This window comes from Nocardioides luteus, assembly GCF_015752315.1.
Classification (GTDB): Bacteria; Actinomycetota; Actinomycetes; order Propionibacteriales; family Nocardioidaceae; genus Nocardioides.
Window position 1 is genome coordinate 845051 of sequence record NZ_JADOVJ010000001.1, and the last position, 57671, is coordinate 902721.

A 57671-nucleotide genomic window follows, 5' to 3' on the forward strand; every position below is an offset into this window, starting at 1 on the left:
CGCCCAGGAAGGCGACGAGCCGTACTACCCGATCAACACCGCCGACAACCGCGAGAAGATCCTGGTCTACCGCGACCTGGCCAAGAAGGAGCCGATGGTGCTCTTCGGTGGCCGCCTCGGCACCTACAAGTACCTGGACATGCACATGGCGATCGCGTCCGCGCTCACCATGTTCGAGAACAAGCTCCGTCCCCACTTCGAGGACGGCACCCCGCTCACCTCCGGAGGCGTTGACGAATGAGCGTGACCCGACTGCTCCAGCGGCAGATCCTGCCGCTGGACCGTGACTCCGACGTACTCCCGCTCTACGTCGACAACCAGGCCGCCATCCTCGACGCCGACAAGTACGAGGTCGGCTCCGACAAGACGGCCCAGGCGCTCAACAACGCCCAGATCCGCCAGTCGATCAACGACGGGACCCAGATCCACCCCGACCAGATCGAGTCGCGTACGGCGCTGCGGATCCTGAAGAGCGAGCGGCTCTCGCTCGGCACCTACTTCAACGCGTTCCCCGCCAGCTACTGGCGCCGGCACACCGTGGTCGACGACGTGAAGCTGACCGTCGCGCTGCAGGGCCGCGGCGCGAGCGTCATCGTCTACAAGTCGATGGCCAACGGCCGCTCCCAGCGCGTCGACGCCGCCGACACCGGCACCAACCCCGAGGGCACCTTCACCTTCGACCTGCCGCTGAAGCCGTTCGTCGACGGCGGCTGGTACTGGTACGACGTCGTCGCCTCCGACGAGGACGCCGTCATCACCTCGGCCGAGTGGACCGCGGAGGTCCCCGACGACCGTGCCGAGCACGGCACCGTCGACATCTGCGTCACCACGATGAACAAGCCCGACTTCTGCGCCAAGCTGCTCGCGCAGATGGGTGAGGACGAGGCGCTGCGCCCCTACCTCGACACCGTCTTCGTGATGGAGCAGGGCACCAAGAAGGTCGTCGACGACGTCGAGTTCCCGGCGGCCGAGAAGGCTCTGGGCGACCTGCTGCACATCATCGAGCAGGGCAACCTGGGCGGCTCCGGCGGCTACGCGCGCGGGCAGCTCGAGTCGGTGCGCAAGGGCACCGCGACGTACGCCCTGATGATGGACGACGACGTCGTCTGCGAGCCCGAGGGCATCATCCGCGCGATCACCTTCGGTGACCTCGCCAAGCGGCCGACCATCGTCGGCGGCCACATGTTCTCGCTCTACGCCAAGTCCCGCCTGCACTCCTACGGCGAGATCGTCCAGCCGTGGCGGTTCTGGTGGCAGTCGGCTCCCGGCGTCTACGGCGACTGGGACTTCGGCGCCCGCAACCTGCGCTCGACCCGCTGGCTGCACAAGCGTGTCGACGTGGACTTCAACGGCTGGTTCATGTGCCTGATCCCGCGCAAGGTGATCGAGGAGATCGGTCTCTCGCTGCCGGTCTTCATCAAGTGGGACGACTCCGAGTACGGCCTGCGCGCCAAGGCGGCCGGCTTCCCGACCGTCTCGTTCCCGGGTGCGGCCGTGTGGCACGTCCCGTGGACCGACAAGAACGACGCGCTCGACTGGCAGTCCTACTTCCACCAGCGCAACCGCTTCGTCGCCGCGCTGCTGCACTCGATCTACGACGACGGCGGCCGGATGGTCACCGAGTCGTTCTCCCACCAGGTCAAGCACCTGGTCTCGATGCAGTACTCGACGGTCCTGCTGCGCCACCAGGCGCTGCTCGACGTGCTCGCCGGCCCCGAGAAGCTCCACGAGACCCTCGCGACCCAGCTTCCGGCCGTACGCGAGATGGTCAAGGACTTCCCGGACGCGCAGCTCAAGGCCGACCGTGAGGAGTTCCCGCCGGTGCGCCGCCACAAGCCGCCGCGCAAGGGCAAGGACGACACCGACGTGCCGACCAACCGCGAGGTCAAGCTGGCCGCGCTCAAGGCACCGATCCGGCAGCTGATGAAGCCGCGCAAGCTCTCCACGGAGTTCCCCGAGGCCGAGCTCGCCGCGATGGACAACCAGTGGTACCGGATCACCAAGTACGACAGCGCCATCGTGTCGATGAACGACCAGCAGGGTGCTGCCTTCTACCGCCGCGACAAGAAGCTCTTCAACCAGATGCTGCGCGACACCATCAAGGTGCACCGCCAGCTCAAGCGTCGCTGGCCCAAGCTGGCCGAGGAGTACCGCTCCAAGCTGAGCGAGTTCACCTCGCCGGAGGCGTGGGAGAAGACCTTCGAGCCGTGGATGGTCGCTGAGGAGAAGGGGACCGATGGCAACCGGAGTTGATGAACGTCCCGTACGCATCGTCGACGCGCCGCTGGCACCGCCGGCGGAGAACCTCGGGCTGCTCTCGGTCTTCAAGCGCCGCTACCTGCTCAAGCTGCTCGTGCAGCGGGAGATCAGCGGTCGCTACTCCAACTCGATCCTGGGCGTGTTCTGGTCCTACATCAACCCGCTGACGCAGTTCTGCGTCTACTGGCTGTTCATGGGCAAGATCATGGGCGCGGACAAGGGGATGGACAACTACCCGGTCCACCTGTTCGCCGGGCTCGTCATCGTCCACTTCTTCACCGAGACCTTCGGTGCGGGGACCCGGTCCCTGCTCGGCAACAAGGGTCTGCTGAAGAAGATGGCGATGCCGAAGGAGATGTTCCCGGTCGCCTCGATGCTGGTCTCGCTCTACCACCTCGTGCCGGCGTCGATCATCCTGGTGATCGTCTGCCTGCTCGGTGGGTGGACGCCGACCTGGACGATGATCCCGGCGTTCCTGCTGGCGCTCGGGATCGTGATGGCGCTGGGCACGGCGCTGGCGCTGGTCTTCAGCCTGGCCAACGTCTTCTTCCGTGACTTCGGCAGCGCGGTCAACATCCTGACCAACTACATCCGCTTCGGCGTACCGATGATGTATCCGTTCTCGATGATCGAGGCCTTCCTCGGGGACAGGTCCTGGATCTACCTGCTCAACCCGATCGCGGATGCGGTGCTGCTCTTCCAGCAGGCCTTCTGGGTCGGGGCGACCCCGAATCCCGAGGCGACCGCTGTCAAGCACCTGCCCGAGAACCTATGGCTGTTCGGGCTTGGGGCGTTCGGCGCCTCGCTGGTCCTGCTGGTGATCGCCCAGGTGATCTTCAGCAAGTACGAGAACAAGATTCCGGAGCGTCTGACATGAGCGCCGACTCGATCGTGGTGGACGGGGTGACGAAGAACTTCACGCTCCGCTACCACCGCAGCATCAAGGACATCACCGTCGCGAAGATGAAGGGACGGGCCGTCTCCAACACCTTCAAGGCGCTGGACGACGTCACCTTCACGATCAAGCAGGGCGAGTCGGTCGGTCTCATGGGGCTCAACGGCTCCGGCAAGTCGACGCTGCTCAAGCTGATCAGCGGTGTCATGCGCCCCGACGAGGGTGTCGTGAAGACGCGTGGCCAGATCGCCGGCCTGATCGCGACCGGTGCGGGCTTCCACCCGCAGCTGTCCGGTCGGGAGAACATCTTCCTCAACGCGGCGATCTACGGGCTCTCCGCCGAGGAGACCGCCGAGATCTACGACGACGTGGTGAGGTTCGCCGAGCTCGGCGACCACCTCAACTCGCCGGTCGGCAACTACTCCTCGGGGCAGTACTCCCGGCTGGGGTTCTCCGTCGCCGTCCACATCGACTCCGACATCTTCCTCGCCGACGAGGTTCTCGCCGTCGGTGACAAGCCCTTCAAGAAGAAGTGCATGGAGAAGATGGAGGAGATCCGCGACAGCGGCCGCACCGTGGTCTACGTCAGCCACGCCGCCGGCTCGGTCAAGCGGATGTGCGACCGGGTCATCTGCCTGGAGAAGGGCCGCCTGGTCTTCGACGGCGACGTCGACGAGGGCATCGAATACCTCCACTACGGTGAGGACGACGCCAAAGGGTCGGCCAAGCTGAAGCAGCTCGAGGCCGCCGACAGCGCTCTCGGCGCGGAGGTCTGAGCGCAACTCGGTCCGTGAGCCCGCGAGGAATTACAGATATGTAGTTCCCCGCGGGCTCTTCCGTCCCCTGTTGCTGATGTGAAAGATGTTCCCTGGTGTTACGGAACCAGGGGGATCCACGCATGTTTTCGCAGGCCGGACAAGACGAGTCGAACGACACTCAGCGTGCTCGGTCCCGCTACGTGGCCTCGACCCAGCAGCTGCTCGTGCTCGGGGTCGTCCTGGCCGCGCTGGTCCCGGCGAGCACCGTCGTCGACCTGAAGGTGGTCCGCCCCGGCGAGGTGCCGGTCTCGGACAGCCAGGTCGCCGTGCCGTCCGCGGCCGAGGTGCCCGCGGAGCCGGTCGACGCCCACCTCGAGGAGATCTCGCTGACCGCGCCCTTGGCCCAGGGCCGCGCGTCCGGGCGTGGTGTGACGGGCCGGCTCACCGCGGAAGCCAGGAGGGCCGCTTCCGCGGGCGATGCGGTGACCGTCACCAGCCTCCCGCAGCTCGTCAACGGCTTCGGCACGGTCGGGCTCACCTGGGCGCCCGGCGCGGTCGTCCCGGAGGAGGCGGTCGCGGCGGACGTACGCACGCTGGTGGACGGGACGTGGAGCGACTGGCAGGCGTTGGACGTCCACATCGACGACCATGCTCCTGATCCGACGTCAGCCGAGGCCTCCGGGGCGCGACCGGGCACGATGGAGGCGATCGTCGGCGAGGTCGAGCAGGTGCAGGCGCGGCTGCGGCTGACCGGCGCCGAGGTGCCCGCCGACCTCCGGCTGGCGGTGATCACCCCCGGCGAGGTGAGCTCGACGCGCAGCGAGTCGCCCGAGATCGAGACCGGGGCCGAGGACGCGCCGGAGCAGGCGGAGGAAGCCGAGGGCGCGGAGAGCGTCGAGAGCGCCGAGGAGGGCGAGGCGACGCTGTCGGCGGCCGCGTACACGCCCAAGCCCAGCATCTACAGCCGTCGCCAGTGGGGCGCCGACGAGAGCGTGCGCGAGGCCGGCCCGCCCGACTACCACGAGGTACGCGGTGGGTTCGTGCATCACACCGTCAACACCAACTCCTACACCCGGGACCAGGTGCCGGGGATCATCCGGAGCATCTACGCCTTCCACGTGCAGAGCCGCGGCTGGCGCGACATCGGCTACAACTTCCTGGTCGACAAGTTCGGCCGGATCTGGGAGGGCCGCTACGGCGGTGTCGACCGCCCCGTCGTGGGCGCCCACACGTCGGGCTACAACAGCTACAGCTTCGGCGCCTCCGCGATCGGCAACTTCGACGACGTCGCGCCCCCGAGCGCGCTGGTGAACGCGTTCGGCACGCTCTTCGCGTGGAAGCTCTCGCTGCACGGCGTACGCGGCAACAAGGGCTCCACCAGGATCGGCGACCGCACCTTCGCGCACGCGATCATGGGCCATCGCGACGCCGGCTCCACCGCGTGCCCCGGCCGCTACCTCTACGCCCAGCTGAGCACGATCCGCTCGCAGGCGGGCTCGAAGCAGGCCGGCTGGGCGGCGCGGGAGCTGCAGTCGCAGATCAGCGGTCGCGGCTACCCCGACCTGGTCGCCCGGCGAGCCTCCGACAAGCGGATCGTCGTGATCCGCACCGACGGCAACGCCCGGTTCGGTACGCCGCGGGCGACCAACCTGGCCGGCGGCAGCTCGGCCACACTCATGAATGCCGGTGACTGGGACCGCGACGGCGACGGCGACATCCTGATCCGCCACACCGACGGCACCATCCGGCTCTACCGGGGCAACGGCACCGAGACCTTCGCCACCGGCGTCATCATCGGGCGCAACTTCGAGTCGCTCGCGGTCATCGACGTGGTCAGCGACATCACCGGCGACGGCTGGCCCGACCTCCTGGGCAAGCACCCCACCGGTGAGATCCGGGTCTGGCCCGGGCACGGCACCGGTGCGTTGCGTCCCTCCTACCGGATGCGCAGCGCGGTCAACGGTTCGACCCAGGTCATCGGAGCCGGCCGCTTCTACGCCGACGACGGCTCGCCCGAGGCGATCTTCAAGGTCTCGGACAAGCTGCTGGTCTTCCGCACCAACGGTCCCGGTGGCCTGACCACCTACTCCGACCCGGGCATCGACACGAGCGCCTTCGACTTCATCCTCGCGACCAAGGACCTGCGCGGCGCCTCGACCGGTGGGGACCTGCTGCTGCGCCGCAGGTCCGACGGGATGTGGTTCGCCTATGAGCACGACCAGAGCGGTGGCTGGGACCGGAAGTCGCGGATGGGCGTCATGCGGGGCTACGACCAGTTCGGATAGCCGTCCGAACCCGCGCGTCACGAATTTTCGTTATCGCGGTAATTCCGAGGATTCATGGACAGGGTCCGTGAAGTATGCCTAACGTGTTTTTCGGCGAGTTTGCGACAGGGGGACGCAACGCGCTTCTCTGCCGGTCACCGGCTCGCATTTCTAGGGTTTCTCGGGAACTTGGAAAGGAGTCTGTTCATGTCTGATCCCGGCATCATCCAGGAGATCATCCAGGCGGTCATCGACTTCCTGAACAGCCTGTGACCCGCCCATGACGCCTCGCGGCGCGGCGGGCGGCGCCTTCGATCGACTACGGACTCCCAGGACAGCCCACCCCTTCCTCGGGTCCGTAGGGCGCCGCACCACCGTGTTTTGTCGGGCGCCCTGTCGGCGCCGGCCCGGATTACGAATCCAAGGCTGGCGCCGATTCATCGTCTATCGGTAGAACCTGAATTCAGCGGACGATATCTCGGTGAGGAACGGGTTTTATCCGGCGGCGATATCCGTGCGGAATGGAGACATCGTCACGAGCGGTCCGGGAATTGCGTTGCGCGCTCGCTCGAGGCGAGAGCCGCCAGGCGCTCCTCGGTCGCGTTGGTGACCAGCACCAGCGAGCCGCCTCCGACCAGCAGGGCGGCCAGGAGCTCGGTGCCGGCCGGTGAGGCCGACGGGACGGTGGAGAGCAGCCGTCCGGTGTTCCCCTCGGCCCCGAACAGCTCGGCGTGGCTCGTCTCGACGCCGGCCCACGAGGTGGCCGCGTCGTCCGCGGTCGGCGGGTCCCACGGAGTGAAGGCGTCCGGCTGCCCCCAGACCTCGATGCCGACGTCGTGCACGCCCGGGGGGAGCGGGTCGGCGAAACGTACGCCGAACGGCAGCAGGGAGCACGCCAGCGTCGGCCGCTTCCCGGCGCCGTCCGCCCAGGCCGACAGGGTCTCGGGACCGCAGACGACGGCATCGGGACTGTCCGAGTCGGTCACCACGAGGCCGGTGTTCCAGGCGGCGCCGAGGAACACCGCGGCCAGCCAGTGGGTGGGCAGGTCGATGCGGATGCTGTCGCCGCGCTCGAGGCCGTGCTCGTCGAGGAGCAGGCCGGAGGCCTTGGCCACCCAGTTGGCGTACGTCGCCGTCGACAGCTCCTGGCGCTCGCCGCTGGCCTCGTCGTAGAAGGTCACCAACGGACCGCCGGGGTTGGTCCGCAGGGCTCGGGCGAGGGTCTCGGGAAAGCTGGTCACGTCGAAACTCTAAGGTGTGCGGCATGAGCGAGCGCCAGCGAGCGACCAGTGGGTCCATCATGCCGCCACTTCCGTATTCTTCGACGTGCCCTACGGAGGTGGCGGCATGACGTTCTGGGCAGTGATCCCCGCAGGCGGCGCAGGCACCCGGCTGTGGCCGCTCTCGCGCTCCTCGGAGCCGAAGTTCCTGCGCGACCTGACCGGCCACGGACGTACGCTCCTGCAGGAGACCTACGACCGTCTCGAGCCGGTCTGCGACGGCATCATGGTGGTGACCGGCGCGGTCCACGAGCGGGCGGTGTGCGAGCAGCTGCCGGAGGTGCCGCACGACGCGATCCTGGCCGAGCCGAGCGGGCGCGACTCGATGGCCGCGATCGGCCTGGCCGCGGCCTTCCTGGAGCGACGCGACCCGGACGCGGTGATGGGCTCCTTCGCCGCCGACCACGTGATCCGCAACGTCGACAACTTCCACGAGACCGTACGCAGCGCCGCGGCGGTCGCCGCGGACGGCTGGCTGGTGACGATCGGCATCTCGCCGACCTTCGCCTCGACCGCGTTCGGCTACATCGCCGAGGGCAAGCCGCTGGACGGCCACCACGGCGCCTATCTGGTCGACGAGTTCGTCGAGAAGCCGTCGGCCGAGGTCGCGGCCGGCTATCTCGCGACCGGCCGCTACCGGTGGAACGCCGGGATGTTCGTGGTCCGCCCCACGGTCCTCCTCGAGCTGCTCGCGGAGTCGGACCCGGGCTTCACCGAACGGCTGCGGGCGATCGCCGCCGAACCGTCCCGGCTCGAGGAGCTGTGGGAGACGCTGCCGAAGATCGCCGTCGACCACGCCGTCGCCGAGCCGGCCGCCGCGGCCGGCAAGGTGGCCACCGTGCCCGCCGACCTCGGCTGGGACGACATCGGCGACTTCGACTCGCTCGCGACGCTGCTCCAGGCCGCCACCACCGCCTCGCCCGAGGGTCCCACGATCCTCGGCGACGACACCCTCGTCCACGCCCTCGACTCCACCGGTCTGGTCGTTCCCCACTCCGGCCGCACGATCGCCCTCATCGGCCTCGAGGACATCGTCGTCGTCGACACCGACGACGCCGTCCTGGTCACCACCCGTGCCCACGCCCAGCAGGTCAAGAAGATCGTCGCGGCCCTCAAGGACTCCGACCGCACCGACCTCACCTGAGTCTGCCCCGGGAACGAGAGACGGCCGCCTCCCCGAAGGGAGACGGCCGTTTCGTACGTCCTGAGGGACCAGGTCACATGGCCTGGGCCTCGGGGCTGGAGGTGTAGGGGTATTTCCGCATGAAGTCCTTGATCGCCTCGCCCGAGACGCTCTCGCAGTACTGGAAGACACCCTTCTGGGTGGAGGCCTCGGTCGGGTTGGCCGGGTCGGCTGACCAGTGGGTGAGGGCGATGTGGGTGCCCGAGGGGAACTCGGTCTTCTTGTCGCCGGCGACCGCGGTCTCCTTGGCATCGGCGGCGGTCCACGGGGCCGCGATGAACTTGTAGCGGAAGTTGGAGGTGCCGGCGAACTTGTCACCGATCGCCCGGAGCGTGTTCAGCTCGTCCTCGGAGACGGTGTCGTCGTACCACACGATCGTGTAGCCGTGCTCGAGGTTGTGCACCAGCGCCTCGAGCTCGGGACGGTCGGCCGCGGTGTAGAACTTGCGCGACATGTCCGCCGGGGCGACGTTGGCCTCGTTCCAGTGCGGGCCGAACGCCGGGGGAGCGGTCGTGTAGGTCTGCTGGGTGCCGGTGGCGATGTGGTTCTGGTTGCCGTCGGCGGCCATCTCGGTCACCTTCTGGCACCCGGCGGCCTTCGCGCTCTTCCCGATGTCCTGCAGTGCGACGTCGTCGTACTTGCTGGTCTTGAAGAAGTCCGTGATCGGGCCCCACGCGGCGGCACCCACGATCACCAGGGCGATGACGACGCAGACACCGACGATCGCCGCACCACGGACGCGCTCGGCGCGGCCCTGCTTCTTGCGGATGTCGTTGATGACCGCACGGCGGTCTTTGTTGAGCGACTTGTTGGCCACTGTTCGGCGTACCTCGGGTCTTTTGTCGGGACGCGCAGATTCTAGGTGGTCAGTGGTAGCAGAAGGGAAGTTGCCCCGTGATTAATGTCTGCGCGCTCGCATCGCCAGCCGTGCGCGAAGGCCAGTGCGGCGATCACCGCGGGGTCGGCTCCGTCCACGCGGAGCCCGTCCCCGTGCGCCACAGGGGCGGTCCCGGTGACCTCGGCGACGGCCGTGGAGAGCTCCTCGACGCTCGCCGGAGCACCGAACGGGGCCTGGTCCTCGGCGGCACCCTTCAGTGCGCGTACGACGGCCTCCCGGGCCCCGAAGCCGAAGAAGTCCGAGCCCTCCGGGCGGATGAGCGCGGCGGCTCCCGGCCCGTCGTCACCGGGCTCGCGGACCAGGTCGGCCCGGCCGCGCAGCACGGCGAACGGCCGTGCGCCCAGCTTGCCCTGGGAGATCTCGGCCGCCGAGGCGATCTCGTCGACCACGGCGGGGGCGGTGACGACGAGGTCGTTGCCGTAGGCGTCGACCTGGCCGGCGAAGCTCTCCAGCACCTCGAGCCCGGCGGCGCCGATCGCGATGTCGGTCTGGCCGTCGCGCCAGGCCCGCCCGGCGGTGTCGGTGATGATCACGCCGACGTTCGCGCCGGTGCGGTCGCGGAGCGTCGCCCGCAGGGCGCGCGCGGAGGCGTCGGGGTCCAGCGGCAGCAGCACGATGTGGCCGGCCTCGACGTTGGAGGCGTCGATCCCGGCCGCGGCCATCGTCAGCCCGAGCCGGCTCCGCACGATCTGGGTCGGCCCGCGCCGGGCGACCACCCGGGTCGTCTCGCCGGGGAGCGCGTCGTCGCGGATCCCCTCCCGCACCTGCCCCTCGGCCTTGGAGACCACCTTCGAGGTGACCACCACGATGTCGCCGTCGGCCAGGGTGAGCTCGAGGCCAGAGTCGAGTGCAGTGAGGAGCAGCGCGGCGAGGTCGTCGCCCTTCCGCACCTCGGGTACGCCGTCGGGGGCGGTGACGGTGATGCCCCGCCCGGACATGGGGCCCGTCACCGGGCCACCAGCTCGACCGCGGCGGCGGCGATGTTGGCGGTCGCGTCCTCGGAGGACATCCACAGCGGCACGGCGGCCGCCCTCAGCCCGGACTCGGTGAGCGAGGGGACGGCGGCGGCGTCGGCGGTGTCGACCAGCCAGCCGTCGAGGACTCCGCCGGAGCCCCGCGTCCCATAATGCAGACCGACTCCGGCGGCAGTTGCGTCGACTCCGATCGCGGCCAGCATCTGCTCCGCCATGCCGCGTACGTGGTGACCGCTGATGATCGGCGAGATCCCGACGACGGGGGCCGAGGTGGCCACCAGGCCCTCCCGGATCCCGGGCACTCCGAGAATCGTCCCGATCGAGACGACCGGGTTGGACGGGGGCAGGATCACCAGGTCGGACTGCAGCAGCGCGTCCATCACCCCGGGGGCCGGCTTCGACTCGTCCTGCCCCACGAAGATCAGCTTCTCGACCGGCACGCCGGCCCGGAGGCGTACCCAGTATTCCTGGAAGTGAACGACCGAGAGACCGCTGGGTGAATTCTCGTCCTTGACCGCCACATGCGTCTCGACGCGGTCGTCGGTCATCGGCAGCAGCTGCACCCGGTCGCCCCATACAGGCTTGAGCCAGCGATCGCACAACGCGGCGGTGACCTGCGACAACGGGAACCCGGCCTCGAGCATCTGAGTGCGCACGAGGTGGGTGGCGATGTCGCGGTCGCCGAGCCCGAACCAGGTGCCGGGGACCGCGTAGGCCTCGAGCTCCTCCTTGATCGACCAGGTCTCGGCCTTGCGGCCCCAGCCGCGCTCATGGTCGAATCCGTTGCCAAGGGTGTACATCACCGTGTCGAGGTCGGGGCAGACCTTGACACCGTGCATCCACAGATCGTCGGCGGTATTGGCGATCACGGTGACCCGGGCATCTTCCCTAATGCCTGGGAAACGGCCGGCAGAGATGCCGTGGAGGAGCCCGGAGATGAACTTCGAGCCACCATGGCCGCCGGAGAGAACGGTGATGTCACGCATGGTCCTAGCCTCTCAGACGAGGGCCAGCGCCCCTGCTCCAGCCGGTGCCGACAGGCCGTGTTAAAGCGCCCCTAGCAGATTTGAGGGTTGACTTGTGGCACCGACAGGCATGTAATTTCATCAGTGTGATTCGAAACTGAACCGTGGACCGTCAGCGCTGGAGACAGCGCCAGGAATCTCGGGAAAATTTCGGACTGGAACTGCATCAAAACATCGACCTCGGTCGTAACAGAGGCAGTTCCCGCAAAAAACGGGGGGATCGGTTACCTGCCGATGGCATGAGGTGACTGGCCCGAATTGGGGTCACGGTCCCGAAAACAAGCTGAATAGGGTCGAAAGGTCGGAAAGACGATGAGAGAGCTGTTTCTCCTCGAGCCGGACACCGACGAAGGGGGCTGGCAGGAGCGCGCCCTGTGCGCGCAGACGGATCCGGAGGCGTTCTTCCCTGAGAAGGGTGGATCGACTCGGGAGGCCAAGAAGGTCTGCCAGACCTGCGAGGTGCGCCAGGACTGCCTTGAGTCTGCTCTGGGCAACGACGAGCGCTTCGGAATCTGGGGTGGACTCTCCGAGCGGGAGCGCCGCAAGCTGAAGAAGCGCGCAGTCTGAGGCAATAACCAAGCACGAGCCAGCAAGGCCCGGACCGTCACGGTCCGGGCCTGCTGATCTTTTCGGAGGTAAATACCTGCCGGGGCGTACGCCGATCGCTCGACAGGTCCATTCGGACTATCACCAGTTGGGCACTAGGGTTGCCGATCGTGCAAGCGTCGGTCGCTCTCGTCCTCGTCTCTCATAACGGCGCCGGCTGGCTTCCGACCGTCATCGACGGGATCCGGAACCAGCAGGCTCCGGTGAGCTTTGCCGTCACGATCGACACCGGCTCGACCGACAGGTCGGTCGAGATCCTGGAGGAGACCTTCGCCCAGGTGGTCAAGCTCCCGGCGTCGACGACGTTCGCGGATGCGGCCAACGAGGCGCTCAGGATCCTCCACCAGGCGGCGCAGCCGCCCGAGTGGATCTGGTTCCTCCACGACGACTCCACCCCCGACCCGCACGCGCTCGCGACGCTGCTCAACGCGGCCGAGGAATACCCGGAGGCCGACATCCTCGGCCCCAAGATCCGGGAATGGCCCTCGCTGCGCCGGATGCTCGAGCTGGGTGTCTCGATCTCCGTCACCGGAAACCGCGAGACCGGCCTGGAGCGGGGCGAGTACGACCAGGGCCAGCACGACGAGGTACGCCGCGTCCTGGCCGTCAACACCGCCGGCATGCTGATCCGGCGCGAGGTCCTCGAATACCTCGGTGGCTTCGACAAGCACCTCCCGGTCCTCGGCACCGACATGGACCTCGGCTGGCGGGCCGCCAACGCCGGCTTCACGACCATCGCCGTGCCGGACGCGGTCGTCTTCCACGTGGAGGCGGCCCACCGCGGCGTACGCAAGACGCAGCTGACCGGGCGCCGGATCCACTACCAGGAGCGGCGGGCGGCGCTCTACACCCTGCTCGTCAACGGCCGTCCGGGCACCTTGGCGCTGTGGATGGTCAGGTTCTTCTTCCAGACCCTGTGGCGGATGCTCGGCTTCGTCCTCGTCCGTGACCCCGGGGCGGCGCTCGACGACCTGGCCGCGCTCGGCTGGATCTACGGCCACACCGGCCAGATCATGCTCGCCAAGCGACGCCGCCGGAAGCAGGCCCACGCCGACAAGGACACCGTCAAGGCGCTGCTGCCTCCGCCCTGGCTGCCCTACCGGCACGGTCTCGACTTCGTCTCCGACGTCGCCACCGCGGTCACCCTGCAGGCCTCCGACATCGCCGAACGGCGTCAGATGGCCCAGGCCGAGGCCGACCCGGCCTCCTTCGCCGCGAAGCGGCAGGCCGAGCGGGCCCAGCTCGAGGAGGACGAGATCCCGGCCGAGACCGGATGGCTGGTGCGTCTGTTCACCAACCCGGTCGCGGTGCTCCTGGTCGTCGTCGGCATCCTCGGAGTCATCGGCGCCCGCGCGGCGCTCGGTGGTGTGGCCGGCAGCGGTCTCGGTCCCACGCCCCAGAACGTCGGCGACTGGTGGCAGCTGCAGTTCGAGTCCTGGCACGCGCTGTCGCAGGGCACGGGCGTGCCCGCTCCGCCGCACGTCTTCCCGCTGGCGGTGCTCGCCACGATCCTCGGTGGCAACCCGAGCCTGGCCGTCACCGCGGTGATGCTGCTCAGCTTCCCGATCGCGCTCGGCGGTGCCTGGCGATTGCTGCGGGTCGCCGGCCGGCTGATCAGCCACCTCGGCGCCCCGCGCTGGCTGCTGCTGTGGGGTGCGACGGCCTACGCCCTGGTTCCCTACGTCAGCGGCGCCTTCGGCGACGGTCGGATCGGCGCGGTCGTGGTGGGCGCGGTCCTGCCCTGGCTGGCGCACGCCGCTCTCGGGTTCAGCGACCCCGTCGCCGACCGCCGCTGGCGGGCCGGCTGGCGCACCGGTCTGCTGCTGACCGTCATCACCGCGTTCGCGCCGATGGCCTTCCTCGTCGCAGCCGTCTTCGCGGCCGTCATCTTCATCGCCGTACGCCGGCTGATGCCCGCCGTGCTCACCGACCGCGACCAGTGGGGCCCGCCGGCCGCGGCCATCGCGACGCCGGTCGCCCTGCTGATCCCGTGGTGGCTGCCGCTGATCTTCTCCGGCGGCTGGGCCGGCCTGCTGCTCGACCCGGGCCGGCTGCCGGCCCCGGCCGCCGGCGGCTTCGACCTGCTCGTGGGCCGCCTGACCGGGCTCGACGGTGCCGACCTCGGCGCCCCGTGGTGGCTGGGCCTGGCACTGCCGCTGCTGGCGGTGCTCGCGCTGATCCCGAGCCGCACCCGCATCCCGGTGCTGGTCTGCTGGATCGGCGCGGTCGCGACGGCCGTCGTCACCATGCTGCTGTCCTGGATCCCGGTCCAGCTCGACGCCGGCATCGCCCGGGTCGGCTGGGGATTCCCGCTGGTCGCCATCCAGGGCTTCGCCGTGGTGGCTGCGGTGCTGGGGGCCCAGGGCGCCATCCTCGACGGCCTGAGCGGGCTGCGGAAGGTCATGGTCGGCGCGGCTGCCGCGGTCGCCGCCGTCGGTGTGGTCGGCAGCCTCGGCTGGTTCGTCTACGCCGGTTCCGGCGACCTCACCGACAACACCCGCGCCCTCGGTCACACCGGGGTGCCGTCCTACATGCTCGACCCGACCTCGACCACGCTCGGACCCGAGGACGGCGTCCTCGTGCTGCGCGGCTCGGTCGACGAGGGCATCCGCTACGCCGTCCTGCGCAACGACGGGATCACCCTCGGTGAGGACGAGATCGCGCAGGTCGCCGGTGGCTCCGACGAGCTCACCGGAGTCGTACGCCGCCTGGCCGCCGATCCCGACGATGCGGTGATCGGTGACCTGGCCGCCCAGGGCGTCGCCTACATCGTGATGCCCGGGCCGGCCGACTCCTCCGTCGCCGAGGGCATCGACGCCTCCGGCTCGGTGACCCAGGCGAGCACCGTCGAGCGCTCGACGCGTGCCTGGCTGCTCGACTCCGAGCCGAGCGACCCGGGCGTGACCGAGTCGCAGTCCATCATCCGTACGATCCTGTTGGTCCTGGCCGGTATCGGGCTGTTCGTGGTCCTGGTCCTGTGCCTGCCGACGCTGATCCAGAGGAGGGAGTCGGCATGAGTCACTCACGTGACCCCTACGACCGCTCGCACGATCCGCAGACCGACGACGTCTACGGCCAGGAGCCGTGGATGCTGGACCCCTACGCCGACCCGTATGCCGCGGGCCAGACGGCGCCGGAGGGTTACACGCCCGAGCAGCTCTATGCCCAGGAGCCCTACGTGCCCGGCCCCGAGACGGGACAGATGCTCGCCCAGACGGGCTACCCGCCGGCGTACGAAGGCGAGTATCAGACCGGTGACTACCAGACCGGCAGCTATCAGACCGGCGGCTATCAGACCGGTGAGTTCCAGGGTGCCTTCGAGCCGCAGTTCGAGGCATGGCCGACCGCCGACGAGATGCGGACGGCGGAGCCGGAGCCCGAGCCGGAGCGCGCCAAGGGCGGCCGGATGGCGGCTGCCGCCGCGGCAGCAGCCGCAGCGCGGCCCCGGCTGCGCCGCGTACGCAGGCAGCGTGGGCGCCGCCTCGACAACACCGCTCTGGTGGCGCTCGGCCTGATCGGGGCGATGGCCGTGGCGCTGCTGCTCAACCGGCCCCACCAGTGGGAGCAGCCGACGCTCGCCGCCGAGAGCAGCGCGCCGAAGGCGGCCACCGTGGTGTGTCCCGGCAAGCCGAAGTCCGGTCAGGACCAACTCGCCGTCACCAACGCGACCGACGGTTCCGGCGAGGTCTCGCTCAGCGGCCCGGGTGCCGGCAAGGGCGCTCAGGCCGCCGCGGCGTCCGGCAAGGTGACCGCCGCATCCGTCAAGCCCGGCTCGGTCGTGGTGAAGGCGGGCAAGGAGGTCGCCCCCGGTCTGGTCGCCGGACGCTCGACGGCCAAGCCGCTCGCGGCCACGGGCTGCGTGGCTCCGCAGGCCGAGGCGTGGTTCCCCGGCGTCGGTGCCGGCGCCACTCACAACTCGGTCCTCGAGCTCACCAACCCCAACAGCGGCGCGGCCACCGTCGACATCTCGCTCTACGACGAGAAGGGTGTGGTGGCGGTCCCCGAGGACCTGCGCGGCGTCGCGATCCCCGGCAACACCACCCGCACCTTCGACCTGCTGCACGTGATTCCCCGCAAGGGTGAGCTGTCCCTGAAGACCACGGTCGTACGTGGCCAGGCCGGCGTGATGGTGCGCGACCGCGCCGTCGCGCTCGAGACCGGGGCCACGAAGGAGGACTACTTCCCGGGCCAGTCGACGCCGGCCGAGACCAACCTGCTGGTCGGCTACCCCAACAACTCCGCGAGCCGCACGCTCACCGTCGTCAACCCGGGCGACGCCCAGGTCAGCGCCGAGCTGCGCCTGCTCACGCCGAAGAACGTGCTCACCCCGGAGGGCGCCCCGGAGATCAGCGTGCCGCCCAACGGCCAGGCGCAGGTCGACCTGACCAAGCTGCTCGGCAAGGACAACGCCGACGACGCCTACGGTGTCGAGATCGTCGCCACCGGCCCGGTCACTACCGCGATGCGCTCGGTCGACCGCGGCGACGTCGCGATCACCACAGCCACCGAGACCGTCTCGAAGGCGACCGCCGTGGTCGTCCCGGTCGGTCCCAGCGTCGACAAGAAGCGGGTCGTGATCGCCGGCCCGGTCGCCAAGACCGGGAGCAGCGGCACCGTCAAGATCGTCCCGATGACCGCGAAGGGCAAGGCGCTCAAGGCCAAGTCCGTCGAGGTCGGCCCCGGGCTGGGCGCCGAGATCGACGTGCCCGCGGAGGCCGCGCTGATCCAGCTGGTGCCTGAGGGTGTCGAGGTCAATGCCGCCGTGGTGATGAGCGGGGAGGGCGATGCGGTCGTACCGTTCCGTCCGCTGCGCTCGGAGGTACGCACCGCCGGGGTTGCTCCGGGGTTGCCGTTGCCGTTGAAGCCCTGAGTACTTCTTTTCGGCGCGCATTGGCTGCTGTGTTTTTGTGGTTGGTGTTTGCCGCCGACCCGTTACGGGAGGGTGTTCTCAGCGGCGTCCGGAGTAAAGGACGGCCTTCGGCCGCCGGCTTCGCCGGCCGCTTCGCGGTCCTTGACACCGGCCGTCGCTGAGAATTTTGGCTGATTATCGGGTCGGCGGCAGGGGTGTGGCGCGGTGATGTGGGTTGGGCAGGGGCTTGGGATCCGGGGTGAACGAATGTTCGTTCACTGCTGCCACGCCGCCTAGGGTGGCTGAGTCCGTGAAAGAAAATTCTCTTTCACCCGGAGGAGGCTGGGCGGATTGGTGGGGGTGAACGAATTTTCGTTCACCGTGGAGCGTCTACCTCCCGAGGGGCGACTGTCTCCCGGCCACACTGGGGCCGCCGCCCCTGATAGCCAGCCAAATCTTTCTCGACATGGTCCGGTGTCAAGGACCGCGAAGCGGCCGGCGAAGCCGGCGGCCGTAGGCCGTCCTTGACTCCGGGGCAGGTCGAGAAATACTCGAGGACAGGGTCGGCGGCCCAGACCAGCCCCAAAATCTCAGTACCCAAGGGCCGGTAAGACGGGACGACCCACCAGAGCCTCAGGGCTGATAGCGAGGATCAACATCCTCGGCGTCGATCCCGAGCAGGTCGGCGACCTGCTCCACCACGACCATGAGCACCATCGCCTCGACCTCGGCGCGGGTGTGGCAGCGGTGCTCGATCGGTCGCCGGTAGATCACCAGGCGCGCCGGGTCGGCGCCGGAGCCGCGCTCCAGCGAACCCAGCGGGATGTGGTCGTCGACGGTCCATTCCTTCGGGATGTCGGGCGACTCCTCGACGGCGTACTCGATCAGGCCGAGCCGCGACTGCCAGCGACCGTCGATCTCGGTGACGATCCCGAGCGCGATGTCGTCGAAGCGCTCGCGCCGGGTGCGCAGGACCGGGACCTTCGGGTCGGTCGGGACGGCGATCGGTCCGCGTCTTCCACGGCCATGTCGATCCCTGTGCCTGGTCATGTACGCGAGCCTAACTGCGCGGCTGGCGTCAGGGGAGTACGGTTCACTCGTGACTGCTCGTCGTTGTTCGCGAACCGCCTGCCAGCGCCAAGCCGTCTGCACGCTCACCTATGTGTACGCCGACCAGACGGCCGTCCTCGGCCCGCTGGCGACCTATGCCGAGCCGCATGCCTACGACCTGTGCGAGGAGCACGCCGAGCGCCTCTCCGCGCCCCGGGGCTGGGAGGTCGTCCGGCTGGCCCGTGAGCCCGTCGACCCGCAGCCGAAGGGTGATGACCTGCTCGCGCTGGCCGACGCCGTGCGTGAGGCCGCCCGCCCGCCGGCTCCCGCTCCCCGAGGACCCGCCGGCACCACCGGGCCGGACGAGGCCGACGCCCCCGGATCGAGCGACGGCCAGGCTCGCCCCGGGGGCACCCGCCGCGGCCACCTCCGCGTGCTGACGTCCGAGTAGGACGACTAGAGTTCCGGACATGCCGGAGAGAGTCGACCCCGACGTCGCCAACGCCGTGTTCAAGGCGTACGACGTCCGTGGCACCGTCCCTGACCAGATCGACGAGAACCTCGCCCGACTCGCCGGGCGGGCCTTCGTCCACGTCGTCGGCGCCAGCGGCGGCGAGATCGTGGTCGGCCACGACATGCGTCCCAGCTCGCCCGCGCTCTCCGGGGCCTTCGCCGAGGGCGCGACCGAGGCCGGCGCCGACGTGACGATGATCGGGCTGGCCTCGACCGACGAGCTCTACTTCGCCTCCGGCCACCTCGGCCTGCCGGGCGCGATGTTCACCGCCAGCCACAACCCGGCGCAGTACAACGGCATCAAGCTGTGCCGGGCCAACGCGGTCCCGGTCGGCGCCGAGAGCGGGCTCGACGAGATCCGCGACCTGGTCATCTCCGGGGCGGCCCCGCTCGCCCAGGTCGCCGGCAGCATCAGCGAGACCGACGTGCTCGAGGCGTACGCCGCGCACCTGCTCTCCCTGGCTCCGGTCAAGGGCCGCAGGCTCACCGTCGTCGCCGACGCCGGCAACGGCATGGCCGGCCACACCGCACCGGCGGTCTTCGGCCGTCTGGGCGAGGAGGCCGTCGAGCTGATCCCGATGTACTTCGAGCTCGACGGCACCTTCCCCAACCACGAGGCCAACCCGCTCGACTCGACCACGCTGGTCGACCTGCAGGCCAAGGTGCGCGAGACCGGCGCCGACGCCGGCCTGGCCTTCGACGGTGACGCCGACCGCTGCTTCCTGGTCGACGAGCGGGGCGAGGTGGTCAGCCCGAGCGCGATCACCGCCCTGATCGCCGAACGTGCCCTGGTCCAGGAGCCGGGCGCGACGATCATCCACAACCTGATCACCTCCCGCGCCGTCCCCGAGATCGTCGCCGAGCTCGGCGGCACCCCGGTGCGCACCCGTGTCGGCCACTCCTACATCAAGGCCGTGATGGCCGAGTCCGGGGCCGCCTTCGGTGGTGAGCACAGCGGTCACTTCTACTTCCGCGACTTCTGGCGCGCAGACTCCGGCATGCTCGCGGCGCTGCACGTCCTCGGCGCCCTCGCCGAGTCCGACAAGCCGCTGAGCGAGCTGCTGGCCGCGTACGCCCGCTACCCGATGAGCGGCGAGATCAACTCGACCGTGCCCGACCAGGCCGCGACCGTGGCCGAGATCGAGAGGGCGTACGCAGGGCGCGACGGTGTCACCGTCGACAAGCTCGACGGACTGACCCTCTCCCACGCCGACTGGTCCTTCAACGTCCGCGCCTCCAACACCGAGCCGTTGCTGCGGCTCAACGCGGAGGGCAAGGACACACTCACCATGGAGCGCGTGCGCGACGAGGCGCTCGCCATCATCCGAAAGGACAATCCCGCATGAGCGCCTTGGGCCTGAGCGAGAAGCTGCTCGAGATCATCGTCTGCCCGCAGTGCCACGGCGACCTGCTGCCCGTCGAGGCTGACAGCGAGCTGGTCTGCCAGGGGGAGTGCGGCCTGGCCTATCCCGTACGTGACGGCATCCCCGTCCTGCTCATCGACGAGGCCCGTCCGACCAAGGGCGAGTGACTCCGATGACCTGGTTCGACGAGTCGAGGCTGGACGACGAGCGGGCGCTGGCCGGGATCGACCTGCTGCTGCGTTCGTTGGCCGAGTCCGGGGCCCGGGTCCGTCGCGAGGCGGCGGGCGCCGCAGAGCCCCTGCAGGAGGCCGTACGCCGCGCGGCAGAGTCCGGCCGACCCCGGGCCGTCGTCGCTGCGGGTCCCGACTCGCGCCTGCTGCGCGCCGTCCTCGAGCCGTACTGCCCGGTGCCGTTCGTCGCCTGGCCGGCCCCGGGCCTGCCGGGCTGGGCCGGAAGCCTGGATCTCGTGGTCGTGCTGGCCCCGACCGGCGCCGACCCGGGTGAGGCATCGGCCGCCGCCGAGGCCGTCCGCCGTGGCGCCCAGCTGGTCGTGGCGGCTCCGGAGAACTCGCTGGTCGCCCAGCACGCCGAGGGTCGCGACAGCACCCTGCTCCCGGTCGAGGGCGGCGACACGCTCGCGATGGCGATCCTGATGCTCACCTACCTCAACTCGGTCGGTCTCGGTCCGGAGGCCGACGCGGGCAAGGTGGCCGATGCGCTCGACGACGTCGCCACGGCCTGCTCTCCGCATCGCGACATCTCGGTCAACCCCGGCAAGATCCTGGCGATCTCGCTCGCCGACTCGCTCCCGGTCGTGTGGGGTGGCTCCGTCCTGGCCGCCCGCGCCGCCCGCCGGGTCGCGGAGAGCCTGCGCCGGGCCAGCGGCCGCGGTGCGATCGCCGGCGACGCCGACGACCTGCTCCCGGTCCTCGAGGCGGCGCGGCCGCGCAACGTCTTCGACGACCCCTTCGCCGAGGAGCAGTCGTCCGTACGTCCCGTCCTGGTCATCCTCGACGACGGCGCGACCGATCCGATCATGGTCGAGCAGCGACGCTCCCTCACCGAGGCCGCGGACGCCCGCGGCGTACGGGTGGAGGTCGTCGAGGCGAACGCGAGCACGGAGGTCGCCCGCTACGCGTCTCTGCTGCTCCAGGGAACATACTCCGCGGAGTATCTTCGTTTGGGTCTGGTCAACGACGGTTGATTCCGCGTGACGGACAGATCCATGTGATCTGCGTCATGTCGTGCGGTCAGGTTCGTTGGCGGAGCGTCGCCATGATGTGAGACCCCTGGACGCCGGAGAGTGGGCTCCTGTTTGATTTGGCAACAAATCGGTCACATCAGGCCGCATCCCCCTCCCTGGAACAGGATCCCCCTCCCATGAACCAGACCAAGTTCGTCGTCGCCGGTGCCCTGGCGATCCTCGGCGCCATCGTCTTCAGCGGCCGGCTCTCCGATCCGGCCCCCTCTGCGAGCGACAAGGCGAGCGCCACGGTCGGCGGCACCCTTCGGATCGGTGTCGACAGCGCCGAGCCGGCCTACTACAAGGTCGACGGGGTCGCCAAGGGCTTCGACTACCAGATGGCGCGCAGCGTCGCCGAGGGCATGGGCGCGGAGGCGGAGTTCGTGGAGATGGACTTCAACGAGCTCCACCCGGCCCTTCGGGCGGGCAAGATCGACATGATCGGTGCCCAGGTCACCAAGACCGAGGAGGGGGAGCGGGAGTTCGACTTCAGCGCTCCCTACTTCGTGACGTACGTGTCCTTCCTCGCTCCCAAGGGGTCGACGATCCGGAGCCGCGACGACGTCGACGGCAAGAGCATCGCAGTCGTCGAGGGCACCGTCCACGAGCGTTACCTCCGGGAGCAGTACGAGGACGTGAACATCGTCAAGGCCCCGGATGCGGCGGCCGCGGTCACGTCGATGCGAAGGGGGGAGGCCGATGCGTTCTTCTACGGTGCTCCGTACTCCGCGTCGATCATCGAGGACTCGCCCATCCCGTTGACCGAGCCGATCGTCTACCAGGCCCAGGACGCCCCGATCGGGTTCGTTGTCCGCGAGGGCGACGAGCGCAAGCAGCAGATCGACGGCGTCATCGAGGACATGGTCCTCAGCGGGGAGTGGCTGAAGATCAAGACGGACTACTTCGAGGCGGATCCGCTCTCCGAGGTCTTCAAGGAAAAGGGCGTCTGAAGCGCGGAATCCTGTGTTTGAATACGAAGGATGACGAATCAATCGATTTGGTGAACGATGCGCGTGATCTGTGTCACGGGCCACGGTGAAGGTTCAGACACGGAACGTAACGATGATCGTCGAAAACCTGGACGTGGGGGACTGGACAGGTGTTTGATGCAACCTCGTCCGGCCACTCGTGGCCAGCACGTCGTGGATTCTCGGCGCCGACGTGACGGGCATGCCCCACCATCCCGGAAAAAACAGGACTTTCGCATGAACCACATCAAGCTTGTCGTCGCCGGCGCCCTGGCCCTCCTGGGGGTCCTCGTCATCGGTGGCTATTTTGCCGACCCGGCACCGAAGGCGACCGAACAGGAGAGTGCCGCGGCTGGCGGCACTCTGCGGATCGGCGTGGACGGCACCGAGCCGGCCTACTACAAGGTCGACGGCGTCACCAAGGGTTTCGACTACGAGATGGCGCTCGGTGTCGCCGAAGGCATGGGTGCCAAGCCGGAGTTCGTCGTGATGGAGTTCAGTGACCTCTTCACCGCGCTCGAGGCCGGCGAGATCGACATGATCGGCGCTCAGGTCACCGAGACCGCGGAGCGGAAGCAGGACTTCGACTTCACGGCTCCCTACTTCGTGACGTACCTGTCCTTCCTCACCCCGGAGGACTCCACGATCAAGACGCGCGCCGACATCAACGGCAAGAACATCGCGGTCGTCGAGGGCACCATCCACGAGCGCTACCTCGACGAGCAGTACGAGAACGTCAACGTCATCAAGGCCAAGGACGAGGACACCGCGATCAAGGCGATCCAGGACGGCAAGGCGGACGCGTTCTTCTACGACGCCCCCTACACAACGCCGATCATCGCTCGCTGGCAGGACAGGTTCCCGCTGAAGGAGGCGATCGTCTACCCGGCCGACGACGCCCCGATCGGCTTCGTCATGCAGAAGGGCGACGGGCGCAAGGACCAGGTCGACGAGGTTCTCGAGCAGATGATCCTCGACGGGGAGTGGCTGAAGATCAAGAAGGAGTACTTCAAGGAGTACCCGCTCTCGGAGGTCTTCAAGGACAAGGGCGCCTGAGCCTGAACCCGCTCGCCCCACTTTGGGGCGCCTGAAGTCCAGTAGCCTACGATGCCCGCTGGCCCGGCTCGCCCCGGGTCGCGTGTCTCGGCGCACCCCTCCCCCACACCAGGACGTCGTATGAAATCCCTGAAGTTCATCCTTGCGGGCGCGGTCACCCTTCTGGTGATCCTGATCGTGGTCTCCAACACGGTGGAGACGACCGGCCCGTCCTCCGCCAGGCGCAGCAGCGCTGCCGACGACGGAGCTCTCAAGATCGGCGTGCTGGACAGCAGGCCGGTGTACTACCACGAAGGATCCTCGGCCAAAGGCTTCGACTACGAGATGGCCCTCGGCGTCACGCAGTCCCTCGGCATCAAGCCGGAGTTCGTCCCGATGGACTTCGCCGATCTGTTCACCGCGCTCGACGCGGGCGACATCGACATGATCGCGTCCCAGGTGAGCGTGACCGAGGAACGCGAGAAGGTCTACGACTTCTCGCACCCCTACTTCGTCACCTACCTGTCCTTCACCACCCCGAAGGACTCACCGATCAAGAAGCTCAAGGACGTCAACGGCACCAGGGTCGCCATCGTGGACGGCACCGCGCAGGAAAGCATCCTCAAGGCGCGGTTCCCCAAGGCCGAGATCGTGAAGCGGAAGAACGAGGCGGCCGCGCTCGAGGCAGTCGCCTCGGGCAAGGCGGACTCGTTCTTCTACGACGCGCCGTTCACCGAGGGGCTGATCAAGAGTGCCCCGATCCCGATGGAGGAGCGGATCGTCTACCCCTCCGACAAGGCTCCGATCGCCTTCGTCTTCCGCAAGGGCGACGGGCTCAAGGACCAGGCCGACGACGCGATCGACGAGATGATCGTCGACGGCACCTGGCTGCGGATCAAGACGGACTACTTCCGTGAGTACCCGCTCTCGGAGCGGTTCCGGGAGCAGGGCGTCGAGTAGCACGCACCACCCGCTAAGGTTCCGGTCATGAGCGAGCGTCAGCGAGCGACAGTAAGCCTCAGGCCGTCGCCTCCGTATTATTCGCCCTTCGCGACGGAGGCGACGGCATGAGCGCCGGACTCTTCGCACTCCTCGACGACGTAGCCGCCATCGCCAAGCTGGCGGCTGCGTCCGTCGACGACGTCGGCGCTGCCGCCGGCAAAGCCTCGGCCAAGGCCGCGGGTGTCGTCATCGACGACACCGCCGTGACGCCGCAGTACGTCCACGGCATCGCCGCCGAGCGCGAGGTGCCGATCATCAAGAAGATCGCCCTCGGCTCGCTGCGCAACAAGCTGCTGATCATCCTTCCGGTGGCGCTGATCCTGGCGCAGTGGGCGCCGTGGGCGATCACCCCGATCCTGATGATCGGTGGTGCCTTCCTCGCCTTCGAGGGCGTCGAGAAGGTGCTGGAGTGGGTCCGGCCGCACGCGGAGACCCACGAGACGCCGGTCGTCCTCGAGGGGCCCGAGGCCGAGAAGACGATGATCGCCGGAGCCGTACGCACCGACCTGATCCTCTCCACCGAGATCATGGTGATCGCGCTCAACGAGGTCATCGACCAGGGCTTCTGGATGCGCCTCGGCGCGCTCGTCGCGGTCGCCTTCCTGATCACGATCGTGGTCTACGGCGTCGTCGCCCTGATCGTGAAGATGGACGATGTCGGCCTCTCGCTCTCCCAGCGCTCCGGCGCCTTCGCCCAGCGGTTCGGCCTGGGCATGGTCTCGGCCATGCCGAAGGTGCTCACCGTGATCTCGATCGTCGGCACCGTCGCGATGCTCTGGGTCGGTGGCCACCTGATCCTGGTCGGTCTCCACGACGTCAACGGTCTCGCCGCCGGCCACCCCGGCTGGTCGTGGCCCTACGACACCGTCCACCACCTCGAGGAAGAGGTCCACCACGCGCTCGGTGCCGTCGGCGCGGCAGCCGGCTGGCTGGTCAACACCTTCTTCTCCGCGGTCGTCGGCCTCATCGTCGGCGCGATCGTGGTCGGCGTGCTCCACCTGCTGCCGTTCAAGAAAAAGCACTGACCGTCGGCGGATTCCGGGGCTAGCCTCGGAGCATGCACCCGATCTAACTCTCCGGGCACGACCTCTCCGAGCGCAGCCGTACGCTGCGTGTGCTCGCCTACCACGCCTCGCGTGACGCGGTCCCGCTCTATGCGGTCTACGCCCTGCTCTTCGCCGAGCACGGGCTCTCCGCCGGGCAGATCTCGTCGCTGTTCGTGATCTGGTCGGTGACGGCGTTCGTCGCCGAGGTGCCCTCCGGTGCCTGGGCCGACACCGTCGACCGACGCCACCTGCTGGTGGCCTCGGCGCTCATCCATGCCGCCGCGTTCGCGGCCTGGACGTGGTGGCCGTCGTACGCCGGGTTCGCCCTGGGCTTCGTGCTGTGGGGTGTGTCCGGTGCGCTGATGTCGGGAACCTTCGAGGCGCTGCTCTACGACGACCTGGTGGTGCGTGGTGAACGCGCGCGCTACCCGCGCCTGATCGGCAATGCGCGTTCCTCCGCGCTGGTGTTCACCCTGCTCGCGGAGCTGGCGGCGGTGCCGCTGCTGCACGCCGGCGGCTATCAGCTGGTCGGGGTGGCGTCGATCGGGGTGGCGCTCGTCCAGGGCCTCCTGGCCGCGACGCTGCCGGTGTCGCGGTCGGCGCGCCACGGTGGACGTGAGACGGACGGTGACTCGGACGAGGGCGCCGCCGGATATCTGGTGATGCTCCGCGCCGGACTCTCCGAGGCATCCCGCACCCCCTCGGTACGCCGCGCGCTGCTGGTGGCGTCCGTGCTGGTCGGGATGACGGCGTACGACGAGTTCTTCCCGTTGGTCGCCGATGCCCATGGCGTCGCGGCGACCACCGTCCCGGTCCTGGTCGCGCTCGCCACGCTCGCCCAGGCGGTCGGCACGGCGCTGGCCGGCCGCACCGCGCGGATGTCACCACGTACGCTCGCGGCGGTCGTCGGGGCAGGGGCAGCGCTGATCTCCGCGGGTGCGCTCGTGCACCCCTATGTGGGCTTCCTCGGCATCGCGCTCGGCTACGGCCTGCTCAACAACGCCATGATCGTGGCCGAGACCCGGCTCCAGGACAGCATCCAGGGCCCCGCCCGGGCCACCGTGACCAGCGTGCTCGGGGTGGGGGAGGAGACGGTGGCTCTGGTCACGTACGCCTTCGTCGGTCTCGGGTCCGGTGTCATCGGGGTGCCGGTGGCGGTCGCGCTGGTCGGGCTGCCGCTGGTCGCAGGTGCGGTGATGAGTCACCTGATGATCATGTGGCGTTCGCCGTCCAGGATTACCGCGGACGCCGAGGGCCGCTTGTAGTCTGGGAAGACCCTGCGTGGGAGATCCCGCTGGTGCGCAGATGCGCGACGCAGGCCCGCATGACATTCGGTAAGGAATAACCATGGACTACAAGGTTGCCGACCTGAGCCTGGCCGAGTTCGGCCGCAAGGAGCTCACCCTCGCCGAGCACGAGATGCCGGGCCTGATGGCCATGCGCGAGCGCTACGGCAAGGACCAGCCGCTCAAGGGCGCCCGCATCGCCGGCTCGCTGCACATGACCATCCAGACCGGCGTGCTCATCGAGACGCTGACCGCCCTCGGCGCCGACGTGCGCTGGGCCACCTGCAACATCTTCTCGACCCAGGACCACGCCGCCGCGGCCGTCGTCGTGGGCAAGGGCACCCCGGAGGACCCCCAGGGCACCCCGGTCTTCGCCTGGAAGGGCGAGACCCTGGCGGAGTACTGGGACGAGGCCGAGAAGGTCTTCGACTTCACCGACGAGGCCGGCAACAAGATCGGCCCCAACATGCTCCTCGACGACGGCGGCGACATCACGCTGCTCGTCCACAAGGGTGTCGAGTTCGAGAAGGCCGGCGCCGTGCCGGGCCAGGACTCCACCGACAACGAGGAGTTCAAGGAGGTCCTTCGGGTCCTCGACCGGTCGCTGAAGAACGACCCGCAGCGCTGGACCAACATCGCCAACGGCATCAAGGGCGTCACCGAGGAGACCACCACCGGTGTCCTGCGCCTCTACGACCGGTTCAAGGAGGGCTCGCTCCTCTTCCCGGCGATCAACGTCAACGACTCGGTCACCAAGTCGAAGTTCGACAACAAGTACGGCTGCCGCCACTCGCTCATCGACGGCATCAACCGCGCCACCGACGTGATGATCGGCGGCAAGGTCGCCGTCGTGTGTGGCTACGGCGACGTCGGCAAGGGCTCGGCGGAGTCGCTGCGCGGCCAGGGTGCTCGCGTCATCGTCACCGAGATCGACCCGATCTGCGCGCTGCAGGCTGCGATGGACGGCTACGAGGTCCGCCGCCTGGAGTCGGTCGTCGAGACCGCCGACATCTTCATCACCACGACCGGCAACTTCGACATCATCCGGGTCGAGCACTTCGAGAAGATGAAGAACCAGGCCATCGTCGGCAACATCGGTCACTTCGACAACGAGATCGACATGGCCGGCCTCGCGAAGATCCCGGGCATCGTCAAGGACGAGATCAAGCCGCAGGTCCACCAGTGGATCTTCCCCGACGGCAAGAAGATCATCGTGCTCTCCGAGGGCCGCCTGCTCAACCTGGGCAACGCCACCGGTCACCCGAGCTTCGTGATGTCGAACTCCTTCACCAACCAGACGCTGGCCCAGATCGAGCTCTTCACCAAGACCGACGACTACCCGATCGGCGTCTACGTCCTGCCCAAGGCGCTCGACGAGGAGGTCGCCCGCCTCCACCTCGACGCCCTCGGCGTCGAGCTGACCGAGCTCAACCAGGCTCAGGCCGACTACCTCGGCGTCCCGGTCGAGGGTCCCTACAAGGCGGACCACTACCGCTACTGATCACCGTCCGAGTCGGCGCGTCCGTCCCACAAGACCGGGGCAGACGCGCCGACGCGGCGTTTTCGGGTGGCTCATGTGATGCGTCGCACGCACCGGGTGACAGAATCGGACACATGGCCGATCGCAGCGCTCCCGACCAGCCCGCCAAGGGAAAGGTCCTCGTCGTCGATGATGATGCCTCGCTGAGCGAGATGCTGGCGATCGTGCTGAGACAGGAGGGCTTCGACTCGCAGCTGGTCGCTCGTGGTGACCTGGCGCTGCCGGCCTTCCACAACTACAAGCCCGACGTGGTGCTGCTGGACCTGATGCTTCCCGGGATGGACGGCATCGAGGTGTGCAAGCAGATCCGCAAGGAGTCGGGCGTGCCGATCGTCATGCTCACCGCCAAGGGCGACACGGTCGACGTGGTCGTCGGGCTGGAGTCCGGGGCCGACGACTACGTGGTGAAGCCGTTCAAGCCCAAGGAGCTGATCGCGCGGATCCGGGCCCGGGTCCGCAGGCACGGCGAGTCGCTGCCCGAGATCCTGGAGATCGGCGACCTCACCATCGACGTCGCCGGCCACCAGGTGACCCGTGGCGGCGAGCAGATCCAGCTCACCCCGCTGGAGTTCGACCTGCTCGAGTGTCTGGCCCGCAAGCCCCACCAGGTCTTCTCTCGCGAGGTGCTGCTGGAGCAGGTGTGGGGCTACCGGCACGCCGCCGACACCCGGCTGGTCAACGTGCACGTCCAGCGACTTCGCTCCAAGGTCGAGCACGACCCGGAGAATCCCGAGATCGTCGTCACCGTCCGTGGCGTCGGCTACAAGGCAGGGCCCGTGTGACACTCCAGCAGGTCGTCCGCGCAGCCGCCCGGACGCCCAAGAAGCTCCTGACCACCTGGCGCCGGTCGATCCAGACCCGTGTCGTGGTCTACACCGTGCTGCTCACCGCGGCCGCCGTCAGCCTGGTCGGGCTGATCCTGCTCGACCAGATCGGCGACGAGCTGGTCCAGGACCGGGTCGCGGCGGCGAAGGCGGAGGCCTCCGAGGAGCTCTCCGCGGCCCGCTCCAGCATCGCGGAGACCTCGGGGGCCAACGGGGGCACGCCGCTGCAGCGCAACGACCTGGGTGACCCGATCATCCAGCGCAGCCTCTCGCGCGGCTACGGCGTGGTCATGGCCGGTCCGGTGACGTCGACCTCCGGCCGGATCAGCGACGACGGTGTCGAGTGGACACCCGGTGTGGACGTACGCAGCGTCCCGCGGGCCCTGGAGGACCGGTTCCAGACGATCCGTGCCGAGCCGGCCTGGACCTACACCCGGATCTCCTACGACGACGGCGAGCGCTCCTCGACACCCGGCATCGTGATCGGGTCGCAGCTGGAGCTGCACGACGACACCTACAACATCTACTTCCTGTTCCCGATGGACCAGGAGCAGGAGACGCTCGGCGTCATCACCCGCGGGCTGCTGGCCGCCGGCGCGATCCTCATCCTGCTGATCGGCGTCGGCAGCTGGATCGTGACCCGCCATGTCGTCACGCCCATCCGGATCGCCCGCCGGACCGCGGAACGACTCGCCGCCGGCCGCCTCGAGGAGCGGATGGTCGTGCACGGCGAGGACGACCTCACCGGCCTGGCGATCTCGTTCAACCAGATGGCCAGCGGCCTGCAGAACCAGATCCGGCAGCTCGAGCACCTCTCCCGGGTCCAGCGACGGTTCAGCTCGGACGTCTCCCACGAGCTGCGTACGCCGCTGACCACCGTCCGCATGGCCAGCGACGTCCTCCACGAGGCCAGGGACCGGTTCGACGCGCCGACAGCCCGGGCGGCCGAGCTGCTGCAGACCGAGCTGGACCGGTTCGAGACCCTCCTGGGCGACCTGCTCGAGATCAGCCGCTTCGACGCCGGAGCCGCGGTGCTCGACCTCTACGACACCGACCTGACCGCGCTGGCCCAGGCCGTCGTCGAGGCGTACGAACCGCTGGCCGCCAAGCGCGACATCGAGCTCAAGGTGGTCGCCCCGGACCACCCGTGCATCGCCCAGGTCGACCATCGCCGGGTCGAGCGGATCGTACGCAACCTGGTGGCCAACGCCACCGACCATGCGCTCGTGGGCCAGACCGTCACCATCCGGGTCGACAGCGACGAGCACGCCGCCGCGCTGACCGTGCGCGACCACGGGGTCGGGCTCGCCCCGGGAGAGACGGCCCTGGTCTTCAACCGGTTCTGGCGGGCCGATCCCGCGCGTGACCGCTCCAGCGGCGGGACCGGCCTCGGCCTGTCGATCTCGCTCGAGGACGCGCACCTCCACGGCGGCTGGCTGCAGGCCTGGGGTCGCCCGGACCAGGGGGCACAGTTCCGGCTCACGCTCCCACGCTACGCCGGGGCCGCGCTGCGGCACAGCCCGCTCCCACTCGTCCCCGCGGATGCCCGCGACACCCTGGAGGCATCGTGAGGTCCTTCTTCGCCGTCGTCCTGACCGCGGTCGCGCTCCTCGTCTCGGCGTGCTCGAGCGTGCCCGACTCCGGCTCCGTGCAGCGCGTCGACCTGGCCGCGCCGGACGCCCAGGAGGAGCTCATCCCCTACAACCCCGGCGCGCCACGAGCGGGCGCATCACCGGGGGAGATCGTCGACGGGTTCCTCGACGCGATGAAGGCCACCCCGATGAGCACGGCCTACGCCCGCCGCTACCTCACCAAGGACGCGGCGAAGAACTGGGCGCCGGCCGGCCGCACCCTGGTCTACGGCGAGCTCGGCAGCCACGTCGGCTCCTCACCCCGGGTCTCGGTGGAGCTGGAGGACGCCGGCTGGCTCGACGAGCGCGGCGTGTGGCGCGGTGCACTGGCCGCCTCCCAGGCGATCCTCGACTTCGAGCTGACCCGCACCGAGGGCGAGTGGCGGATCAGCTCGGCCCCGGACGCCCTGGTGGTCGAGGAGGACTGGTTCCTGACCCATTTCGCCCGCAGCAACCTCTACTACGTCGAGCCGACCGGCCACACCCTGGTGCCGGAGCCGATCTTCGCGCCCAAGGGCACCGCCTACGCCACCACCCTCGTCTCCAGCCTGCTGAGCGGCCCGGGTGAGGAGGAGCGAGGCGTGATCCGCAGCGCGCTCCCGGCCGCGGCCGACGAGCCGCGCTCGGTGAACATCCGCGACGGGGTCGCCGAGGTCGACCTGGCCGGTGACCTGGGCGACCTCGACTCCGAGGAGCTCCAGCTCATGGGCGCCCAGCTCGCCTGGACCCTGCGCCAGGACGCCAGCGTGGAACGTATCCGGCTCACGATCGACGGCGAGCCGGTGGTGCTGCCGGGCTACGGCGACACGTTCGACGTCGACAGCAGCGGGGGCTACGACCCCAACGGCACCTCGGCCAGGGTCGATCTCTACGCGTTGCGTGATGGTGCGCTGGTGACCAGCACCGGCGAGAACGGCGACCCGTGGGTCCCGGTGCTCGGCGGCTGGGCCGACTCGCACGGGGTGACCGACGTCGCCGTCGACGCCGCCAACTCGAGCGCGGCCGCGATCACCGCCGACCGCACCGGCGTCCTCGTCGGCAAGCTGGCCAGCGACGGAGAGATCACCCAGGCGCCCGTGAAGGGCACCCGGCTGCTCCGGCCCTCCTGGGACCTCGCCGGCCGGCTGTGGCTGGTGGACAAGGACTCGACCGGCGCCCGGGTGATGTACGTCGACGGCGACCGCCGCGTGCGCGTCGCCATCCCGGGCGTCACCGGCGAGAACGTGACCCGGTTCCTGGTCTCGCGCGACGGCACCCGGTTCGTCGCGGTGATCGACGGCGTGTCCTCGGACCGCATCGTCGTCAGCCGGCTGCAGGCCTCCTCCAAGGGCCAGATCGTGTCCGGTACGTCGGCGGTCCTGCTGCCGCACCCGGATTCCGCGACCATGCGGGTCACCGACATCGCCTGGACCTCGCCGACCACCATCGTCGCGGTCCAGCAGATCAGCTCGACCGCGCTCTTCCAGTCGGTCTCGCTCGACGGCGCGCCCAGCGGCGAGCGCTACACCCTCAGCGACCGGGTCACCGGCGTCGTCGGCTCCCCGGTGGCCTCGGCCCGTCTCTACGCCGTCTCCGGCACCACCCTGCTCGACCCGCTCGACCGGTTCGACCTCGGGATGCCGTCCAACATCTCCGACGTCACCTACCAGGGCTGATTCTCCACAGCTCTATCCACAGGTACGCCGCACCCGGTTGCCCCGCGGCAGCCACCCTGGTCGACTCGACCCATGAGCCTTCGAGCAACCGTGCCTGATCGTCTCGGGCTCCGCTTCGACCTCGCCAACGCCTGGCACGACCTGGTCGTGGGCGGTCGCTGCGTCGGCTGCGACCGGCCGGGCCGCCTGCTCTGCCGCGACTGCCACGCCGCGCTCCCGGACCGGGCCGGGGCGAGCCCGCCGAGCCCGGCGCCGCCGGGCATCGTCCCGGCCTTCGCCGCGGGACCCTACGAGGGCACCCTCAAGCAGTTCGTCATCGGGCTCAAGGAGCGCCAGCTCCTCGGTCTGCGCCGGCCGCTGGCCGGTCTGCTCGCGCTCTCCGTCCTCGAGGCGATGGCGCAGACCGGCGCCGGTCCCACGGTCCTGGTGCCGGTCCCGTCGCGGCCGGCGTCGGTGCGAGAGCGCGGCCTGGACAGCACCGCGGCCATCACCCGCCGGGCAGCCGCGATGCTGAGGCAGCACGGGCTCGGCGTACGCCACCACCGGCTGCTGCGCACCAGACCGGGCGTCGCGGACCAGGCCGGCCTCGACTCACGGCAGCGGCAGGCCAACCTGGCCGGGTCGATCACCTGCCCGGCGTCCGGCATCCGGACACTTGCCAGAACGATCCCGCGGGCGAGGTTCATCGTCTGCGACGACGTGATCACCACCGGCGCGACCGCGCGGGAGGCTCAACGAGCGCTGGAATCGGTCGGTCTGGAGGTGACGGCGATCGCAACCGTGGCGGCCACCCAGCGTCGGTCTCGCGTTCAAATGTAGGAAACCACCATGTAATTCTGTTGAAGGCCTTTCATGGGGAACATCGGCGAACTACCGTCACTACATGGAGTCCGCCTGGGTCCGTGGTTGCGTCGCAGGGAGGTCCGCACTGCGGGCATCCGAGCGGCAAGCCGATGCCAGTCGCAGGCGAAACGGTCCACGTAACCCTGGAGACAGGGGATCACGGTGCGGCTTAGAGATAAGTCCTGCCCCTGCCCTCCCGTCAGATACGGGAACCAGCAGGGAGAAGGTGGAGTGGCACCAAGCTGCTAAGCCTCTGCAGGCGGTTGTGGGGTCGAAGACCAGGTCGGCCGGGCGGACTCCGTACCCCGGAGGTCACATGCGCTGACCATCCGGGATCCCGCCAACCCCGAAACACCGGGAGGTACCCATGGAAGTTGTCGTCACGGCCCGCAACGCCGAGGTCTCAGACCGCTATCGCGCTCACGTAGCAGAGAAGCTCGCGAAGCTCGAGAAGCACGACCACCGGATCATCAGAATCAACGTGGAGGTCGACAACGAGCCCAACCCGCGCCAGCACAAGGGCGCCGTACACGTCGAGCTCACTGCGTACTCGAAGGGTCCGGTCATCCGGGCCGAGGCGTGTGCCGAGGACAAGATGGGGGCGCTGGACCTGGCTGTCGACAAGATGGCTTCCCAGATGCGCCGCGCCGCTGACCGCCGCAGGGTTCACCGCGGCCGTCGTACGCCGGTTTCCGTGGGACAGGCACTGGCGGGCATCGAGCCCGACGGCCTGGCCACGACGTCCGAGTCGGAGCAGTTCGAGGAGGAGGAGATCCGGGAGCACCAGGTCGGACCGATCACCGTGACGGGGGAGGGGCCCTTGGTGGTCCGGGAGAAGACGCACACCGCGGAGCCGATGACGCTCGACCAGGCGCTCTACGAGATGGAGCTGGTCGGCCACGACTTCTACCTCTACATCGACAAGGACTCGACGCGGCCCTCGGTCGTCTACCGCCGGAGGGGATACGACTACGGGGTGATCGCGCTCAACCGCGCAGACCTCGTCTGAGGGCTGTCGCCTAAGCACGTCGGCCGGGACTTTTCCATCCCTCAGATGGATGAGTCCCGGCCATTCCCTCATGTGTCATGGGATACGTGCCATGATGCGTTCGTGTCATCTACATCTGGTGCCGATCGTGAGCCGGTCCGCGTCTTGGTTGTCGACGACCAGGAGCTCTTCCGGAGAGGTCTGGTCGCGCTGCTGGCGAGCGAGCCCGGGATCGAGGTGATCGGTGAGGCGACCAACGGCATCGAGGGCACCGAGCGAGCCGCGGCTTCGGCTCCGGACGTCGTGCTGCTCGACGTACGCATGCCCAAGCAGACCGGGCTCGAGGCCTGCGTCGCGATCAAGGAGGCCGTTCCCTCGGCCAACATCATCATGCTGACCGTCTCTGACGAGGAGGCCGACCTCTACGACGCGGTCAAGGCCGGCGCGATGGGCTACCTCCTCAAGGACTCCTCGATCGACCAGGTCGCCCAGGCGATCCGGGTGGTCGCCGACGGCCAGTCCCTGATCAGCCCCTCCATGGCGGTCAAGCTGATGGAGGAGTTCAAGCAGATGTCCCGGCCGGACCGCTCCCCGGTCCCCGGCCCCAAGCTCACCGACCGCGAGCTCGAGGTCCTCGGCCTGGTCGCCAAGGGACTCAACAACCGCGAGATCGCCAAGCGGCTGTTCATCTCCGAGAACACCGTCAAGAACCACGTACGCAACATCCTGGAGAAGCTCCAGGCCCACTCGCGCATGGAGGCGGTCATGTACGCCGTGCGCCAGAAGCTCCTCAACGTCGACTGAGCTGTTAGGTTGACGCCAGCGTCGCGTGCCGGTGACAGACCGTGTCAGGCATGGAGGCGCCGGACACGAAGGAACACGACTGATGTTGTCGTCCCCTTCGCCCTCACGTGACTGAGGGCGAGAAGACCAGGCTGATCGCCTGGGCAGATGAGATGCGGCGGGTCCACGACCGGCTGCGCACGGCACTGCGAGTGACGCAGGAGGCCATCGCCGCGGGAGATCCCGCCGAACCCGCGGCCCGTGACCTGCTGCTGTTCTGCCACGGGTTCTGCGCGGCCCTGACCGGCCACCACGAGGGCGAGGACCGGGAGCTCTTCCCGGTGATCGCCCGAGCCCGTCCCGAGCTGCGCGAGACGATCCGCAAGCTGGAGCAGGACCACTCCATGATCGGCCACCTCCTCGGCGGCCTCCAGGCCGCCGTCGACCGGGCCGCCACCCCCGAGGAGCTCGGCAAGCACCTCGACGGCGTCTCGGCGATCATGGAGTCCCACTTCCGCTTCGAGGAGCGCCGGCTCCTGAGCGTGCTCGGCACCCTCAGGCTCGACGCGGACGTCGGCGAGGTCTTCGGCCCGCTCTGACCCGCGATCGGGCGATGGAGCCGGTTCCGGACGGGAGTTGTCCGGAACCGGCTCTAGAGTCGGACTCGTGCCCCGCTCTCAGACACTCAGCCGCTCGCAGGCCCGCCGGATCGCGCTGGCGGCGCAGGGCTTCGCCGACAAGCCCCACACCACCCCCACGATGCGTACGTTCCAGCGCACGCTGGAGCGCACCGGGGTCCTCCAGGTCGACTCGGTCAACGTCCTGCAGCGCGCGCACTACATGCCGCTCTACAGCCGGATGGGGGCGTACGACACCGGGCTCCTGCACCGCGCGAGCAGCGGGCACCGGGACCGGCGGATGGTCGAGTACTGGGCGCACGTGCAGGCGTTCATGCCGGTCGAGCTGTGGCCGCACATGCAGTGGCGGATGGACCACTACCGCGCCCAGAAGGGCTCCAAGTGGTGGGGGAGCGTGCCGGACGGGATGAAGGAGAAGGTGCTCGCGCTGGTGGCCGAGCAGGGGGCGCTCACCGCGCGCGAGGCGGCCAAGGCGCTCGACGACGCCGGCCCGCAGACCAAGGACCACTGGGGCTGGAACTGGTCCGACTCGCGCAAGACCCTCGACATCCTCTACATGTTCGGCGAGCTGGCGATCTCGCACCGCAACGACCAGTTCGAGGTCGCCTACGACCTGCCCGAGCGGGTCATCCCGCGGGTCCACCTCGACGCGCCGACGCCGTCGAGGGAGGAGGCCCACCGCGAGCTCGTACGCCGCGCCGCGAGGTCCCACGGGGTCGGCACCGCCAAGGACATCGCCGACTACTTCCGGATGCGCGTGGACGACACGACACGCGCGCTGAACGAGCTCATCGACGCCGGCGAGGTGGAGCCGGTGACGGTCGAGGGCATCCGCAAGCAGGCGTACCTCTTCTCCGGGTCCCGCCTGCCGCGCCGTATCGATGCCCGTGCGCTGCTGAGCCCGTTCGACCCGCTGGTCTGGGAGCGCGAGCGCACCGAGGCCCTCTTCGACTTCTTCTACCGGATCGAGATCTACACGCCGGCGCCGAAACGGATCCACGGCTACTACGTGCTCCCGTTCCTCCTCGGGGAGCACATCGTCGGCCGCGTCGACCTCAAGGCCGACCGCAAGAGCGGAATCCTCCAGGTCAAGGGCGCGTTCACCGAGCCGCACGCCCCCGTGGAGACCGCCGTGGAGCTGGCTGCCGAGCTCGAGCGGCTCGCCGGCTGGCTGGGTCTGGAGGCCATCGCGGTCGATCCGAAGGGCGACCTGGCGCCGCTCCTTGCGCCGTTGGTGTGAGCAGGCGACCGGCAGGTGGGTAGAGTGAGCGTGCTATCTGTCTGCCGCTAGTAGGAGCCCGCCACCGTGGCAATTCTCGACAAGATCCTTCGCCTCGGCGAAGGCAAGATCCTTCGCGAGCTCGAGGCCATCTCGAAGGCCGTCAACGCGATCGAGGACGAGTTCGTCGCGATGAGCGATGACGAGCTGCGCGGGATGACCGACGAGTTCAAGCAACGCCTGGAGAACGGCGAGGACCTCGACGACATCATGGCCGAGGCGTTCGCCACCGTCCGTGAGGTCACCAAGCGCGTCCTGGGCCAGCGTCACTACGACGTGCAGATCCAGGGCGGCGCGGCGCTCCACCTCGGCAACATCGCCGAGATGAAGACCGGTGAGGGCAAGACCCAGACCGCGGTGCTCCCGGCCTACCTCAACGCGCTGGCCGGCAAGGGCGTCCACGTCGTCACGGTCAACGACTACCTGGCCAAGTACCAGTCCGAGGTCATGGGCCGCATCTACGGCTTCCTCGGGCTGAGCGTCGGCGTGATCCTGCCGCAGATGACCCCGGCGCAGCGCCGCGAGGCCTACAACTGCGACATCACCTACGGCACCAACAACGAGCTCGGCTTCGACTACCTGCGCGACAACATGGCCTCCTCGATGGCGGACCTGGTCCAGCGCGGCCACTTCTTCGCGATCGTCGACGAGGTCGACTCGATCCTCATCGACGAGGCGCGTACGCCGCTGATCATCTCGGGTCCGACCGAGGACGACGTGAAGTGGTACGACGAGTTCGCCACGATCGCCAAGAGCATGGTCCGCGACGTCGACTACGAGGTCGACGAGAAGAAGCGCACCATCGCCGTTCTCGAGCGTGGCATCACCAAGGTCGAGGACCACCTCGGCATCGAGAACCTCTACGAGGCGGTCAACACCCCGCTGATCTCGTTCATGAACAACTCGATCAAGGCCAAGGAGCTCTTCCGTCGCGACAAGGAGTACGTCGTGGCCAACGACGAGGTCCTGATCGTCGACGAGCACACCGGCCGTATGCTCGCCGGCCGTCGCTACAACGACGGCCTGCACCAGGCGATCGAGGCCAAGGAGGGTGTGAAGGTCCGCGAGGAGTACCAGACCCTCGCCAGCATCACCCTGCAGAACTACTTCCGCCTCTACGAGAAGCTCTCCGGCATGACCGGTACGGCCATGACCGAGGAGTCGGAGTTCGACAAGATCTACAAGCTCGGCGTGGTCCCGATCCCGACCAACAAGCCGATGATCCGCAAGGACCAGCCCGACCTCGTCTACCGGACCGAGGTGGCGAAGTACGAGGCCGTCGCCGACGACATCGTCGAGCGCCACAAGAAGGGTCAGCCGGTCCTGGTCGGCACCGTCTCGGTGGAGAAGTCCGAATACCTCGGCAACATCCTCAAGAAGCGCGGCGTCCCGCACACGGTCCTCAACGCGAAGTACCACGCCGACGAGGCGAAGATCGTCGCGCTGGCCGGTCACAAGGGCGCGGTCACCGTGGCCACCAACATGGCCGGTCGAGGCACCGACATCATGCTCGGTGGCTCCGTCGACTTCCTCGCTGACCAGGAGCTCCGCAAGCAGGGTCTGGAGCCCACCGGCGAGACCGCCGACGAGTACGAGAAGGCCTGGGCACCGACCGTCGAGCGGATCAAGGCGCAGGTCGCCGCCGAGCACGAGGAGGTCACCAAGCTGGGTGGTCTCTACGTCCTCGGCACCGAGCGTCACGAGTCTCGGCGTATCGACAACCAGCTGCGTGGTCGTTCCGGCCGTCAGGGTGACCCGGGCGAGTCCCGCTTCTACCTGTCGCTGGAGGACGACCTGATGCGCCTGTTCAAGGGCGAGTGGGTCGACCGCATCCTGACCACCCTGAAGATCCCGGACGACGTGCCGATCGAGGCCAAGTCGGTGACCAAGTCGATCGCCAACGCGCAGACCCAGGTCGAGGGCCAGAACTTCGAGTCCCGCAAGAACGTCCTCAAGTACGACGACGTCATGGACCGCCAGCGCAAGGTGATCTACGCCGAGCGCCGCGAGGTGCTCGAGGGCGCCGACCTCGAGGAGCAGATCCGGGGCTTCATCGACGACGTCGTCGAAGGCATGGTCACCGGAGCGACTCAGGACTACGCCGAGGAGTGGGACCTCGACCAGCTGTGGACCGACCTCAAGCAGATCTGGCCGGTCTCGGTCGAGCCGAAGTACCTGATCACGAAGGCCGGCGGCAGCAAGGACGACCTCGACCGCCAGGAGCTCATCGAGTTCCTCAAGAAGGACGCCCAGGAGGCCTACGACCGCCGCGAGGAGGAGATCGGCTCCGAGGGCATGCGCGAGGTCGAGCGCCAGGTCGTCCTCTCGGTGCTGGACCGCAAGTGGCGCGAGCACCTCTACGAGATGGACTACCTGCGCGAGGGCATCGGTCTGCGCGCCTACTCGCAGCGTGACCCGCTGGTCGAGTACCAGCGCGAGGGCTTCGACATGTTCACCGCGATGATGGACGGCATCAAGGAGGCCGCGGTGGGCTACCTGTTCAACCTGGAGGTCCAGGTCGAGCAGGCGGAACCGGAGTTCCACTACCACCCCGACGGCACCCGTCACGCCGGTCCGATGCACGAGGGCGCGCTCGCCGAGCCGCCGGTCGGTGTCGGGCAGGCTGGCGGCCTCCAGGACATCTCCGCCGCGCTGAGGGCCGAGGCGGCCAAGGCGTCGGCCAGCGCCCCGCAGATCACCGCGAAGGGCCTGCAGAAGCCTGCGGCTCCCAAGCACCTGGCCTTCTCCGGCCCGGACGAGCAGGGCCAGGCCGAGGCGCAGGGCAACACCGTCACCAACGCCGACGACCCCTACGCCAAGGTCGGCCGCAACGAGCAGTGCCCCTGCGGCTCGGGCAAGAAGTTCAAGCAGTGCCACGGCCGCCCCGGCGGCCCGACCGGCCTCACCACCCGCGTCAACGGCTGAGGTCGCCTCGGTCGAGTTCCCGTGGAGCGCTGTACGTACCTTGTACGTACAGCGCTCCACGCGTTTCCGGCCCTGTTCTAGTCGTAGCCGCCGAAGTTGAGCACCGTGCAGATCCAGCTCTCGCCGTTGCGCTCGAAACGGACCGCGAGCGCTCGCAGGCCGGCGCCGAAGCGGATCGTGACGGTCGCCTCGACGATGTCGTCGGAGACCTCGTAGACGTGGCAGCGGTGGACGCGGGGGCGGACGGGCTGGTTGCGGCCGGTGCCGGGCTCGTACGCCCCTGAGCGCGCCGTGAGGCTGGCGCGGTACCTCAGCTCGGCGTAGACCTCCTTGGTCGTCCAGCGGACCAGCTGGCTCGCGGGACGGTCACCGCCGACGACCTCGGCGGCCTTCTGGGCGAACTGCGGAACCCAGCCGCGCAGATGGCCGTTGGCCGGGACGATCGGGATCGGGGGCGGGAGGTCGCCGTCCTCGATGTCGTCCGCGGGCTCGTCGCCGCGTGGGCGGGGTGGGTCCAGGCGTGGCTGGAGCTCGAAGCCCAGCGTTCCTTGGACGTCGGCAAGAGGCACTGCTTCATGCGGAGGCCGAGACGGTCTCGGCTCCTCTCCGGGATCGGGTTCCCGAGACGGTAGAGCGCTCATAGGAGCAAACTCCTTTCTTCGCAGTCAACCTCCTCTTACCCGAATCCTTCGGCTCTAAACCGACGGGTAACAGAATGGGTCTGCTGTGACGAAAGGAGACAGAAGTGACTGGCTCTGGGGAGACCTACGTCGCCTGGTCGTCGTAGGGCGGCTTCTCGCCGGCCAGAAGGGGCTTGGGCGCCTTGGCGCGGGCCTCTTCCTCCTCGATGTCGGCGAGGGCTTCCTGGATCTGCCTGCTGACGATGCGACGTGGGTCGAGGTCGCGCAGCTCCAGGTCCTGATAGGCGGGCCCGAGCTCTCCGCGCAGGTCGTCGCGCGCGTTGTTGGCCAGGTTGCGCACCTGGTGGAGGAGGCGGGCGATCTGCCGTGCCATGTCGGGGATCTTGTCCGGCCCGAAGACCAGGATCGCGATCACGACGATGACGGCGAGCTCCGCGAAGCCGATGCCGAACACGCGCCGAACCTACAGGGTCAGAGCTTGGAGGTGGGAGTGAGGCCCAGCTGCATGCCCGCGAGCCCGCGTCCGCGGCCCGAGATCGTACGCGCCACCTCGGCCAGGACCTTGGCGGACTCCGCCGTCGGGTCGGACTCGACGATCGGCTTGCCCGCGTCGCCCGCCTCGCGCAGCGTCTGCTCCAGCGGCACCTGGCCGAGCAGCGGCACCTTCGAGCCGAAGCGCTGCGAGAGGGTGTCGGCGACCCGCTGGCCGCCCCCGGAGCCGAAGACCTCCATCTTGGAGCCGTCGGGCAGGACGAGCCAGGACATGTTCTCCACGACGCCGACGACGCGCTGGTGCATCATCTCGGCCATCGTGCCGGCCCGCTCGGCCACCTCGGCGGCGGCCTCCTGCGGGGTGGTGACCACGACGATCTCGGCGTTGGGCAGGTGCTGGCCGAGGGAGATCGCCACGTCGCCGGTGCCCGGGGGCAGGTCGAGCAGCAGCGCGTCGAGGTCGCCCCAGTAGACGTCGGAGAGCATCTGGACCAGGGCCCGGTCGAGCATCGGTCCGCGCCAGGCGACGACCTGGTCGCGGCGAGGCTTGAGCATCCCGATGGAGATCACCGAGACGCCGGCGGCGGTCGGGACCGGCATGATCAGGTCGTCGACCTGGGTCGGCCGGGAGTCGGCCACACCCAGCATCGCGGGCACCGAGTGGCCGTAGATGTCGGCGTCGACGATGCCGACCTTGAGGCCCTGCTGGGCGAGCGCGACGGCCAGGTTGACCGTGACCGACGACTTGCCGACACCGCCCTTGCCCGACGCGATCGCGAAGACCTTGGTCAGCGAGCCCGGCTGGGCGAAGGGGATCTCCCGCTGCGCCTGGCCGCCGGTGAGCCCGTTGCGCATCTCGGTGCGCTGCTCGTTGGTCATCACGCCCAGCTCGAGGTCGACGCCGGTGACGCCGTCGACCTTCTCGAGCGCCGCGGTGGTGTCGCGGTTGATGGTGTCCTTGAGCGGACAGCCGGCGACGGTCAGCAGCACCTTGACGCTGACGAGACCTGCGTCGTCGATCGATACGGAGTCGACCATCCCCAGCTCGGTGATGGGACGTTTGATCTCCGGGTCCTGAACGGTCGCCAGAGCTGCGTTGACACGGTCGAGAAGCGGGCTACTCACGGTATGCAAGCCTACGTCGTGCGTGGGGACTCTCCCGCATCGCCCGAGGGCTGGTCGATCTGATCACGCTGACGGTCGCGCTCGTCGAGCTCCTCCAGGAGCAGCCGGAGCTCGGAGCGGAGGTAGTCGCGGGTGGCGACCTCGCCGAGCGCCATCCGCAGCGACGCGGTCTCCCGGGCGAGGAACTCCATGTCGGCCTTGGACTGGGAGGCGATGCGGCGGTCCTGCTCGGCGATCGCCCGGTCGCGGTCCTCCTGACGGTTCTGCGCGAGCAGGATCAGGGGCGCGGCGTAGGAGGCCTGCAGGCTCAGCGCCAGCGTCAGGAAGATGAAGGGGAACTCGTCGAAGCGCCACTCGCGGGGAGCGAGGATGTTCCAGGCGACCCAGATCACCACGACCATCGTCATCCAGGCGATGAACCGGGCCGTTCCCATGTAGCGGGCGAAGGCCTCGGCGAAGGAGCCGAAGGCGTCGGCGCGGAAGGTGGGCCGCCGGACCAGGGGCCGGCGCAGCTCGCGGGGCGTGTCGAGGCGGCCGCGAGCGGCGCGTGCGTCAGCCACGGCGCACCATCTCGGGCGTGATCACCTTGTTCGGACGGGTGTCGGGACGGGTGTCCGGACGAGGCTCGGTGGCCGACTCGTGACGGGCGAGCTTCTCGCGCCAGTTCTCCGGGAGCAGGTGGTCGAGCAGGTCGTCGACGGTCACCGCGCCGGCCAGATGACCGTTCTCGTCGACGACCGGGGCCGCCACCAGGTTGTACGTCGCCAGGTGGGCCGCGACCTGCTCGGTGCTGTCCTCGGGGCGCAGCGGCTCCAGGGACTCGTCGAGAGCGCCCGCGACCAGCGTCGAGGGTGGCTCGCGCAGCAGCCGCTGGATGTGGGCGATGCCGAGGAACTTGCCGGTCGGCGTCTCCAGCGGAGGACGGCACACGTAGACCAGGGCTGCCTGCGCCGGGGTGAGGTCGGGGTTGCGTACGAGAGCGAGGGCGTCGGCGATGGTCGCGTCGGGGCCGACGATGACCGGCTCCGGGGTCATCATCGAGCCGGCGGTGTCCTCCTCGTAGGACATCAGCCGGAGGACGTCCTTGGCATCCTCCGGCTGCATCAGCTCGAGCAGCAGGGTCGCGGTCTCCTCGGGCAGTTCGGCGATGAGGTCGGCGGCGTCGTCGGGCGACATCTCCTCGAGGACGTCGGCGGCACGCTCGGAGTCCAGGGCCCGCACGATCGCGACCTGGTCGTCCTCGGGAAGCTCCTCGAGGACCTCGGCGAGGCGCTCGTCGTCGAGGGCGGCGATGACCTGGCGCTGACGCTCCGGCGGGAGCTCGTGGATCATCGTCGCCGCGTCGGCCGGGCGCATCTCGTGGATCGCCTGGACCAGGTGGGTCGCGGCCTGGGTGGGGGAGCGTCGGGCGAGGCCCTCCACGTGGTCCCACTCGACCACGTGGGTCTGCCCGCGGCGGCGCAGTCCCTTGGACGGCTCCTGCACGGCGACCCGGGAGAGCAGCCAGTCGCGGTTGCGGGCCTGCTCCATGCCGACGTCGTAGACCGTCCCGGACACGCCCGTGGGGCGGATCGTGACCTGACGGTCGAACATCTGGCCGATGACCAGCGTCTCGGTGGAACGCTGCTGGAAGCGGCGCATGTTGAGCAGGCCCGTGGTGTAGATCTGACCGGCGTCGATGCTGGTCACCCGGGTCATCGGCACGAAGATGCGCCGGCGTCCGAAGACCTCGACGACCAGGCCCAGGACACGCGGCTGCCGGGCGTCGGATCTGACCGTGACCACGAGATCTCGCACCTTGCCGACCTGCTCACCGAGCGGGTCGAAGATCGGCAGACCGACCAGGCGTGCCGCGTACACGCGGTTGGGCGAGGTACTCACGGCCCCACGTTATGACATCCGCCCCAGCCGGTCGCCTCGACGCTCACGCCCTGGCCCCGAACGTGAATTCGATGATCTATCCGAACCCGCGCCGGAGCGGGGTCGTCGATCTGGCTGAGGCCTGTGTTACAAAAGTTTCCGATGTGACCAGTGTGATCGGTCGCCACCGCAGGGAGAAGGGCCCGGACGGATGCGTACACAACTTCAGGCAACGTCTCGCGGGGGCCGAGCCGCCCGCGCCCTGCTCTCCGCGGGTCTCGTCGCCGCCCTCTTCGGCGGCGCGCTCGTCGCCGTGCGCGACTCGACCACGTCGGCCCCGGCAGGCCTCGAGCCCGTCGCCTACTCGCCGCCGCGCTACCGGATGGTGCAGGCCAACATCAAGGCCAGCATGGGCACGGCGAGGTTCAAGCGGGACGTACGCGAGGTCGTCGGCACCGATCCCGACTTCATCACCTACAACGAGGTGAACGGCCGCCGGAGCGCGGATCTCGAGCCGGGGCGCTACCGGGTGTGGCGCAAGGGCGGCGACCCCTACAGGTCGGCGACGGCGGTCGCCTGGGACAACGACAAGTGGGCCGCGGCCTCGAAGGGCATCCACCAGATCAGCAACAAGCGCGGCAAGGCTGCCGACCAGCGGCTGCACTGGGGGATCAGGTACGCCAACTGGGTCACCCTCGAGAACCGCGCGACCGGCCGCAACGTGTCGGTGGTCGCCGTGCACTTCGCGCCGAAGTCCAAGCACTACGGCGACCTGGTCCGTCCTTCTGCCCGTGCGCTGAACGTGCTCGTCAAGGCCCTCGCCCGACGGGGTCCGGTGGTGGTCGGCGGCGATCTGAACGTGCAGTACGACGGCTCGCGCTACCCGCGCGACATCTTCGCCGAGCAGCACCTGGTCCCGACCTTCGATGTCACCCAGCAGACGCCGGTCACGCACGGCCGGGACTCGACCATCGACTACGTGCTGGCCCGCGGGATCGCGCGGTTCGCCACCGGCAACCAGCGCGCCTTCGGTCTCGAGTCGGACCACAACGCGCTCCGGGTCGACTTCTCTCCGCTGCCGGTCACCTCGACCGAGGGCTCCTCCCGGGTCGGGTTCGGGCCGGGTGTCGTGGTCACCGACCCGGGACTGAGCGTCGCCGAGGAGCAGAGCGTGCTGCGTACGGTGCTGAAGTCGGTCAACAGCGCCAAGCGGGGGCAGGTCGTCCACCTGGCCACCCGGTCCCTGACCAACGACAGGGTGGTCCGGGCGCTGAAGCGGGCCAAGTCCCGCGGGGTGCGGGTCCAGGTCGTCACCGCGGAGCGGACCACGACCGACGAGATGCGCTCGCTGCAGCGCGTCCTCGGCAAGGACGTGGACAAGGCCAGCTGGGCCGTCCCGCGTGCGCGCGGCTACGACCGCGCCGATCTCCGTGCGACCGTGCTGCTGATCAGCAGGACGGGTGCGACCCCGGCGTTCGCCTTCAGCTCGAGCACCCAGATGTCCGCCCTGGCCGGGACCGGGAAGCGGTCGGGCTACGTGAGCGTCAGCAAGGCGTCGTACGACAAGCTCTTCAGACCGTTCTTCTCGGCAGTCGGACGGCGGGTCTGAGCGTCGTAGGATCGCGGTGTGGCGGGTGTCACCTGTCACTGATGGTTACCGGTTGGTAACCTGCCGCAGTGACGTCAGCGTGGTCTCGACGGGTCGAAACGTTGTGGCCCCGACCACCCAGATTAGGAGTAGAGCATGGGTCGCCTTGCCGAGACCGAGGGTCTCACCGACATTCAGGAAGAGATCCTGAAGACCGTCCGTCAGTTCGTGGACGAGAAGGTCATCCCGGTGGCCCAGGAGCTGGAGCACGCCGATGAGTATCCGACCGAGATCGTGGAGGGGCTCAAGGAGCTGGGCATCTTCGGTCTGATGATCCCGGAGGAGTACGGCGGCCTGGGTGAGTCGCTGCTGACGTACGCGCTGTGCGTCGAGGAGATCGCGCGCGGCTGGATGTCGGTCTCGGGTGTCATCAACACCCACTTCATCGTGGCCTACATGCTGATGCAGCACGGCACCGAGGAGCAGAAGCAGAAGTACCTGCCGAAGATGGCCACCGGTGAGGTGCGCGGCGCGTTCTCGATGTCCGAGCCGGGTCTCGGCTCCGACGTGTCCGCGGTGTCCACCAAAGCGACCAAGCAGGCCGACGGGTCCTACGAGATCACCGGCCAGAAGATGTGGCTGACCAACGGTGGCTCCTCCACCCTGGTCGCGGTGCTGACCAAGACCGACGAGGGCGCCGAGAGCGTCTACAAGAACATGACCACCTTCCTGGTGGAGAAGACCCCGGGCTTCGGCGAGACCGCCCAGGGCGTCACGGTGCCCGGCAAGATCGACAAGATGGGCTACAAGGGCATCGACACGACCGAGATGATCTTCGAGGGTCACAAGATCTCGGCCGACCAGATCCTCGGTGGCGTGCCCGGCAAGGGCTTCTTCCAGATGATGGACGGCGTCGAGGTCGGCCGCGTCAACGTCGCCGCCCGCGCCTGCGGCCTGGCGATCCGTGGCTTCGAGCTCGGCATCGCCTACTCCCAGCAGCGCCAGACCTTCGGCAAGAAGATCGCCGAGCACCAGGCCATCCTGTTCCGCCTCGCGGAGATGGGCACCAAGGTCGAGGTCTCCCACAACATGATGGTCCGCGCCGCCCGGCTCAAGGACACCGGCAAGCGGATGGACGTCGAGGCCGGCATGGCCAAGATGGTCGCCTCCGAGTACGCCAACGAGGTCGTCGAGGACTCCTTCCGCATCCACGGTGGCTACGGCTACTCCAAGGAGTACGAGATCGAGCGGCTCATGCGCGAGGTCAAGTTCATGCTCATCGGTGAGGGCACCAGCGACATCCAGAAGATGATCATCGGCCGCAGCCTCCTGAAGGACTACAAGTCCTGACCCCTCCGCCGACCCTCCCGGCGAATCTGTAGAAGTGGGCGACGAAACTGTGGTTTCGTCGCCCACTTCTGCTGTCTCGGGGCGCGCGGTCAGCCGGCGGTTCCGGCCTCGAGGGTCGCCTTGTGACGGCGGTTCGTGGCGATCAGCTCGTCGAGCATGTCGCGGGTCCGGAGCAGGTCCTCGATGTGCGCGCTGAGCCGGTCGCGCTCGCCGACCATCATCTCGAAGGCCGACTCCGAGGTGTCGGCGCTCGGCCGGTCGACGCAGGGGAGGACCTCGCCGATCGTACGGCTCGAGAGCCCGCCCGCGTAGAGCCGCTGGAGGAGGATCACCCGGTCGACGGCCGCCTCGGGGTAGTGCCGCTGGCCGCTGCTGCTGCGCTCGGACTCGAGCAGCCCCTGCTCCTCGTAGTAGCGCAGCGAGCGGACGCTCACGCCTGCCCGCCTCGCGAGCTCGCCGATCCGCATCGAACTCCTCCTGTGGTGATCTCCGGCACAAGACTTGCCTCTGACGTCAGTGTCAGGTTCTAGCGTACGTGGCGAACCACTGCCACTCCCAAGGAGCTCACCTGTGACCAGCCTCTTCGACCGCCACCACCTGGGCCCGCTGACGCTGCCGAACCGGATCGTGATGGCGCCGATGACCCGCGCCCGAGGCACCGCCGACGGCCTCGCGACGCCGTCGATGGCGACGTACTTCGCGCAGCGGGCGACCGCCGGCCTGCTCATCTCCGACGGCATCGCCCCCAACCGCGTCGGCACCTCCAACCCCAACACCGCGGGACTGCGTACCGAGGTCGAGGCCGCCTCCTGGCGGCAGGTCACCGACGCGGTCCACATCAACGGCGGCCGGATCTTCGCCCAGCTCATGCACGGCGGCCGGATCTCGCACGAGTCGATCTCCGGCCTCCAGCCGGTGGGCCCGTCCGCTGTCGCCGCGGCGGCCGACGTCTTCACCCCGACCGGGCCCCAGCCCGCGCCGGTGCCGCGTGCCCTGGAGACCGCAGAGGTCGCGGAGCAGGCCGGGTCGTACGCCGAAGCCGCCCGCCGTGCGGTGGGCGCCGGGTTCGACGGGGTCGAGCTGCACGGGGCCAACGGCTACCTGATCAGCCAGTTCCTCTCGACCAACGCCAACCTGCGCACCGACCGCTACGGCGGCTCGGTGGCCAACCGGATCCGGTTCGCCGTCGAGGCGGTCGAGGCGACGGTCGACGCCGTCGGCGGCGACCGCACCGGCATCCGGCTCTCGCCCGGCGCCGGGCTCTGGGACGTCGCCGAACCCGACCATGCCGAGCTGTATGCGGCTCTGCTCACCGAGCTCAACCGGCTCGGGCTGGCGTACGTCCACATCGAGGCCACCACCGACGAGGCGACCCTGCTCGACCTGCGCAAGCGGTGGGACGGGACCATGATCGTCAACCCGAGCTCCTGGCTGACCCGCGGTGAGGCGGCGTTCGGGGACAGGCCGACGGATCTGGCCTCCGCGGACCGCTGGCTGGGACTGGGCGCCGACCTGGTGAGCTTCGGCCGGGCGTACCTCGCCAACCCGGACCTCGTCGAGCGCCTTCGTCGCCGGCTTCCCCTCGCCGAGTCCGACCCGGCGACCTACTACACCGGTGGTGACGCCGGCTTCCTGGACCTTCCCGCCCATCACCAGGTCGCCTGACGCCTCGATCGAGTCCGCACGAACGGATGCCGAATCCGTAGTCGTGGGCGACGAAAGTAGATCTTCGTCGCCCACAACCACGGTCTCGTCCGGAAAAACTGAAGATTCGTCGGGGTCGTTGTCGTAGGTTGGTCTTTACCCGAGCAACGACTCGGCAATGCCGATGGAGGGGAAGCGATGACCAACGACGATCTCAAGGCCAAGATGCGCGAGGCGCTGGAGAAGAAGAACAACCAGGACCACGCACACGCCGAGAGCGCCGGGGCCAAGGAGAAGGCGCACGGGTCCGAGGTCGTCGGCGGTGCGCCGAAGATGCACCGCCGAAAGGCGGGTGGCGGCGGCTCCTGACGCTACGATGCCCCCTCGGGGGTGTCAGGTCGGGCTGGTCGAGAGGTAACGAGAAGTTGGCGCGCCGGGTAGTGCTCCATGTCGGGGCGATGAAGTCTGGGACGACGTATCTGCAGGGTGCCCTGTACAAGAACAAGGCACTTCTCGAGGAGCGCGGTTTTCTGGTCCCCGGAGCGCGCTGGCGCCACCAGATCGAGGCCGTTCTCGACGTCAAGGGCCGCCGGACGCATCCGCAGGGCGACCCGGTCACCGGTGCCTGGGACCGGCTGGTCGCCGAGGTCGACGAGTGGGACGGCACGGCGCTGATCTCCGTCGAGCTCCTCGCGCCGGTCGGCCCGGAGACGGTCGAGCGGGTGGCGACGAGCTTCAAGGGCGTGACGCCTGAGGTCGTCCTCTCCTTGCGCGACATCAACCGGCAGATCCCGTCGATGTGGCAGGAGCTCATCCAGAACGGCATGGACTGGACCTGGGCGGAGTTCCTCACCGCGGTCAACAAGAGCCGGCCCGGCTCTCCCGAGCGCCGCCACTCCAAGCCCGGCAAGCGGTTCTGGTCCGAGCAGGACATGGTCGCCATCGCCCGGCGCTGGGGCCAGGCCGGCCCGCTCCACCTGGTCACCGTGCCGCCTCCGGGCAGCCCGGCGACCCTGCTGCTGGAGCGTTTCGGGGCGGCGATGGGCTTCGATCCCGAGGGGATGACGACCCCGCCGCCGAAGAACACCTCCCTCGGCGCCGCGACCGTCGAGGTGCTGCGGGGACTCAATGCCGAGCTGGACCGGCGAGGGCTGGCCTACCCGGCGGCGATGGGGCTGCGCAAGCACGTCCTCGGCAAGCGCCTGATGCCGGCGCTCACGGTCGACGACCCGCGCATCGGGCTTCCGGCCCCGCGATGGACGCAGGCGTTCACCCGCGACCAGGACGCGGAGCTGCGCGGCCTGGACGCCACCATCCACGGGGATCTCGACGACCTGGCCCCCGTGGACGTACGCGGCATCGACCCGCGCAAGGTCACCGACACGCAGGTCCGAGACGCCGCCGTGGCTTCGTACGCGGCACTGCGTGCGGATCTCGACAAGAAGCTCGCCGACCCGACCATTCCTGGTGAGGCCATCGACCCGGGGGAGGGCCGCAAGGCTCCGGCGCGCGCCGTCTCCGCCCTGGCCGACCTCGTCGAGTGGTCCGTCCGGCGAGAGGAGCTGGTCCGCACGTAGGACCTCAACACAATCGGGGGAATTCTTTGTCAAGCAGCTGGAGCCTGCGCCGTCGGCGCAGACTCGCCGAGGAGGCGGGCGACACCATCGTCGCGACGCCGCGGATCGCGGTGCTCACGATCGCCCGCGACGAGGGCGAGATGCTCGCCCGCTGGGTCGACCACTACGGCCGAGCGGCGGGTCACGAGAACCTGATCGTCTTCGACGACGGCTCGACCGACGGTTCCACCGACGACCTGCCGTGCACGGTCCAGCACCTGCCCGGCTTCCGGAAGGGCAACTTCGAGGTCGGCCGGATGAGCCTGGCCAGCGGGGTGGCCCAAGGTCTCCTCGGCGTCTACGACGTGGTCATCTTCACCGACGTCGACGAGTTCCTCGTCCCCGACCCGGCGAGGTACGCCGACCTGTCGGACTACCTCGCCAGGCGGCCCGAGCGGGTGATCGCTCCCTTCGCCCTCAACGTGGTCCACCACACCGCGGTCGAGGGACCGCTGATCAACGGCAAGCCGATCCTCGGCCAGCGGGCGTACGCCCAGTTCGCGCCGTTGATGTGCAAGCCGTCGGTCAAGCGGGTGCCGGCCGCCTGGAGCTCCGCCTCCCACGGGATCAGGGCGCCGTTCGTGCCTGATCCCGGCCTGTTCATGCTCCACATGAAGTTCGCCGACGTGGATCTGCTCCGGCGGCAGGCCGACCGTCGCAACGAGCTCGCCAAGGCGGTGGGCCGCGGCAAGGGCAGCTCGTGGGGACGCTCCGGCGACGATCTCGCCGACCTGCTGACCAGGGTGACCGCCTCGGTGTCCGCCGATGTCGAGGAGTTCGACCCGACCTCGGTGCTACCGGCCAGGCTCGTGCGCGAGGAGAAGCAGAAGGGGCTGCACCGCGCCGTCGGCGCGGGCCACATCGACAACCTCCGCAACCAGCCGTTGCTACGCATCCCGGAACGCCTCCACGGGATGGTCTGAGCTAGGTTACCCTCCGGTAATCAACGCTTCGCCAGACTCACCGACGAGAGGCCGCAGATGAGCAAGACGAACCCCGGCAACTTCTTCGAGGACTTCCAGGTCGGCCAGGTCATCGAGCACGCGACGCCGCGCACGGTGACCGAGGGAGACCGGGCTGCGTACGGGTCGCTCTACCCGACCCGCTTCGCGGTGCCCTCGAGCGCGGCCTTCGCGGCCTCGGTGGGTCTGGGCGTGCACCCGGTGGAGGAGCTGATCGGCTTCCACATCGCCTTCGGCAAGACCGTCCCGGACGTGTCGCTGAACGCGGTCGCCAACCTCGGCTACGCCGAGTGCCGCTTCCACCAGCCGGTGGTGCCGGGCGACACGCTCTCGACCAGGTCGGAGGTGATCGGCCTCAAGCAGAACTCCAACGGCAGGTCCGGCGTCGTCTACGTACGCTCCACCGCCACCAACCAGCGTGGCGAGGTCGCCATCGACTGGGCGCGTTGGGTGATGGTCCACAAGCGCGACCAGGAGGCCGCGGCCCCCGAGACCGTGATCCCGGAGTTGGCCGCTGTCGTCGACGCGAAGAACCTGATCGTGCCGAAGGGCCTCGACTTCACCTCCTACGACTTCACCGCCGCCGGTGAGCCGCACCGGCTCGGCGACTACGAGGTCGGCGAGAAGATCGACCACGTCGACGGGGTGACCCTGACCGCCTCCGAGCACCAGCAGGCCACCCGGCTGTGGCAGAACACCGCGAAGGTGCACTTCAACGTCGAGGCGCGGCCCGACGGCCGCAACCTCGTCTACGGCGGCCACATCATCTCGCTGGCCCGGGCGCTGTCGTTCAACGGCCTCGCCAACGCCCAGCTCATCGCCGCGATCAACGCCGGCGCGCACACCTCCCCGGCTTTCGCGGGCGACACCGTCTACGCCTGGTCGGAGGTGCTCGACCGCGTGGAGACCGACGCCCCGGGTGTCGGTGCCCTTCGACTGCGCCTGGTCGCCACCAAGGGACGCGACGAGTCGATGACCCTGCGCGGCGAGGACGGCAAGTACGCCCCCGGGGTGCTGCTCGACCTGGACTACTGGGCGCTCATCCCTGTGTAAGGAGCACGTCATGGCAGGTAAGAAAGCACTCTTCGTCTCCGGCTCCGCCCAGGGGATCGGCAAGGCGATCGTCGAGAAGTTCGCGACCGAGGGCTGGTTCGTCGGCGTCTACGACATCGACGCCGACCTGGCGCGTGACGTCGCCGCGATCCTCGGCTCCGACAACGCCATCGGTGGCACGCTCGACGTCACCGACCCGGCCTCCTGGAAGGCGGCCCTGGAGGAGTTCGCCACCGCGGCCGGTGGTCGCCTCGACCTGCTGGTCAACAACGCCGGCATCCTGCGCGCCGGCCGCCTGGCCGACGTCGACCTGGCCCAGCACCACCAGACCATCGAGATCAACGTCAACGGCGTGATCAACGGCTGCCACACGGCCTACCCCTACCTCCGGGCCACCCCGGGCTCCGGCGTCATCAACGTGTGCAGCGCGAGCGCGATCTACGGCCAGCCGGAGATCGCCTCCTACAGCGCCTCCAAGTACGCCGTGCGGGGGCTCACCGAGGCGCTGGAGCTGGAGTGGCGCAAGGAGGGCATCCGGGTGCAGGCGGTCTGGCCGCTGTGGGTGCGGACCGCGCTGCTCGAGGGCAACGTCGCCTCCTCCCACCAGACGCTCGGCATCCGGCTCACCGTCGAGGACGTCGCCGACCAGGTCTGGGAGATGGCCCAGCCGCGCAAGGGACTGCTCCGGCTGCCCAAGGTGCACACCACCGTCGGCCTCCCGGCCAGGGCGCTCTCGACCGCTGCCGACCTCGCCCCCAACGTGTTCGTCCGCGAGGTCAACCGGCTCATCACTCGGGCGTAGCGCGTCGCCTGGGCGGATGGCTGGTTGGATGGGGGTATGGCGCTCTACCTCGTCAGGCACGGCACCACCGAGTGGTCCCTCAACGGCCGGCACACCTCCCGCACCGACCTTCCCCTCCTGCCCGAGGGGGAGGAGGCGGCCAAGCTGCTCGCGTCCCGCCTCCAGGACCAGAAGTACGCCGCGGTCCTGACCTCCCCGCGACAGCGGGCGCTGCGTACGGCTGAGCTGGCGGGCTTCCCCGACGCCGAGGTCACCGAGGACCTGGTCGAGTGGGACTACGGCGACTACGAGGGCATCACCACCGACGAGATCCACCGGACCGACCCCGGCTGGAGCCTGTGGACCGGGTCGACGCCCGGGGGAGAGGCGGCGGCCTCCGTCCAGGAGCGGCTCGGCCGGGTCGTGAAGGCTGCCCGCGAGCGCGACGGCGACACCCTGGTCTTCTCCCACGGACACGCGCTGTGCGCGCTCGCGGCGGTGTGGCTGGAGCTCCCGGTCACCGAGGGACGGCTCTTCCGGCTCGACACCGCGACCGTCTCGATGCTGGACGCGCACCACGGCCAGCCCGTCGTCAAGCAGTGGAACACCTAGCCGGACCGAACGGGTCCGCGGGAAGACGAGCGACCGACGCTCGACCCTGACGCTTGACCAGACGGATGCCACGGGTCACCGTTGGGGGGTGGCACTTGCGGTTGGCTGTCCACGCTGCGCGACGCCGGTGGCGAGCATCGGCGCCGGCGGCACCCGGTCCTGCCCAGAGCACGGCGTGGTGACGCCGCTGTGGCATACGGACGTGGCCTCCTACGAGGATCTGGTCCAGGTTCTCTCGCTGGCCGGCGACGTACCCACCTACGTGCCCTGGCCGATCGAGTCCGGCTGGTCGATCGCGGACCTGGCCGTGGTCGGCGACGAGGGCAAGGGAGCGGCGACCCTGGTCACCGTGACCGGCGTGACGCCCGACGACGGCCAGGTGGAGATGACCGTGGTCACCGAGGAGGCCGGTGTCGGGCTGGGCGCACGGTGCGCGCGCACCGAGGGACCGGATCCCGGCATCGACGCCTGCACCGGGCCACCCACGACGCGGGTCCGCGTCGGCGGGCAGCTGGTGCCGCTGTGGCCGATCACCCAGTGGACCAACGGCGCCGAGGAGTGGGAGCGGTCCGTGATGGTCGGCGAGGCCGCCGGCCGCTGGCTGTGGCTGGTCTTCCGGCCGGCCACCGCGATGCTGACGCTGCAGGACGGCTGGCACCTGCGCCAGGTCGGCGACCTCGGCGTCCAGATGGTCGAGCTGCCCTTCGGTGGCCCCGGTGGATCTTGGTCGAACTCCCCGTAGAGGCTCCGCGAGCAGAGGCGACCTGCTGCGCGCCGCGATACGCGCACTCTCGCGGCGTTGCCGCCTCTCGACGGTGCAACCAGACCGCCGTCGAGACGGCGCCTTGCGAGAGTACGCGTCTCGCGCCGCTCGCGACGGCCGCCTCTGCTCGCGAAACCTCTAGGATGTGCAGGTGCGCATCGACCTCCATACTCACTCGCGGGTGAGTGACGGGACCGATTCGCCCACCGAGCTGATCCAGGCGGCGAAGGCCGCGGGCCTCGATGTCGTCGCGATCACCGACCACGACACCGCCGCCAGCTGGGACGAGGCGGCCGCTGCGGCCGCCGAGGCCGGGATCGAGCTCGTACGTGGCATGGAGATCAGCGCCAACCACGCCGGGCACGGTGTCCACCTGCTGGCCTACCTGCCCGACCGGACCTATCCGCCGCTGGTCGAGGAGCTCGCCCGCGTGCTCGCCGGCCGCGACGGACGGCTGCCGCTGATGCTGGACCGGCTGGCCCGCCTCGGCATCGAGGTGTCCCTCGAGGACGTCGCGGCGGTCTCCGGCGATGCCGCCGCCTCGGGGCGCCCCCACCTCGCCGACGCGCTCGTCGCCAAGGGGTACGTGCTCAGTCGTGACGAGGCGTTCAACCGTTATCTCGGGGCCGGCAAACCTGCGTACGTCAATCGCTACGCGGCCCCGCTCGAGCCGATGATCCGCACCGTCGCCGCCGCCGGCGGAGTCACCGTGATCGCCCACCCGTGGGGCCGGTCGGGGCGCGAGCAGCCCGACGAGGCGGCCCTGTCCGCACTGGTCGACGCGGGCCTGTCGGGGCTCGAGGTCGACCACCAGGATCACACCCCGGAGACCCGCGAGAAGCTGCGCGTGATCGCCCGCAACCTCGACCTCGTGGTGACCGGATCCAGCGATTACCACGGCACCGGGAAGGTGGGTCACCATCTGGGAGTGAACACCACTGCACCGGCCGAGTACGAGCGGCTCCTGGAGCGGGCCGCCGCAGCCTCGGCGGCCTCCGGACGCACCACCCCCGAGGTCGTACGGTGACCGAGATCTTCGTCTCCACGTTCGTGACGCTCTTCGTGATCATGGACCCGGTCGGGACGATCCCGATCTTCCTGTCGCTGACCGCGGGACAGTCACCGGGCAAGCAGCGCCGCGCGGCGCTCCTCGCGGTCGCGGTCTCGTTCCTGGTGATCACGATCTTCGCGCTCTTCGGCCAGGCGATCCTGCACTTCCTGCACATCTCCCTCGAGGCGCTGCAGTGCGCCGGCGGCCTGCTCCTCCTGCTGGTCGCCCTCGAGCTGCTCACCGACAACTTCGACGACCCCGTCGCCGCCGCCGGAGCCAACGTGGCGATGGTGCCGCTCGGCACCCCGCTCCTGGCCGGCCCCGGCGCCATCGTCGCCACCATGGTCTTCACCCAGGAGGTCGACTCCGTCGGGAGCGCCTTCGGGCTCGGCCTCGGACTCGCCGTCGTCCACATCGCCCTGCTGATCGCGATGATCTTCTCCATCCCGATCCTGAAGGTCCTCAAGGAGTCCGGCGTCCTGCTCATCACCAGGATCGCCGGTCTGCTCCTCTCCGCGATCGCCGTCCAGATGGTCGCCGACGCGGTCACGACGTTCATCGCGAACGCCTGAGCCGTTTCCGTCCCGGACTACTTCCGGCCGAGCGACTGGAACTTCTGGAGTACGCCGGAGGGAACCGCTCGCGCGACGGTGGCCAGGGCCTTGTAGCGCTTGCTCGGGATCGAGAAGGTCTTGTCGTCCTCGTAGTCGTCGAGGGCCTCGCGGACCAGGTCGTCGACGTCGAGCCACATCCAGGCCGGGGCGGAGTCGTAGCCGGAGCCGAGGCGCTCGTGGAACTCGGTCTTGGTGAACCCGGGCAGCAGGGCCATCACCTTGATGCCCTTGCCGGCGTACTCGTTGTGGGCCCACTCGGTGAACGAGTTGATCCAGGCCTTGGCGGCGGAGTAGGTGCCGCGGGGGAGGTAGGAGGCGACGGAGCCGACGTTGATGATGCCGCCGTGGCCGCGGGTCACCTGAGCACCGAGCGCCGCGTGGGACAGGCGTAGCGGGGCGATGACGAGCACCTCGGCCATCGCGGTCTCCTCGTCGGCGGTGTTGTCGAGGAACCGGTGCTTGAGGCCGTGGCCGGCGTTGTTGACGAGCAGGTCGACCGGATGGTCGAAGTCGGCCAGCCGGGTCTCGACCCTGGCCAGGTCGGCGCTGTCGGTCAGGTCGGCGCGGAGCACCTCGACGTCGACGCCGTGGGCCTCGGTGAGGTCCTTGGCGACGCGGTTGAGACGCTCCTCGTCACGGGCGACGAGCACGAGGTGGTGGCCCCGCGCGGCGAGCTGCTGGGCGAAGGCGAGTCCGATGCCGGCGGTCGCGCCGGTGATCAGGGCGGTGGGGTTCGACATGGGGCAATCCTGCCACCACCGCGGGCGCGCGATACGGGCGTCGCGCCGTCGGATCCACCGAGGAATCCCGGTTTCTGTCTGTCGTGTGACAGTTGACTTGCGGTCGTGCGAGTTTGGATGATGTTCGACGTGGATTGGGCATGCGGACTCGGGCGCGTGATGGAGACGTGAGCAGCGGTGGGCGACATCGGATGATGTCCCGGCCCCTCAGGCGCATCAAGATGCTCTTCGCCGCGTCCTTGCTGACCTCGGCCGGCCTGTACGGCGGGATCGAGATCGTCGCCGAGCCCGAGGCCGACGGCCGGACCGCCGTGGCCGACAACGGCATGAAGATGGGCGTCGACGACGAGGCGCGCACCCCGGTCTGGCCGCACGAGGCCCAGCGTGAGGCGGGGATCAACCGCTACGTCGATGCTCGGACCGCGGCCCGGGAGAAGGTGCTTCCCGCCGACTCCGGCCGGGGTCGCCGAGCGGTCTTCTCGATCAGCCGTCAGCGGGTCTGGATGGTGTCCGCGGCCGACAAGGTGCGGCGTACCTATCCGGTCTCGGGCAGCGTCTACGACAACCTCGAGCCCGGCACCTACAAGGTCTTCTCCCGCTCCAAGCACGCGAGGGGGATCGACGACTCCGGCACGATGCAGTGGTTCGTACGCTTCGCCAAAGGCCCCAGGGCCGCGATCGGGTTCCACAACATCCCGGTGGACAAGGGCAAGCGCGTGCAGACCCGCGCGCAGCTCGGCACACCCCTGTCGCACGGGTGCATCCGCCAGGCCGAGCCGGACGCGAAGGCCATGTGGCGCTTCGCCCGGCTCGGCACCAAGGTGGTCGTGATCCCCTAGGGGCTCAGCCGAGGCTCAGGCGTCGGCCTTCGGCGCGGAGCTGCCGCCCGAGCCCGAAGAGCGGCGGCGACGACGGCGACGGGGAGCGGAGCCCTCGGCGCCGGCCTCGCCCTCGGCGGGCTTGGCGGAGGCAGTGGCCTCGGCGCCCGGAGCAGCGGACTGCTCGACGACCTGGCCGCCACGGGACCGGGTGCGCTGGCGGTTGCGGTTGCGGGGAGCGCGCTCGCGCTTCTCGCCGTCCGTGCCGGCGTCCTTGTCCTTCGGCTTCTCCGGCGTGGCCTTCTTGATCCGGCCCTTGGTGCCCTTCGGGATGCCCATGTCGTGCAGGAAGTGCTC

At 69.1% G+C, this 57671-nt stretch carries 54 protein-coding genes (2 of these 54 running past the window's edge); 41 read left to right on the forward strand and 13 right to left on the reverse strand.

All coding sequences use genetic code 11. The annotated features are described in order from the left end of the window. From glf to HD557_RS04125, 5 genes are all read left to right on the forward strand, one after another. Positions 1-241: the 3' end of a UDP-galactopyranose mutase gene (gene glf / locus HD557_RS04105; RefSeq protein ID WP_008361225.1), read on the forward strand. Its footprint begins 953 nt before the window's first position; only the last 241 of its 1194 coding nucleotides appear in the window; the start codon falls outside the window, past its left edge; its stop codon occupies positions 239-241. Next, positions 238-2253, forward strand: a complete 2016-nt coding sequence (locus HD557_RS04110; protein ID WP_196872894.1) for a glycosyltransferase — start codon at positions 238-240, stop codon at positions 2251-2253. The genes glf and HD557_RS04110 overlap by 4 nt, the downstream gene beginning before the upstream one ends. After that, entirely contained in the window at positions 2237-3136 is a 900-nt protein-coding gene (locus HD557_RS04115; RefSeq protein WP_008361229.1) for an ABC transporter permease, read from the forward strand. Before HD557_RS04110 ends, HD557_RS04115 begins: the two co-directional genes overlap by 17 nt. Beyond that, entirely contained in the window at positions 3133-3930 is a 798-nt protein-coding gene (locus tag HD557_RS04120) for an ABC transporter ATP-binding protein (RefSeq protein WP_196872895.1), read from the forward strand. Before HD557_RS04115 ends, HD557_RS04120 begins: the two co-directional genes overlap by 4 nt. A 182-nt stretch (positions 3931-4112) precedes the next feature. Next, a complete protein-coding gene (locus tag HD557_RS04125) occupies positions 4113-6197 on the forward strand; it encodes an N-acetylmuramoyl-L-alanine amidase (RefSeq protein ID WP_196872896.1) in 2085 nt (694 codons plus the stop codon). A 512-nt stretch (positions 6198-6709) separates the two neighbouring features. Here HD557_RS04125 and HD557_RS04130 read toward each other — a convergent pair. Next, entirely contained in the window at positions 6710-7417 is a 708-nt protein-coding gene (locus tag HD557_RS04130) for a TIGR03089 family protein (RefSeq protein WP_196872897.1), read from the reverse strand. A gap of 106 nt (positions 7418-7523) precedes the next feature. Here HD557_RS04130 and HD557_RS04135 point away from each other — a divergent pair, with 106 nt between their 5' ends. Further along, positions 7524-8600, forward strand: a complete 1077-nt coding sequence (locus tag HD557_RS04135) for a mannose-1-phosphate guanylyltransferase (RefSeq protein WP_040756021.1) — start codon at positions 7524-7526, stop codon at positions 8598-8600. A 73-nt stretch (positions 8601-8673) separates the two neighbouring features. Here the strand turns inward: HD557_RS04135 and HD557_RS04140 are convergent, their stop codons facing one another. Genes HD557_RS04140 through cofD form a run of 3 tightly spaced genes read right to left on the reverse strand, consistent with a single transcriptional unit; the run spans position 8674 to position 11497 of the window. After that, entirely contained in the window at positions 8674-9456 is a 783-nt protein-coding gene (locus HD557_RS04140) for a DUF3105 domain-containing protein (RefSeq protein WP_008361235.1), read from the reverse strand. A 41-nt stretch (positions 9457-9497) separates the two neighbouring features. Then, complete coding sequence (locus tag HD557_RS04145) at positions 9498-10487, reverse strand: coenzyme F420-0:L-glutamate ligase (protein WP_307785533.1); 990 nt, start codon at positions 10485-10487, stop codon at positions 9498-9500. Next, positions 10484-11497: a 2-phospho-L-lactate transferase gene (gene cofD / locus HD557_RS04150; protein WP_196872898.1), complete on the reverse strand. Its 1014-nt coding sequence runs from the start codon at positions 11495-11497 to the stop codon at positions 10484-10486. Before cofD ends, HD557_RS04145 begins: the two co-directional genes overlap by 4 nt. 351 nt (positions 11498-11848) lie before the next feature. Here cofD and HD557_RS04155 point away from each other — a divergent pair, with 351 nt between their 5' ends. The 3 genes from HD557_RS04155 to HD557_RS04165 all read left to right on the forward strand — a co-directional run bounded on the left by HD557_RS04155 (position 11849) and on the right by HD557_RS04165 (position 17012). Further along, on the forward strand, positions 11849-12103 hold the full coding sequence (locus HD557_RS04155) for a WhiB family transcriptional regulator (protein WP_008361238.1): 255 nt from the start codon (positions 11849-11851) through the stop codon (positions 12101-12103). A 149-nt stretch (positions 12104-12252) separates the two neighbouring features. Further along, complete coding sequence (locus HD557_RS04160) at positions 12253-15159, forward strand: glycosyltransferase family 2 protein (RefSeq protein WP_196872899.1); 2907 nt, start codon at positions 12253-12255, stop codon at positions 15157-15159. Beyond that, a complete protein-coding gene (locus tag HD557_RS04165) occupies positions 15156-17012 on the forward strand; it encodes a DUF5719 family protein (protein WP_196872900.1) in 1857 nt (618 codons plus the stop codon). The genes HD557_RS04160 and HD557_RS04165 overlap by 4 nt, the downstream gene beginning before the upstream one ends. 612 nt (positions 17013-17624) lie before the next feature. On the opposite strand, the gene HD557_RS04170 is transcribed toward HD557_RS04165, so the two are convergent. Further along, on the reverse strand, positions 17625-18041 hold the full coding sequence (locus HD557_RS04170; protein WP_196872901.1) for a metallopeptidase family protein: 417 nt from the start codon (positions 18039-18041) through the stop codon (positions 17625-17627). Between HD557_RS04170 and HD557_RS04175 the strand changes: the two genes are divergently transcribed. The 19 genes from HD557_RS04175 (at position 18040) to secA (ending at position 39604) form a co-directional block, all read left to right on the forward strand. Continuing rightward, a complete protein-coding gene (locus HD557_RS04175) occupies positions 18040-18492 on the forward strand; it encodes a DUF3499 domain-containing protein (RefSeq protein WP_196872902.1) in 453 nt (150 codons plus the stop codon). The genes HD557_RS04170 and HD557_RS04175 overlap by 2 nt on opposite strands. A 19-nt stretch (positions 18493-18511) precedes the next feature. Continuing rightward, positions 18512-19900, forward strand: coding sequence for a phosphomannomutase/phosphoglucomutase (locus tag HD557_RS04180; protein ID WP_196872903.1), 1389 nt, complete (start codon positions 18512-18514; stop codon positions 19898-19900). After that, positions 19897-20085, forward strand: a complete 189-nt coding sequence (locus tag HD557_RS04185; RefSeq protein WP_045552122.1) for a Trm112 family protein — start codon at positions 19897-19899, stop codon at positions 20083-20085. Before HD557_RS04180 ends, HD557_RS04185 begins: the two co-directional genes overlap by 4 nt. A 5-nt stretch (positions 20086-20090) precedes the next feature. Continuing rightward, on the forward strand, positions 20091-21122 hold the full coding sequence (locus tag HD557_RS04190) for an SIS domain-containing protein (RefSeq protein ID WP_196872904.1): 1032 nt from the start codon (positions 20091-20093) through the stop codon (positions 21120-21122). Positions 21123-21298: 176 nt separating this feature from the next. Continuing rightward, positions 21299-22111 carry a substrate-binding periplasmic protein gene (locus HD557_RS04195; protein WP_196872905.1) on the forward strand — a complete coding sequence of 271 codons (813 nt, stop codon included), beginning with the start codon at positions 21299-21301 and terminating at the stop codon, positions 22109-22111. Between the two features lie 255 nt (positions 22112-22366). Then, on the forward strand, positions 22367-23185 hold the full coding sequence (locus HD557_RS04200) for a substrate-binding periplasmic protein (RefSeq protein WP_196872906.1): 819 nt from the start codon (positions 22367-22369) through the stop codon (positions 23183-23185). A 120-nt stretch (positions 23186-23305) separates the two neighbouring features. Continuing rightward, positions 23306-24124 carry a substrate-binding periplasmic protein gene (locus HD557_RS04205; protein WP_196872907.1) on the forward strand — a complete coding sequence of 273 codons (819 nt, stop codon included), beginning with the start codon at positions 23306-23308 and terminating at the stop codon, positions 24122-24124. A gap of 107 nt (positions 24125-24231) precedes the next feature. Then, entirely contained in the window at positions 24232-25191 is a 960-nt protein-coding gene (locus tag HD557_RS04210) for a DUF808 domain-containing protein (RefSeq protein WP_008364113.1), read from the forward strand. An 89-nt stretch (positions 25192-25280) separates the two neighbouring features. Continuing rightward, positions 25281-26477, forward strand: a complete 1197-nt coding sequence (locus tag HD557_RS04215) for an MFS transporter (RefSeq protein WP_196872908.1) — start codon at positions 25281-25283, stop codon at positions 26475-26477. Between the two features lie 82 nt (positions 26478-26559). Continuing rightward, positions 26560-27999, forward strand: a complete 1440-nt coding sequence (gene ahcY / locus HD557_RS04220) for an adenosylhomocysteinase (RefSeq protein WP_008364118.1) — start codon at positions 26560-26562, stop codon at positions 27997-27999. Positions 28000-28112: 113 nt separating this feature from the next. Next, positions 28113-28820 (forward strand): MtrAB system response regulator MtrA, encoded by a 708-nt coding sequence (gene mtrA, locus HD557_RS04225; protein ID WP_196872909.1) that lies wholly within the window; start codon positions 28113-28115, stop codon positions 28818-28820. Beyond that, entirely contained in the window at positions 28817-30433 is a 1617-nt protein-coding gene (gene mtrB, locus HD557_RS04230; protein ID WP_008364122.1) for an MtrAB system histidine kinase MtrB, read from the forward strand. The genes mtrA and mtrB overlap by 4 nt, the downstream gene beginning before the upstream one ends. Further along, positions 30430-32148, forward strand: a complete 1719-nt coding sequence (locus tag HD557_RS04235) for an LpqB family beta-propeller domain-containing protein (protein ID WP_196872910.1) — start codon at positions 30430-30432, stop codon at positions 32146-32148. The genes mtrB and HD557_RS04235 overlap by 4 nt, the downstream gene beginning before the upstream one ends. Positions 32149-32220: 72 nt before the next feature. Beyond that, positions 32221-32967, forward strand: a complete 747-nt coding sequence (locus HD557_RS04240) for a ComF family protein (protein ID WP_231380171.1) — start codon at positions 32221-32223, stop codon at positions 32965-32967. Between the two features lie 391 nt (positions 32968-33358). Continuing rightward, the gene (gene hpf / locus HD557_RS04245; protein WP_008364127.1) at positions 33359-34000 is read left to right on the forward strand and encodes a ribosome hibernation-promoting factor, HPF/YfiA family; all 642 of its coding nucleotides are present in this window, start codon (positions 33359-33361) and stop codon (positions 33998-34000) included. A 102-nt stretch (positions 34001-34102) separates the two neighbouring features. Continuing rightward, the gene (locus HD557_RS04250) at positions 34103-34783 is read left to right on the forward strand and encodes a response regulator (RefSeq protein WP_045547972.1); all 681 of its coding nucleotides are present in this window, start codon (positions 34103-34105) and stop codon (positions 34781-34783) included. Between the two features lie 107 nt (positions 34784-34890). Next, positions 34891-35361, forward strand: coding sequence for a hemerythrin domain-containing protein (locus HD557_RS04255; RefSeq protein WP_196872911.1), 471 nt, complete (start codon positions 34891-34893; stop codon positions 35359-35361). 67 nt (positions 35362-35428) lie between these two features. Continuing rightward, positions 35429-36640: a winged helix-turn-helix domain-containing protein gene (locus HD557_RS04260; RefSeq protein WP_008364130.1), complete on the forward strand. Its 1212-nt coding sequence runs from the start codon at positions 35429-35431 to the stop codon at positions 36638-36640. 66 nt (positions 36641-36706) lie between these two features. Beyond that, a complete protein-coding gene (gene secA, locus HD557_RS04265) occupies positions 36707-39604 on the forward strand; it encodes a preprotein translocase subunit SecA (RefSeq protein ID WP_008364132.1) in 2898 nt (965 codons plus the stop codon). 77 nt (positions 39605-39681) lie between these two features. On the opposite strand, the gene HD557_RS04270 is transcribed toward secA, so the two are convergent. The 5 genes from HD557_RS04270 to HD557_RS04290 form a co-directional block, all read right to left on the reverse strand. After that, positions 39682-40173, reverse strand: a complete 492-nt coding sequence (locus HD557_RS04270) for an Rv3235 family protein (RefSeq protein WP_050801058.1) — start codon at positions 40171-40173, stop codon at positions 39682-39684. A 196-nt stretch (positions 40174-40369) separates the two neighbouring features. Then, positions 40370-40699, reverse strand: a complete 330-nt coding sequence (locus HD557_RS04275) for a sec-independent translocase (RefSeq protein WP_008364136.1) — start codon at positions 40697-40699, stop codon at positions 40370-40372. Positions 40700-40716: 17 nt separating this feature from the next. Beyond that, a complete protein-coding gene (locus tag HD557_RS04280; RefSeq protein WP_196872912.1) occupies positions 40717-41862 on the reverse strand; it encodes an Mrp/NBP35 family ATP-binding protein in 1146 nt (381 codons plus the stop codon). Positions 41863-41873: 11 nt separating this feature from the next. Next, on the reverse strand, positions 41874-42422 hold the full coding sequence (locus HD557_RS04285; RefSeq protein WP_008364145.1) for a DUF1003 domain-containing protein: 549 nt from the start codon (positions 42420-42422) through the stop codon (positions 41874-41876). Then, the gene (locus HD557_RS04290) at positions 42415-43743 is read right to left on the reverse strand and encodes a magnesium transporter MgtE N-terminal domain-containing protein (RefSeq protein WP_008364147.1); all 1329 of its coding nucleotides are present in this window, start codon (positions 43741-43743) and stop codon (positions 42415-42417) included. Before HD557_RS04290 ends, HD557_RS04285 begins: the two co-directional genes overlap by 8 nt. 190 nt (positions 43744-43933) lie before the next feature. Between HD557_RS04290 and HD557_RS04295 the strand changes: the two genes are divergently transcribed. Both HD557_RS04295 and HD557_RS04300 read left to right on the forward strand, forming a co-directional pair. After that, positions 43934-45331 carry an endonuclease/exonuclease/phosphatase family protein gene (locus tag HD557_RS04295; RefSeq protein WP_196872913.1) on the forward strand — a complete coding sequence of 466 codons (1398 nt, stop codon included), beginning with the start codon at positions 43934-43936 and terminating at the stop codon, positions 45329-45331. Positions 45332-45466: 135 nt separating this feature from the next. Next, positions 45467-46660, forward strand: coding sequence for an acyl-CoA dehydrogenase family protein (locus HD557_RS04300; RefSeq protein ID WP_008364151.1), 1194 nt, complete (start codon positions 45467-45469; stop codon positions 46658-46660). Between the two features lie 89 nt (positions 46661-46749). On the opposite strand, the gene HD557_RS04305 is transcribed toward HD557_RS04300, so the two are convergent. Further along, positions 46750-47127 carry a MerR family transcriptional regulator gene (locus HD557_RS04305; RefSeq protein WP_196872914.1) on the reverse strand — a complete coding sequence of 126 codons (378 nt, stop codon included), beginning with the start codon at positions 47125-47127 and terminating at the stop codon, positions 46750-46752. 103 nt (positions 47128-47230) lie between these two features. On the opposite strand from HD557_RS04305, the gene HD557_RS04310 reads away from it, so the two are divergent. The 10 genes from HD557_RS04310 to HD557_RS04355 all read left to right on the forward strand — a co-directional run bounded on the left by HD557_RS04310 (position 47231) and on the right by HD557_RS04355 (position 55714). Next, positions 47231-48325, forward strand: coding sequence for an alkene reductase (locus HD557_RS04310; protein ID WP_196872915.1), 1095 nt, complete (start codon positions 47231-47233; stop codon positions 48323-48325). 177 nt (positions 48326-48502) lie between these two features. Beyond that, positions 48503-48673 (forward strand): DUF5302 domain-containing protein, encoded by a 171-nt coding sequence (locus HD557_RS04315; protein WP_008364156.1) that lies wholly within the window; start codon positions 48503-48505, stop codon positions 48671-48673. Between the two features lie 89 nt (positions 48674-48762). After that, a complete protein-coding gene (locus HD557_RS04320) occupies positions 48763-49881 on the forward strand; it encodes a hypothetical protein (protein ID WP_196872916.1) in 1119 nt (372 codons plus the stop codon). Between the two features lie 26 nt (positions 49882-49907). Next, on the forward strand, positions 49908-50843 hold the full coding sequence (locus HD557_RS04325) for a glycosyltransferase family 2 protein (protein WP_196872917.1): 936 nt from the start codon (positions 49908-49910) through the stop codon (positions 50841-50843). 57 nt (positions 50844-50900) lie between these two features. Continuing rightward, on the forward strand, positions 50901-51935 hold the full coding sequence (locus HD557_RS04330) for a MaoC family dehydratase (protein WP_196872918.1): 1035 nt from the start codon (positions 50901-50903) through the stop codon (positions 51933-51935). 10 nt (positions 51936-51945) lie between these two features. Beyond that, positions 51946-52737 carry an SDR family oxidoreductase gene (locus HD557_RS04335; RefSeq protein WP_008364164.1) on the forward strand — a complete coding sequence of 264 codons (792 nt, stop codon included), beginning with the start codon at positions 51946-51948 and terminating at the stop codon, positions 52735-52737. Between the two features lie 36 nt (positions 52738-52773). Further along, positions 52774-53328: a histidine phosphatase family protein gene (locus HD557_RS04340; protein ID WP_196872919.1), complete on the forward strand. Its 555-nt coding sequence runs from the start codon at positions 52774-52776 to the stop codon at positions 53326-53328. Positions 53329-53416: 88 nt separating this feature from the next. Beyond that, positions 53417-54070 (forward strand): DUF6758 family protein, encoded by a 654-nt coding sequence (locus HD557_RS04345; RefSeq protein WP_008364167.1) that lies wholly within the window; start codon positions 53417-53419, stop codon positions 54068-54070. A gap of 172 nt (positions 54071-54242) precedes the next feature. Then, positions 54243-55118 (forward strand): PHP domain-containing protein, encoded by an 876-nt coding sequence (locus HD557_RS04350; protein ID WP_008364169.1) that lies wholly within the window; start codon positions 54243-54245, stop codon positions 55116-55118. Then, the gene (locus tag HD557_RS04355) at positions 55115-55714 is read left to right on the forward strand and encodes a MarC family protein (protein ID WP_196872920.1); all 600 of its coding nucleotides are present in this window, start codon (positions 55115-55117) and stop codon (positions 55712-55714) included. The genes HD557_RS04350 and HD557_RS04355 overlap by 4 nt, the downstream gene beginning before the upstream one ends. 17 nt (positions 55715-55731) lie before the next feature. Here HD557_RS04355 and HD557_RS04360 read toward each other — a convergent pair whose 3' ends face one another. After that, positions 55732-56496, reverse strand: a complete 765-nt coding sequence (locus HD557_RS04360; RefSeq protein ID WP_196872921.1) for an SDR family NAD(P)-dependent oxidoreductase — start codon at positions 56494-56496, stop codon at positions 55732-55734. Positions 56497-56690: 194 nt separating this feature from the next. On the opposite strand from HD557_RS04360, the gene HD557_RS04365 reads away from it, so the two are divergent. Further along, entirely contained in the window at positions 56691-57335 is a 645-nt protein-coding gene (locus HD557_RS04365) for a L,D-transpeptidase (RefSeq protein ID WP_196872922.1), read from the forward strand. Positions 57336-57350: 15 nt separating this feature from the next. Here HD557_RS04365 and HD557_RS04370 read toward each other — a convergent pair whose 3' ends face one another. After that, on the reverse strand, positions 57351-57671 hold the end of the coding sequence (locus HD557_RS04370) for a DEAD/DEAH box helicase (protein ID WP_050801059.1). 1152 nt of this gene lie beyond the right edge of the window; 321 of the gene's 1473 nt are visible here — the last part of the coding sequence; the start codon falls outside the window, past its right edge; its stop codon occupies positions 57351-57353.

What these genes read in the sequence shown, in the direction of transcription:
- HD557_RS04165 (WP_196872900.1), top strand. Translation starts at nt 15,156, where the DNA reads ATGAGTCACTCACGTGACCCCTACGACCGCTCGCACGATCCGCAGACC.
- HD557_RS04135 (WP_040756021.1), top strand. Translation starts at nt 7,524, where the DNA reads ATGACGTTCTGGGCAGTGATCCCCGCAGGCGGCGCAGGCACCCGGCTG.
- HD557_RS04300 (WP_008364151.1), top strand. Translation starts at nt 45,467, where the DNA reads ATGGGTCGCCTTGCCGAGACCGAGGGTCTCACCGACATTCAGGAAGAG.
- HD557_RS04365 (WP_196872922.1), top strand. Translation starts at nt 56,691, where the DNA reads ATGTCCCGGCCCCTCAGGCGCATCAAGATGCTCTTCGCCGCGTCCTTG.
- HD557_RS04190 (WP_196872904.1), top strand. Translation starts at nt 20,091, where the DNA reads ATGACCTGGTTCGACGAGTCGAGGCTGGACGACGAGCGGGCGCTGGCC.
- HD557_RS04185 (WP_045552122.1), top strand. Translation starts at nt 19,897, where the DNA reads ATGAGCGCCTTGGGCCTGAGCGAGAAGCTGCTCGAGATCATCGTCTGC.
- HD557_RS04110 (WP_196872894.1), top strand. Translation starts at nt 238, where the DNA reads ATGAGCGTGACCCGACTGCTCCAGCGGCAGATCCTGCCGCTGGACCGT.
- HD557_RS04175 (WP_196872902.1), top strand. Translation starts at nt 18,040, where the DNA reads ATGTACGCGAGCCTAACTGCGCGGCTGGCGTCAGGGGAGTACGGTTCA.
- HD557_RS04360 (WP_196872921.1), bottom strand. Translation starts at nt 56,496, where the DNA reads ATGTCGAACCCCACCGCCCTGATCACCGGCGCGACCGCCGGCATCGGA.
- cofD (WP_196872898.1), bottom strand. Translation starts at nt 11,497, where the DNA reads ATGCGTGACATCACCGTTCTCTCCGGCGGCCATGGTGGCTCGAAGTTC.
- HD557_RS04115 (WP_008361229.1), top strand. Translation starts at nt 2,237, where the DNA reads ATGGCAACCGGAGTTGATGAACGTCCCGTACGCATCGTCGACGCGCCG.
- HD557_RS04340 (WP_196872919.1), top strand. Translation starts at nt 52,774, where the DNA reads ATGGCGCTCTACCTCGTCAGGCACGGCACCACCGAGTGGTCCCTCAAC.
- HD557_RS04180 (WP_196872903.1), top strand. Translation starts at nt 18,512, where the DNA reads ATGCCGGAGAGAGTCGACCCCGACGTCGCCAACGCCGTGTTCAAGGCG.
- ahcY (WP_008364118.1), top strand. Translation starts at nt 26,560, where the DNA reads ATGGACTACAAGGTTGCCGACCTGAGCCTGGCCGAGTTCGGCCGCAAG.
- HD557_RS04210 (WP_008364113.1), top strand. Translation starts at nt 24,232, where the DNA reads ATGAGCGCCGGACTCTTCGCACTCCTCGACGACGTAGCCGCCATCGCC.
- HD557_RS04200 (WP_196872906.1), top strand. Translation starts at nt 22,367, where the DNA reads ATGAACCACATCAAGCTTGTCGTCGCCGGCGCCCTGGCCCTCCTGGGG.
- mtrA (WP_196872909.1), top strand. Translation starts at nt 28,113, where the DNA reads ATGGCCGATCGCAGCGCTCCCGACCAGCCCGCCAAGGGAAAGGTCCTC.
- HD557_RS04120 (WP_196872895.1), top strand. Translation starts at nt 3,133, where the DNA reads ATGAGCGCCGACTCGATCGTGGTGGACGGGGTGACGAAGAACTTCACG.
- HD557_RS04155 (WP_008361238.1), top strand. Translation starts at nt 11,849, where the DNA reads ATGAGAGAGCTGTTTCTCCTCGAGCCGGACACCGACGAAGGGGGCTGG.
- HD557_RS04320 (WP_196872916.1), top strand. Translation starts at nt 48,763, where the DNA reads ATGAAGTCTGGGACGACGTATCTGCAGGGTGCCCTGTACAAGAACAAG.
- HD557_RS04305 (WP_196872914.1), bottom strand. Translation starts at nt 47,127, where the DNA reads ATGCGGATCGGCGAGCTCGCGAGGCGGGCAGGCGTGAGCGTCCGCTCG.
- HD557_RS04170 (WP_196872901.1), bottom strand. Translation starts at nt 18,041, where the DNA reads ATGACCAGGCACAGGGATCGACATGGCCGTGGAAGACGCGGACCGATC.
- HD557_RS04195 (WP_196872905.1), top strand. Translation starts at nt 21,299, where the DNA reads ATGAACCAGACCAAGTTCGTCGTCGCCGGTGCCCTGGCGATCCTCGGC.
- hpf (WP_008364127.1), top strand. Translation starts at nt 33,359, where the DNA reads ATGGAAGTTGTCGTCACGGCCCGCAACGCCGAGGTCTCAGACCGCTAT.
- HD557_RS04295 (WP_196872913.1), top strand. Translation starts at nt 43,934, where the DNA reads ATGCGTACACAACTTCAGGCAACGTCTCGCGGGGGCCGAGCCGCCCGC.
- HD557_RS04315 (WP_008364156.1), top strand. Translation starts at nt 48,503, where the DNA reads ATGACCAACGACGATCTCAAGGCCAAGATGCGCGAGGCGCTGGAGAAG.
- HD557_RS04240 (WP_231380171.1), top strand. Translation starts at nt 32,221, where the DNA reads ATGAGCCTTCGAGCAACCGTGCCTGATCGTCTCGGGCTCCGCTTCGAC.
- HD557_RS04205 (WP_196872907.1), top strand. Translation starts at nt 23,306, where the DNA reads ATGAAATCCCTGAAGTTCATCCTTGCGGGCGCGGTCACCCTTCTGGTG.
- HD557_RS04335 (WP_008364164.1), top strand. Translation starts at nt 51,946, where the DNA reads ATGGCAGGTAAGAAAGCACTCTTCGTCTCCGGCTCCGCCCAGGGGATC.
- HD557_RS04330 (WP_196872918.1), top strand. Translation starts at nt 50,901, where the DNA reads ATGAGCAAGACGAACCCCGGCAACTTCTTCGAGGACTTCCAGGTCGGC.